This window comes from Streptomyces capitiformicae, assembly GCF_002214185.1.
Taxonomy (GTDB): Bacteria; Actinomycetota; Actinomycetes; order Streptomycetales; family Streptomycetaceae; genus Streptomyces; species Streptomyces capitiformicae.
The window spans coordinates 7,847,124-7,904,794 of the sequence record NZ_CP022161.1 but is presented as its reverse complement, the minus strand read 5'-3'; the positions used below and the strand labels follow the sequence as shown (position 1 = coordinate 7,904,794).

Below are 57,671 nucleotides of genomic sequence, written 5' to 3'. Positions count from 1 at the left end.
CGGCCCCTGGCCTGGCTGGAGTTGAGCGCCTGTCCCGGCGACGAGCAGCTGGCCAAGCTCCTGCCCGACCCCCTCTGGCACGTCCTCACCCCGCGCTTCGGCCTGGTCCGCGAGCCCGCGGTGCCCCACCCGACGCCCGCCGAGTTCCTGCCCTCGATCCCGCTGCTGCGCGGCGCCACCGAGCTCGCGGCCGACCTGGGCGCACGGCAGACCTTCGAGTTCCTGCTGGCCCGGCACCTCGACGCCAACCCGCGCCAGTACACACTCACCCCGGCGGAGCTCGCCGCGCTGATGGCGGAACTCGCCGGTCCCGCGCGCTCGGTACTCGACCCGGCCTGCGGCACCGGCGCCCTCCTGCGTGCCGTCGCCGCCCCGTCCGGCCAGGAGCTGTTCGGCCAGGACAGTGCCCCCGAACTGGCCGCCCTCACCGCGCTCCGTCTCGCCCTGCGCACCAAGAGCACCATCCGCACAGCCCCCGGCGACAGCCTCCGCGCGGACGCCTACGAGCACGTCAGGGCCGAGGCCGTGCTGTGCCACCCGCCGTTCAACGAGCGCAACTGGGGCCATGACGAACTCGCCTACGACCCGCGCTGGGAGTACGGCTTCCCGGCCCGTACGGAATCCGAACTCGCCTGGGTGCAGCACGCGCTGGCCCGCCTGGAGGACGGCGGCACCGCCGTGCTGCTGATGCCGCCGGCCGCCGCGAGCCGCCGCTCGGGGCGCCGTATCCGCGCCGACCTGCTGCGCCGCGGCGCCCTGCGCGCCGTGATCGCCCTGCCGGTCGGCGCGGCACCCCCGTACAACATCCCGCTGCATCTGTGGGTGCTGCGCCGGCCCGGCAAGGCCCCGGTGCGACCCGAGTTGCTGCTGGTGGACACCGGGCGGCTCGGGGCCGAGGGCAGGGGCGCCCTCGACTGGGCGGCCGTGCGCGGCGCGGTGCTCGACGCCTGGCGGCCCTTCGACCGGGCGGGCGAGGTCGAGGAGCGGCCGGGGCTGAGCCGTTCGATGCCGGTCATCGAACTGCTCGACGACGACGTGGACCTCGCTCCCGCCCGGCATCTGCCGCCCCCGGCCGCGGGCGGCGGCGCCGAGGAGCTCACCGCCGTACGCGAACGCCTCGGTGAGACCCTCCGGCTGACCGCCGACCTCGCACCCCCCGTCGCCGACGAGGCGCAGCCCGCGCGATGGCCGCTCACCACGGTCGGTGAACTGGCGCGCGGAGGCGCCCTGTTGCTGCGTACGGGCGGAAGCGGCCCGCACGCGCGTGTGCTCACCGACCACGACGTCATCGCCGGAACAGAGCCTTCGGGGACCTTGCCCGAGACCGGTGAGGCGGCCGTACTCGTGGAGCCGGGTGATGTCGTCGTGCCCGTGCTCGGTGGCGGCGGTATCGCGCGGGTGATCGACGACGAGACCGCGGGCGCCGCCCTTGGCCGCAACCTCGCGCTCCTGCGCCCCGATCCGGCCGCGCTCGACGCGTGGTTCGTCGCCGGTTTCCTGCGCGGCACCGCCAACAGCCGCCAGGCCAGCAGCTACGCCTCCACCGCCACCCGCCTCGACGTACGCCGTCTCCAACTGCCCCGGCTCCCCCTGGACCAGCAGCGCCGCTACGGCGAACGGTTCCGCGCCCTCGCCGAGTTCGAGGCCGCCCTCCGCCAGGCGGGCCGCCTCGGCGAACAACTCGTGCGCGGCATGTACGACGGACTGACGGACGGCACGGTCGCCCCGGGCTGAACCAGCCGGACGGAACCGTTCCGCCGTGGGCGACGTGACCAGCGACGCAACGGTTGTCCACAACCCTGGACCGCACGTCGGCCTCGGCCTATACCCTCTGAACGTCACTCATACGACTGTCTTCACCAGGCACTCAGGAGCAGCCATGCATGGCCACGGCTACACGCCACCAACGCCGAGGCAACCCTCGACCGGGGCGCTGGTCGTGCTGCGCGTGTTCATCGTGGCGGTGGCCTTGCTGAGCATCGGCTTCCTCGCCTGGATCGGGCCTCTCGTGGCCGCCATCGTGACCCGCAAGGCGCGCGACTGGATGGCCCTCATCGGGTCGTTCGTGATGCTGGTCGTCAGCGTGGGCCTGATCAGCACCGACAAGACGGACGACCTGAGCACCCCGGCCGGCAACGCGGGCATGATCATCCTGTTGCTGAACGCCTGTGCCTCCGCCGGCCACTACCTGTACGCGGACATCCGCCACTACCAACAGCCCCGGTTCGCGGGTTACATATCGCCCCAGCACCCGACGATCCCCACAACGGCGTACGGCTACCCGCCGGCCCCCGCCCCGCAGCCCTACGCGCCCGCCTCACCGGTCCCACAGCCTCCCGTCCAGCAGCAGCCTCAACCGCAGCCGGAGCCACAGCGCCCCGGACCCGCCCGCATAGACCAGGTGCGCGCCGAACTCGACGAGCTCAGCGACTATCTCCGCAAGCACGAAGGAGACAGGTGACCCAGGGGACCGGCCGCCTGATCACCGGCCGCTACGAACTGTCCACGCTCATCGGGCAGGGCGGCATGGGCCAGGTGTGGACGGCGTACGACCAGCGTCTCGACCGGCGCGTGGCGGTGAAGCTGCTGCGCCCGGACAAGGTCGCGGGTCAGGAGGCCGACGAACTGCGCCGCCGCTTCGTGCGCGAGTGCCGCGTCACCGCCCAGGTCGACCACCCCGGCCTGGTCACGGTGCACGACGCGGGCAGCGAGGGCGAGGAGCTGTTCCTCGTCATGCAGTACGTCGACGGGGCCGACCTCGCCGACCACCTCGCCGAACACGACCCGTACCCCTGGCAGTGGACCGTCTCGGTCGCCGCCCAGCTGTGCGCCGTGCTGTCCGCCGTGCACGCGGTGCCGATCATCCATCGCGACCTCAAGCCGCGGAACGTCATGGTCAAGCAGGACGGCACGGTCACCGTCCTCGACCTGGGCGTCGCCTCCGTGATGGACACCGACACCACCCGCCTCACCCACACCGGCTCACCCATCGGCAGCCCCGCCTACATGGCCCCCGAACAGGCCATGGGCGGCGCGGTCGGCCCGTACACCGATCTGTACGCCCTCGGCGTGCTGATGCACGAACTGCTCAGCGGGAACGTCCCGTTCACCGGGTCCACGGCCCTCGGCGTCCTGCACCGCCACCTCTACGAGCCGCCGGTCCCCGTCCGCCGTATCCGCCCCGAGGTGCCCGAGGCACTGGAGGCCCTGGTCCTGCGGCTGCTCTCCAAGGACCCGCAGCACCGCCCGTCCTCCGCGCAGGAGACGTACGAACAACTCCTCCCGCTGCTCCCCGCGCGGGGCATGCCCACCGGCTCGCCGCTCGACCCCACTCGCCCCTTCCTGCGCCCGCACGCCCCCTGGCCGGACCGCGCCCGCATCCCCGCGCCCCAGCCCTCCGCCGCCTCCGTGCAGACGCCCGCGGTCGAGAAGCCGGACGTCGCGGGTGCCGTCGACGAGGTCAAGCGACTCCTCGGCGAGGGCCGCATCACGCAGGCCGTCGACATCCTCGGCGCGATCCTCCCGGCCGCTGCCGCCCAGCACGGCGAGCACTCACCCGTCGTCCGCACCCTGCGCAAGCAGTACGCGGCCACCCTCATGGACGACGGCCAGTACCGCCGAGCCCTGCCCGAGCTGCGTCGCCTCGCCGACGAGCGCGCCGCCGAGGCCGGCCAGGCCGATCCGCAGTCCCTGCGCTTCCGCTACGAGTCCGCCCAGTGCCTCGAACAGCTCGGCGAACCGGCGGCAGCCCTCGCCGAGTACCGCTCCCTCCTGCCGTACTTCGAGAACCAGTACGTCGGCGGCGACCCCGAACTGTCGCTGGACGTCCGCCGCCGCATAGGCCACCTCCTCCTCGCCCTCGGCGACCGAGGCGCCGCCCACGAGACCCTGGGCCGCCTCCTCCTCGACGTGGAGCGCCTGCGGGGCCCCGGCCATCCGCTGGCGGGCGAGGTGCGGCGGACGTTGCAGTGGCTGGGGCAGGTGCGGGGCTGAGCCCGGCTAGGGTTCGCACATCACAGCGATCGAGGGGTGGGGCCACTCATGTCCAGCAAGTCCAGCCACCGGCAGTCCAAGAAGCGCAGATACGTCGCCTGGACCGCCGCCGGAGCCGCCGTGCTCGCCGGAGCGGGCCTGGCCGCGCAGAACTCCCTCGCCGCCCCCACCGCCTGGCCGGCCGCCAAGGTCTACACGGGCCGCGCCTTCGACACCTGCACGGCACCGTCCCTGTCCGCGATGAAGGCCTGGAACACCGGCTTCTACGGTGCGGCCGCCGTCTATATCGGCGGCAGGAACCGCGGCTGCTCCCAGCCCAATCTCACCGCGTCCTGGGTGAAGTCCGTCAGCTCCCTCGGCTGGAAGCTCGTCCCGCTCTACGTCGGCGCCCAGCCGCCCTGCCAGACCGGTTCCAGCCCCGAGGTGATCAACGCGTCGACCGCCGCCTCCCAGGGTGCCGCCGACGGGGCCGACGCCGTGGCGAAGGCCGCCGCCCTCGGCATGAAGCCGGGCAGCGCGCTCTACCTGGACGTGGAGGCGTACGACACCACGAACACCGACTGTAACAACGCCGTCCTCACCTACATCAGGGCCTGGCACAAGGCGCTCGGCGCCAAGCAGTACCGGTCCGGCTTCTACGGCTTCAGCAGCTCCAGCGCCAAGGCGGTCGCCACCGCCACCGACCGCACCAACCTGCCGGGCAACCTCTGGTACGCCAAGTGGGACAAGATCAACACGACGACCACCGACTGGCCGTACGACCCGAAGCTGTACACCGGGCACCACCGTGCCCACCAGTACATGGTCAACAGCAAGGAGACGCGCGGCGGGCACACGATCAACGTCGACCGGAACGCGTGGGACGCGCCGGTGGCGATCGTCGGCTGAAACGCTGAGACCCTGAAACGACGACGTGGGCCGGAGGTGGTGAGGGCTCTGGTGCGGCGGTGCCGGAAGTCGTCGTGAATCGTTGGTCGAATGGCTGGCCGAGAGCAGCCCCACTGCCTACCATCGATCACCGCAAGACTTTGTGCACCGCCGCACAATCTCCTCAGGAGGTCTCCTTGCACCGCCGTCGTCGTCGCACCGCGCTCCTCCTCTCCGCCGCGATCACCGCCGCGGCCCCCCTCCTCTCCGCCTGCGGAAGCGACGCGCATCCGGGCGCGGCGGCCGTCGTGGGCGGCGAGCGGATCACGGTCTCGCAACTGGAGAACCGGGTGAACGACGTGCGTGCCGCACAGCGGGCGGCCAGCGCGGACGAGGCCCAGTACCAGCGGCTCGTCGCCCAGACCGGCACCCTCACCCGCCACACCCTGAACGGCATGGTCCTGGAGAAGGTCCTCGACCAGGCCCTCGAAGACGCCGGCGTGCGGGTCACCCGCAAGGAAGTCCAGGAATACCGCTCCGCCCTGGAAGAGCAGGAAGGAGGCTCCCAGGGCCTGGAGCTGAGCTGGCTGCAGCAGTACAACGTCGCCCCCGAGCACCTCGACGAGAGCATCCGCAGCGACGTCGAGGTCCAGAGACTCGCCACCGCCCTCGGCGTCGACGTCAACACCCCGGATGGCAGCGCCGTCTTCTGGCAGGCCATGGCCAAGGCCTCGGAGAAACTCGGCGTCGACCTCAACCCCCGCTACGGCACCTGGGACGTCGAGGTCGAGAAGCAGGGCCGCGTGGGCATGGCGGAAGCCAAGACGCCATGGGTACGAGAGGTCACGAAGGCGGGGACGCAGGAGCCGGCGTAGGGCGGCCCCGTCCGGCACGAGGTGGCCTGTGGACAACTTCGGAGGGTGTCCGTGGCGTGGGTTACGTTCGTGGGGTGAACGCAAACCGCCCCGACGGCGCCCCCGACACCACGGCCCCCGCACCGGCTTCCGGCCCCGGCCGTGTCGTCCTGCTCACCACCAGCCACCGTGTCGCGCCCGGCCTGCTCTCCTGGCCCGCCTGGCAGGCGCTGCGCGAGGCCGACCGCGTCCTCTGCGCGGACGAGGCACACCCCCAGCTCCCCTACCTCCGCGAAGCCGGCATAACGGTCGAGCGGGCGGCCCCGACCGCCGAGGAACTGGTCGACGCCTGCGCCGGTGACCGCACGGTCGTGGTCGTCGCCACAGCGGAGGGCGAACCCCACCTGACCGACGGCCTGGCCCGCCTCGCCGGCTCCGGCCGCGTCCAGATGCCGTCACTGGAACTCCTCCCCGCCTCCTACGACCTCCCCGGCGCCCGCCTCCTCGACCTCGTCCAGGTCATGGACCGCATCCGCCGCGAATGCCCCTGGTCCTCCCAGCAGACCCACAAGGGCCTGACCAAGTACGGCATCGAGGAGGCGTACGAGCTGGTCGAGGCGATCGAGGAGGGCGACAGAGACGAACTGCGGGAGGAGTTGGGCGACGTCCTGCTCCAGGTCGTCTTCCACGCCCGCATAGCCGAGGAGGACCCCGGCACCCCGTTCTCCATCGACGACGTGGCCGCCACCATCGTCACCAAACTCATCCACCGCCACCCCCACGTATTCGGCGACGAGACCGCCACGACCCCCGAGGAGGTCAAGGAGCACTGGCTCCGCACGAAGGCGGTAGAGAAGCGACGCGAGTCGGTCACGGACGGCATACCCCTCGGCCAGCCCGGCCTCGCCCTGGCCTCGAAGCTGGCGTCCCGGGTCCGCACGGCTGGCCTGGACGTCCCGCTCCCGACCGGCGAGGGCCCCGGCTACGAGTTGCTGGCGATGGCGGTACGCGCGGAGGCGGCCGGAGTCGACCCCGAGGCGGCGCTGCGGGCGGCGGCCCGGGCGTACCGGGACGCGGTAAGGGCGGCCGAGGGGCTGGACGCTTAGTACCGTTGTCCTCACGGCTGGTTGCGACGCGTGGGGGCTGGTGTGGGGCGGGAGCCGGAGGACGAGACCGGGGAAGAGCGCTCGGTGAAGGCCAGTGGCAGCAGGTCGGTCGCCGCCGGGGGTGACATCGGCATGGTGATCACCGGCGACAACGCCACCGTCAACTCCATCACGGGCGGAACCTACAACGAGCCCGTCATCCAGGCCCGCAACATCGGCAACACCTCGACGGGGCCTCAGTACACCGGTGACCACTTCGACTTCAGGGGTGCCGACTTCCACGACAAAGTCGTCGCCAAGGAGACCAACTACACGGAGACCAACTACTACGGCAATGTTCCGGCCCCCGCCGACTGGCGGCCGGTGGCCGATGTCGAGCCCCGGCAGCTCGGGGTCAGCGAGACCCTGCCCATACCCGGGCAGCCCGGCATCCCGCCGTACGTCCCTCGCGACTGCGACGAGGAACTGGAGGCCAAGCTCGCGCACGGCGGCCTGGTGCTGATCCTGGGGGAGCGGTACGCGGGCAAGTCGTACACGGCGTGGCAGGGCGTGCGGTCGCTGGACGGCCATGTGTTCTATGCGCCCCACCACGGCGAGGATCTGCGGGACCTTCTCGTCGCGTTGCAGGGCAGGACCGGCAAGTACGTGGTCTGGCTGGACGAGTTGACCGACCACTTCGGCGAAGGCGGCTTGGAGCCACGGCTGTTGGGCAAGCTCACCGGCCTCGGCGCGGTCGTGCTCGGCACCATGAACCCCGACGAGTACTACCGGCGCCGGACCCGGACCGGCCCCGGCGACCGTGTCGTGGCCACGGCCCGCACGGTACGACTGCCCCGCGAGTGGACCGACGCCGAGCTGCGGCGCCTGTCGCAACTCGACGACCCACGCGCCTACCCGGCCTACATGTGGAGCGGCAAGGAGGGCGCGGCCTCGTACTTCGCGGTCGGCCATCTGCTGTTCGACGAGTGGCAGCGCGAGGGGACGCGGGCCGAGCATCCGCGGGGGCAGATGCTGGTGCGGGCGGCGGTGGACCTGGCGCGGTGCGGGGTCACGGGCGCCGTACCGGTCGAACTGCTCCGGCAGGTCCAGGAGCAGTACGGGACGGAGGAGCAGGAGTCGTTCGAGGATGCTCTCGCCTGGGCGACGACCTCGCTGTTCGGCGTCTCGGGACTGCTCGTGCGGGGCGAGGAGGCCGACACCTGGCGGGCGTACGGGGCGCTGGTCGCGGAGGCGCTGCGGTCGGACGACCTGGAGCCGGTGCTGGACGGGGTGTGGTGGCTGCTGCTCGACGCGGCTGCGTCCGGGGCACCGATCGACCGTACCGCCGTCCTGGACGCGGCCCGTGCGGCGCTGCACCCGCGGTTCGAGGAGGGCGACGCGGAGCTGATGTTCGCCTTCGCCGACCGAGTGGGTGGCGGCGAGAGTGAGGGTCTGCTGCGGAGGGCGGCCGACGCGGGACACGTACAGGCGACTGAGGCGTGGGCAGCGCGGCTGGTGGATGCCGGGGACGAGGTGACGGCGCTTCGCTACCTGGAACTCGCGGCGGAGGCCGGGAGCGTCAGTGCGGCACGTGAGGCCGGACGATTGCACCGCGAGCGCGCTGAGCGGTGGTTACGGGTGGCTGCTGAGAGCGGAGACGGCGAGGCGGCGCATCAGTTGGGCGATTTGCTGGGGGGTGGGGCGGACCCCCAGGAAAGCCTCCGGTGGTACGTCAAGGCAGTCGATGCCGGTTATGAGGCGGCGGCCACGAGCCTCGGCCGGGAACTGATCAACCGGAACGGACGGAAGGACGGGGAATTCTGGCTCCGCCGCGGTGTAGCCCTCGGAGATGCACAAGCAGCGCTCAGTCTCGCGGTCGTTCTGGAGGACCAGCGGGGTCGCAACGCGGAAGCGGAGGAGCTTTACCGCAGAGCCATGGCAGCAGGGCATCCCCTCGCGTCTTCTTACCTCGGCGAGCTTCTCCTCCGCACAGGTCCCGTGGATGAGGGGGAGGCTCTTCTGCGCCGGGCCGCCGCGCAAGGCAGCGATGAGGCCGCGTACTGGCTGTGGATGCGCATGGTGAAGAGTGGTGACAAGCCGGAAGCCAACAAGTGGCTGGTCACAGCCGCCCGACTGGGCCACTACTACGCGAAGCGGCATCTGGGCCAGCTCCCCGGCCCCGACTCGGACCCACCAGCTACCGTCAACGAGTGACCAACCAGCCCCACCCCACCCCCACCGGCACCCCAACGGGAACCGACGCACCCGACCTCTTCACCTGGGAGTTCGCCACCAATCCCTACCCGGCGTACGCCTGGCTCCGTGAGCACGCCCCCGTGCACCGCACGCGTCTCCCCAGCGGCGTAGAAGCCTGGCTGGTCACCCGCTATGTGGACGCGAAGCAGGCCCTGGCCGACGCGCGCCTCTCCAAGAACCCGGCGCATCATGACGAACCGGCCCACGCCAAGGGGAAGACCGGGATCCCCGGCGAGCGTAAGGCCGAGTTGATGACTCACCTCCTCAACATCGACCCGCCGGATCACACGAGACTCCGCCGGCTCGTCTCGAAGGCCTTCACGCCCCGCCGAGTCGCCGAGTTCGCCCCCCGCGTCCAGGAGCTGACCGACCACCTCATCGACCAGTTCGCGGACAAGGGCGAGGCCGATCTCATCCACGAGTTCGCCTTCCCACTCCCCATCTACGCGATCTGCGACATGCTCGGCGTCCCCCGCGAGGACCAGGACGACTTCCGCGACTGGGCCGGCATGATGATCCGGCACGGCGGCGGCCCGCGCGGCGGGGTCGCCCGGTCGGTCAAGAAGATGCGCGGCTACCTCGCCGACCTCATCCACCGCAAGCGCGAGGCACTCCCCGACACCCCCACCCCCGGCGAAGACCTCATCTCCGCTCTCATCCGCGCCTCCGACCACGGTGAGCACCTCACCGAGAACGAAGCCGCGGCCATGGCCTTCATCCTCCTCTTCGCCGGCTTCGAGACGACGGTCAACCTCATCGGCAACGGCACCTACGCCCTCCTCACCCACCCCGACCAGCGCGCCCGCCTCCAGACCTCCCTCGCCGCGAAGGAAACCGCACTGCTCGAAACCGGCGTGGAGGAACTCCTCCGCTACGACGGCCCCGTCGAACTCGCCACCTGGCGCTTCGCCACCCAGCCCCTGACCATCGGCGGCCAGGACATCGCTCCCGGCGATCCCGTCCTCGTCGTCCTCGCCGCCGCCGATCGCGACCCGGCCCGCTTCAACGACCCTGACACCCTCGATCTCTCCCGCCGCGACAACCAGCACCTCGGTTACGGCCACGGCATCCACTACTGCCTCGGCGCACCTCTTGCCCGCCTCGAAGGACAGACCGCGCTGGCCACGCTCCTCACCCGCCTCCCCGACCTGCAACTCGCGGTGAATCCGGCCGATTTGCGGTGGCGCGGTGGGCTCATTATGCGTGGATTGCGCACCCTTCCGGTGGAGTTCAAGCCGGTTCGGGTGGCCGATGGTGGTACCTCGTAAGCGGCCAGTAGCAGTACCCCACCCGGCGCCGATACATGACAGACTCTCAAGTCTGTGATCTTCACGTGATCTACGCTGCATTAACTTGTGACAACTGATCGACTGCCGATACGTTCACGCATCAGTGCGAAGGGCCGCCACACCCTTCGCACAGGTCACTGCTGTCGTGTGAAAGGCAACCGCATGCTCTCCGGGACCGGTCGTCACCGTCGCCCCCGTCAGGCTCCGGCCCTCCTCGTCGCCGCCGGAGTGACCGGCTCCGCCATCGCCATCCCATTCCTCGGCGCCACCGGCGCGAGCGCGGCCAGCGGAACCACCTGGGACCAGGTGGCGGAGTGCGAGAGCGGCGGCTCCTGGAGCGCGGACACCGGCAACGGACGCTACGGCGGCCTCCAGATGACCCAGGAGAACTGGGAGAGCTACGGCGGCCTCGACTACGCCACCAGCCCCGACCAGGCCAGCCGTTCACAGCAAATAGCCGTCGCCGAGAAGATCCTCGCCGACCAGGGCGTCGGCGTCTGGTCCACCTGCGGGCTGCTCCACAACCTCGGCGGCGACTCCGGTACCGCCGATGTGGACACCGGTGTCGCGGACGATTCGTCGAACTCGGGTGATTCATCCAGTTCCACGGAATCGACGAAGTCGGCTGAATCCCCTGAAACACCCGATTCCTCCCGCTCCGCCGACTCGTCCAATTCATCCGAAACGTCCGACTCTTCCCCGGATGCCGCAGAAGGCTCCATCAAGGCCGACGTCGATTCGAACGACTCCAAGAACTCCGGCGAATCCGCCGAATCCGGTGACTCCGTCGAATCCGGTGACTCCGGCAGCGATGTCTCGCAGGGATCCGACAGCTCTTCCGCGGATGACGCCGGCAGCGGTCGCCATCGGGGTGCGAGCGCTGACGAGAGCGCCGACGACAACGCCCGTACCGAATCCTCCTCGTCCTCGTCCTCGCCCTCGGGCCGTCACGCCTCCCGGGGCGGCGAGGCCGCGCGCGAAACCGTCGACGCCGTCCATGCCTCGTACACCGTCCGCGAAGGGGACAGTCTGACGTCCATCGCGGACTCCCTTGCCCTTCAGGGCGGGTGGCGTGAGCTGTACGCCGAGAACGAGGGCACGGTTGGAACTGACCCGGACCTTATCCTTCCCGGTCAGACCCTCGAAGTCGGTGTCGAAACGGGCGAAAAGTAGCGAGAGTTCGGGTCATGGTTCGCCCCCGAATGCCCGTTTTGATCTCGGTGGGAGATGAATCACAGACCCCCTGATCGTCTTTGATATTCGGCGAATCACGTGATTACGGTCGTGACCGCTCGCACCACAGCGGGCCCCTGCGGTCGTCACGCCGAATCCTGTCAACGGCCGCGTGGGAACAGTCGTCGCGTCAAGCGCCGTAGGCAGGAGCGGGGGACCCAAGGTAAGTGCCGGGTCCGGCAGTTGAGGCCCTTCGGGGTCGCACGACCGGAACCGGCTCGGGGTGAAGCCGCGCGATGTGAGCCGAAAGGCGAACGAGCGCGGCCGGGCAACTCAACCGGCCCGAACCCGACAGCTCACCTCGCAGGCGTCGGTGAGGGGATCACTCCATGCTGTTTTCCAGCAAGGGCAAGCACCGCCGCCCGAGCAAGGCCGCCCGTGCCATCGCCGTCGTCGGCGTCACCGGTGCCGCCGCCATCGCCGCTCCGCTGATGGTCGCCGGCAGCGCCTCGGCCGCCACCGCCTCCGAGTGGGACGCGGTCGCCCAGTGCGAGTCCGGCGGCGACTGGTCCATCAACACCGGCAACGGCTACTACGGCGGTCTGCAGTTCGCCGCCTCCACCTGGGCCGGCTATGGCGGTACGAAGTACGCCGCCACCGCCGACCAGGCCACCAAGGCCCAGCAGATCGAGATAGCCGAGAAGGTCCTCGCGGGCCAGGGCAAGGGTGCCTGGCCGGTCTGCGGCACGGGCCTGTCCAGCGCCTCCTACGACGGTGCCGCCGCCTCCGACAGCGGCTCCTCGAACTCGAACTCGGGCTCGAACTCCGGCTCCTCGCAGGAGAGCACCCAGGAGAGCACTCAGGAGACCCGCGCCTCCCGCTCCTCCGAGCGCGCCACCGTCGAGACCCCGACCGGCAAGAAGGTCAAGAAGGGCGACGGCGAGTACAAGGTCGTCTCCGGCGACACCCTCAGCGGCATCGCCGAGGAGGAGAACGTCGAAGGTGGCTGGGAGAAGCTCTACGAGCTGAACCAGGACATCATCGACGACGCCGACTTCATCTACCCCGGCCAGCAGCTCCACCTGAGCTGACGACCGGGCGGATGTGAGCGGGCTGTGCGACCGGTTCGGCTGTGCCGAAAAACAGGCCGCTCCTCAGCTGAACCACAGTCCGCTCACATCCGTGTCCTCCTTAGTGAAGACCTCGTGAGGGCAACCCCCCTGTCCCCCACGGGTTCCCCGCTCCGGTGCGCACTCCCCCCGTACGCACCGGAGCGGGCTTTTTCTTGCCCGCCCTCCTTGGCCGCCACCTCCCTGCCGCCCTGCTGTCACCTCCCCCCTGTCACCTCCCCCTGTCACCTCCTTGTTCACTTCCCCGCCCCCTCCCCTTTGTTCCGGCATGGAACAATCGGTACGGTCTCTTCGTCCACGGGACGGTCGGTCGGCTGCCGACAGTCCCGGGGCGGTTAGGCTCTAGTCGCAAACAGCGTCACATCGCGTCACATCCCAAGAAGGAGATGCTCGTGCCGTCCATCGACGTCGTCGTAGCCCGGGAAATCCTGGACTCCCGAGGCAACCCCACGGTCGAGGTCGAGGTCGGCCTCGACGACGGCAGCACGGGTCGTGCCGCCGTTCCGTCCGGCGCCTCCACGGGTGCCTTCGAGGCCATCGAGCTCCGTGACGGCGACCCCAACCGCTACCTCGGCAAGGGTGTCGAGAAGGCCGTCCTCGCGGTGATCGAGCAGATCGGCCCGGAGCTCGTCGGCTACGACGCCACCGAGCAGCGCCTGATCGACCAGGCGATGTTCGACCTGGACGCCACCGACAACAAGGGCTCCCTCGGCGCCAACGCCATCCTCGGCGTCTCCCTCGCCGTCGCCCACGCCGCCTCCGAGGCCAGCGACCTCCCGCTCTTCCGCTACCTGGGCGGCCCGAACGCGCACCTGCTGCCGGTGCCGATGATGAACATCCTGAACGGCGGCTCGCACGCCGACACCAACGTGGACATCCAGGAGTTCATGATCGCCCCGATCGGCGCGGAGTCCTTCTCCGAGGCCCTGCGCTGGGGCGCCGAGGTCTACCACACCCTCAAGAAGGTGCTGAAGCGCAAGGGCCTGAACACCGGCCTCGGCGACGAGGGCGGCTTCGCCCCGAACCTGGACTCGAACCGCGCCGCCCTCGACCTCATCCTCGAGGCCGTCAAGGAGGCCGGTTACACCCCCGGCGAGCAGATCGCCCTGGCGCTCGACGTCGCCGCCTCCGAGTTCTACAAGGACGGCGTGTACGTCTTCGAGGGCAAGGAGCGCTCCGCCGCCGAGATGACGGACTACTACGCCGAGCTCGTCGACGCCTACCCGCTCGTCTCCATCGAGGACCCGCTGTTCGAGGACGACTGGGACGGCTGGAAGACCATCACCGAGCGCCTCGGCGACAAGGTGCAGCTCGTTGGTGACGACCTGTTCGTCACCAACCCCGAGCGTCTGGCCCGCGGTATCGAGGAGGGCGCCGCCAACGCCCTGCTGGTGAAGGTGAACCAGATCGGTTCCCTCACCGAGACCCTGGACGCCGTCGAGCTGGCCCAGCGCAACGGCTTCAAGTGCATGATGTCCCACCGCTCCGGCGAGACCGAGGACGTCACCATCGCCGACCTCGCCGTCGCCGTGAACTGCGGTCAGATCAAGACCGGCGCCCCGGCCCGCTCGGACCGCGTCGCCAAGTACAACCAGCTGCTGCGCATCGAGGAGATCCTCGACGACGCCGCGGTGTACGCCGGCCGCAGCGCCTTCCCCCGTTTCAAGGGCTGAGCCTTACTGGCTGTAGGTAGCGTCGTACGTACGTCCCCGTACCCGGTCCCGTACCGTGTGCGGGGACGTACGCACGTAGGCACATGGGAAGGGGAAGTGGGACATGGCCGTGAAGGACCGGGACCGTTTCTCCACGGCGACCAGGCTGAAGCTGCTCGGTGAGCAGACGGCCGCCCGGGTCTACCGCTCCCAGACCAAGCGCCAAGCCCGCCGCTCCCGGCTGACCGGCCGCGCCGCGCTGCTCGCCCTCGTCCTCTGCTCGATGATCGTGGCCCTCGCCTATCCCATAAGGCAGTACGTCTCCCAGCGCGCCGAGATCGCCGAGTTGCAGCAGCAGCGCGAGGAGGCGCGGGAGCGTGTCGAGGAGTTGCGTGACCTCAAGGCGCGCTGGCAGGACGACGCGTACGCCGAGCAGCGCATCCGGGAGCGGCTGCACTATGTGATGCCGGGCGAGACCGGCTACACGATGATCGACCCGGACGCGGCGAAGCAGTCCCGTGCGACGCAGGGGACGGCCGACCGTCCCTGGTACACCAATGTCTGGGACGGGGTCGACAAGGCCGACGCCGCCGACCAGTGACCGACCAGAGCTCTAGAGAGACTTACGTACAGGTATGCAGACGCCCCCGCCGCCCACCCCGCGCACCGAGCCCACCGACGCGGACGTCGAGGCCTTCCAGCAGCAGCTCGGGCGCCCGCCGCGCGGGCTGCGCGCGATCGCGCACCGCTGTCCGTGCGGGCAGCCGGACGTCGTCGAGACGGCGCCCCGCCTGCCGGACGGCACGCCCTTCCCGACGACGTACTACCTGACGTGCCCGCGCGCCGCCTCCGCGATCGGCACGCTGGAGGCGAACGGCGTGATGAAGGAGATGACCGAGCGGCTGGGCAAGGACGAGGAGCTGGCCGCGGCCTATCGCGCCGCTCACGAGGACTACATCCGGCGCCGCGACGAGATCGAGGAGCTGAAGGGCTTCCCGAGCGCCGGCGGCATGCCGGACCGGGTGAAGTGCCTGCATGTGCTGGTGGCGCACTCCTTGGCCGCCGGTCCCGGCGTGAATCCGCTGGGCGACGAGGCGATCGAGATGCTGCCGGAGTGGTGGGCCAAGGGTCCCTGCGTGGTTTCCGCCGCGGAGGCCGGCGAATGACCCGGGTCGCCGCCGTCGACTGCGGTACCAACTCCATCCGCCTCCTCGTCGCCGACGCGACAGTGTCTGAAAGCGCCTCCGGCGCGGGGTCGACCGGCGAACTCGTCGAACTGGACCGGCGGATGACCATCGTCCGCCTCGGCCAGGGCGTCGACCGTACGGGCCGGCTCGCCCCCGAGGCGCTGGAGCGGACGTTCGCCGCCTGCCGTGAGTACGCGGCGGTCATCAAGGAGCACGGCGCCGAGCGGCTCCGTTTCGTCGCGACCTCCGCGTCCCGCGACGCGGAGAACCGCGACGAGTTCGTACGAGGGGTGCTGGACATCCTCGGTGTCGAGCCCGAGGTGATCTCCGGCGATCAGGAGGCCGAGTTCTCCTTCACCGGCGCCACCAAGGAACTGCTCGACCGGGAGGACCTTGCCAAGCCGTTCCTCGTCGTGGACATCGGTGGCGGCTCGACCGAGTTCGTGGTCGGCGACGGCCATGTGCGCGGGGCCCGCTCGGTGGACATCGGCTGTGTACGGCTGACCGAGCGGCACCTCGTCCGGGACGGCGCCGTCGTCGACCCGCCGGGCGACGAGCAGATCGCCGCCATGCGCGCCGACATCGAGGCCGCGCTGGACCTCGCGGAGCGGCATGTGCCGCTGCGGGAGGCGCACACGCTCGTCGGGCTCGCCGGCTCGGTCACGACCCTGTCCGCGATCGCCCAGGACCTCCCCGAGTATGACTCGGCGGCCATCCACCACTCCCGTGTCCCGCACGACCGCGTCCGCGAGATCACCGAGTGGCTGCTGCGCTCGACGCACGCCGAGCGCGCGGCCGTCAGGTCGATGCATCCCGGACGCGTGGACGTGATCGCGGCCGGTGCCCTCGTACTCCTGTCGATCATGGAGCGGATCGGGGCGGAGGAGGTCGTGGTCAGCGAGCACGACATCCTTGACGGAATCGCCTGGTCTGTCGCGTAAGTGGCGATATGGAGTCGGCGGCCGAGGCGGCCGGGGGGAGTCTTTGCTACTCGCCGGTAGCCTCGGTTGAGCCGTTCGGATAACGCATGAGCGCGCTCCAGGCGTGCTCCAGGGTCCCTCGACAGCGTGCCGCCGGAAAACTTCGTGAAGTTCTTCACAAGAGAATCGGCCCTGATGGGCGACGTTTTGAGGCTGTGCAGAGCCTTCGAGGGCTCCGGCGGGTCAACAGGGTGCCGCCGAGAGGGTTGCGCGGCGGTCTCGTCCGGGTGAAAACGCGGCCGGTTCGGAGTGTTCTCCAGGGGCGTCACGCGGCCGGAAGGGCAGTTCACGCGGCCTTGACAACCTCCCGCCGTACAGGGGGTTCCCTGTTGCGGCCATGACCTGCGTCACGGGGGGTCGCGCAGTGTAGCAGAGGGTGTGTGGAAGCTTGTGAAGGGGCGCACGAGCACCCCCCTGATGGCGGGTACATACTCGATGGCATGAGCACCACGGAGCGTCCCAGGATCCTCGTAGTAGGCGGTGGGTACGTAGGCCTGTACGCAGCTCGGCGCATCCTCAAGAAGATGCGCTACGGCGAGGCGACCGTCACGGTCGTCGACCCCCGGTCGTACATGACCTACCAGCCCTTCCTCCCCGAAGCCGCCGCCGGCAGCATCTCCCCGCGGCATGTCGTCGTCCCGTTGCGACGCGTGCTCCCCAAGGCGGAGGTCCTCACCGGCCGGGTCACCACCATCGACCAGGACCGCAAGGTCGCCACCGTCGCGCCGCTGGTCGGCGAGGCGTACGAGCTGCCCTTCGACTACCTGGTGATCGCGCTCGGCGCGGTTTCCCGCACCTTCCCGATCCCCGGCCTCGCCGAGCAGGGCATCGGCATGAAGGGCATCGAGGAGGCCATCGGCCTGCGCAACCACGTCCTCGAACAGCTCGACAAGGCCGACTCCACGACCGACGAGGACGTCCGCCGGAAGGCGCTCACGTTCGTCTTCGTGGGCGGTGGCTTCGCCGGTGCGGAGACCATCGGTGAGGTCGAGGACATGGCCCGCGACGCCGCGAAGTACTACAACAACGTGTCCCGCGAGGACATGCGCTTCGTCCTCGTCGACGCCGCCGACAAGATCCTCCCCGAGGTCGGCCCGAAGCTCGGCCTCTACGGCAAGGAGCACCTCGAGGGCCGCGGGGTCGAGGTCTACCTCAACACCTCCATGGACTCCTGCGTCGACGGCCACGTCGTGCTGAAGAACGGCCTGGAGGTCGACTCCAACACGATCGTCTGGACCGCCGGCGTCAAGCCGAACCCGGTCCTCTCGCGCTACGGTCTGCCGCTCGGCCCCCGTGGCCACGTCGACACCCAGCCGACCCTCCAGGTCCAGGGCACCGACTACATCTGGGCCGCCGGTGACAACGCCCAGGTGCCCGACGTCGCCGCCCGCAAGGCCGGCGTCGAGAACGCCTGGTGCCCGCCGAACGCGCAGCACGCGCTGCGTCAGGCCAGGGTCCTCGGCGACAACGTGGTCTCCGGTATGCGGGGCTTCCCGCAGAAGGAGTACGCGCACTCCAACAAGGGCGCGGTGGCGGGCCTCGGCCTCCACAAGGGCGTCGCGATGATCGTCATGGGCAAGATGAAGATCAAGCTGCGCGGCCGCCTGGCGTGGTACATGCACCGTGGCTACCACGGTCTGGCCATGCCGACCTGGAACCGCAAGATCCGCGTCTTCGCCGACTGGACGCTCGCGATGTTCCTCAAGCGTGAGGTCGTGTCGCTGGGTGCCATCGAGTCTCCTCGCGAGGAGTTCTACGAGGCGGCCAAGCCGGCGCCCGTCGCTGCCGCTCCGGTGAAGACCGAGGAGAAGGCCAAGGCCTCCTGACCTTTCCGGTCGCCCTTTGATCGACCTGAGGGACCTCCCGCCATCCGTGGTGCGGGAGGTCCTTCGGCGTTCCGGGCGCCTTCCAGCTCGGGGGATTCGGTGCGATGGCGGCTGCGGGTGGTCTCTGGCTGGTCGGCCAGTTCCCCGCGCCTCTGAAACGCCGGGGCACGCCCAGTCCTTCAGGAGCGCGGGGAACTGCGCGAGCAACCCCCACTCACCCGCAGTCGCCAACGCACGAACCCCCGAGCTCGACCGCGAAAGCACTCGGCGGCAGAGGGAAACGCACTCGTAACGCCCCCGGGGGACTGCGGCCGAGCCCCGCAGGTGTTTACGTATGGACTGGACATTCCGGGATCTGTCGTCACGGAGGTGTGCACCATGCAGGACGCCGCGTCGCGGCTGAAGACCCTGTCCGAGCAGGCGCTGGGGGCCTCGCTCCCGGTCCGGCTCCGGGCGTGGGACGGTTCGGAGGCCGGCCCCCCGCAGGCCCCCGCGCTGGTGGTACGGAACCGCAGGGCCCTGCGCCGGCTGCTGTGGAAGCCGGGCGAGCTGGGCCTGGCCCGGGCCTGGGTCGCGGGAGACCTGGGTGTCGAGGGGGACCTGTACGCCGTACTGGATCTGATGGCGGACCATGTGTGGGAGCGCGGGGAGGACGCCCGCGGGCTGACCGAGGCCCTGCGTGATCCGAAGGTGCGGGCGGCTGTCAGGGGGTTGCTGAAGCTGGCCGGGCCCGCCGTCCTCGTGCCGCCCGGACCGCCCTGCGAGGAGATCCGCGGAAGCCGCCACCGGCACACCAGACGCAGCGACAAACGCGCCGTCAGCCACCACTACGACGTGGGGAACGACTTCTACGAGATCGTCCTCGGCCCGTCGATGGTGTACTCCTGCGCGTACTGGCCGGCCCTCGAGAGCCACCCCGACAGCACCCTCGAAGCCGCCCAGCACGACAAGCTCGACCTCGTCTGCCGCAAGCTCGACCTCCGTCCGGGACAGCGGCTGCTCGACGTCGGCTGCGGATGGGGCTCCATGGCCGTCCACGCCGCCCGCGAGTACGGCGTCGGCGTTGTCGGCATCACGCTGTCGCAGGAGCAGGCCGCGTACGCCCGTAAGCGGGTCGCCGAGGAAGGGCTGACCGACCGGATCGAGATCCGCGTACAGGACTACCGCGACGTCACCGACGGGCCCTACGACGCCGTCTCGTCCATCGGCATGGCCGAACACGTGGGCGCGGACCGCTACTTGGAGTACGCCGAGAACCTGTACGCGCTCCTCGCTCCGGGCGGACGGCTCCTCAACCACCAGATCTCACGGCGGCCGCAGCACGACGAGGGCTCGTACTCCCTCGACGGGTTCATGGACGCGTACGTCTTCCCGGACGGCGAACTCGCCCCCGTCGGCACCACCGTCACCCAGCTCGAACGTGCCGGGTTCGAGGTCCGGGACGTCGAGTCGATCCGCGAGCACTACGCCCTCACCCTGCGCCGCTGGGTGGCCAACCTGGAGGCCGACTGGGCGCGTGCGGTGCGACTGACCAGCCCCGGGCGGGCTCGTGTGTGGCGGCTGTACATGGCCGCCTCCGCGCTCGCGTTCGAGCGCAATCGCATCGGCGTCAATCAGGTGCTGGCCGTCAGGACCTCCGAGTCCGGCGACTCGGGGATGCCGTTGCGCTCCCGCACCTGGAACTGAGCGAAGGGGCCCCGTTCCAGTACGGGTACTGGAACGGGGCCCCGACCTAAGTGCTCCCGCGCTACTCCGACCGCTCCGAGCTACTCGGACTTGATCGCCGTCAGCATGTTCAGCTTCGCCGCACGCCGGGCCGGCCAGAGCGCGGCCAGGATGCCGACCGTGGCGGCCAGCAGCAGGAAGAGGGCCATGCGGGCCCAGGGCAGGACCAGCTCGTACGTCGGCATGTGCGCGGCGAGCAGTTCGCCGGCCGCCCAGCCGAAGAAGACACCGAGACCGATGCCGAGGACACCGCCGAAGAGGGAGATGACCAGGGACTCCAGCCGGACCATCCGCTTGATGCCCCGGCGGTCGAGGCCGATCGCACGGAGCATGCCGATCTCCTGGGAGCGCTCGAAGACGGACATGGCGAGGGTGTTGATGACACCGAGGACGGCGACGATCACGGCCATGGCCAGCAGGCCGTAGAGCATGTTCAGCATCAGGGTGAACATGCTGGCGATCTCGTTGGAGATGTCCTGCCGGTCCTGGACCCGGATGGCCGGGTTGTCGCCGAGTGCCTTCTCCAGCCGGTCCTTGGTGGCGTCGGAGGCGCCCGCCGAGGTCTTGACCATGACCTGCATGTCGGCCGGGTCGGCGGTGGCCGGCAGCCGTTCCGTCAGCGTCGCGTTGTCCAGGAGGATGCCGCGGAGCAGCTCATTGCCCTCGTAGACCCCGGCGACCGTCAGCTTCTGCCGCTCGCCGCCCTCGAACGCGGCGGTGAAGGACGAACCGGCCTTCCAGCCGCGGCGCTCGGCGGTGTCCGCGTCCACGACGACGTCCGTGCCGCCGACCTTGAACGACCCGTTGTCGATCGTGAGGTCGGTGAGCTCGCGGATGGCGGAGCCGTTGACGCCGGTGAGGTACTCGGTCTCGTCGCCGATGACGGACTCGGCGTTGCGCAGCGACGAGGTGGCGGCGACGCCCTCGGTCGAGGCGAGCTTCTTCTCCACGTCGGGGGAGAGGAAGTTGCCGTTCGCCATCGAGACGACGTAGTCCGCCTTGATGGCGTCGGCGGCCATCTTGTTGATCGACGTCTGCAGGCTGCCCGCCATCACCGTCATCCCGGTGATCAGGGTCAGGCCGATCATCAGGGCCGAGGCGGTCGCGGCGGTACGGCGCGGGTTGCGTACGGAGTTCTGCCGGGCGAGCTTGCCGGAGACGCCGAACACGCGCAGCACCGGGGCGCCGGCCGCGACGAGCGGACGGGAGAGCAGGGGCGTGAGGACGAAGACGCCGATGATCAGGAGTACGGCGCCGAAGCCCATCGGGGCCTGGCCGTCCGAGCCGTCCATGGTCGTGGCGTAGAGGACGGTGGCGATGCCCGCCCCCGCGAACAGCGCGCCGATCGTGTTCCGTACGACGAGCGACTTGGTCGTCGCCGGCGCGTGCACGCTGCCCATCGCGGCGACCGGCGGGATCTTCGCCGCGCGGCGCCCCGGCAGCCAGGCGGCCAGCATGGTGATCAATACACCGACCAGCAGGGCGGTGGCGACCGTGCCGGGCGAGACGACCAGCGGGCCGGCCGGTACGGTCGCGTCGAGGACGCCCATCAGGGACCGCATCCCGGCGCCGATGCCGACACCGGCGGCGAGACCGACGACCGCCGCGACCGCGCCCACCACGAACGCCTCGACCAGCACCGAACGTGTCACCTGACGGCGGGAGGCGCCGACCGCGCGCAGCAGGGCCAGCTCCTTGGTGCGCTGGGCGACCAGCATCGTGAAGGTGTTGGCGATGATGAACATGCCCACGAACAGGGCGATCCCGGCGAACACCAGCAGACCGTTCTTCAGCCCGCTCATGGACGAGGCGATCATCTCGGCCTGCTGATCGGCGAGCCGCTGTCCGGTGGTGGTGGAGGCGGTGTCGTCCGGGACGATCTTGTCTATGGCCGTCTGGAGCCGGTCCTGGCTGGTGCCGTCCGCCGCCCGCACGGCGATCTCGTCGTACTGGCCCTCCATGTGGAAGAGCTTCTGGGCGGTCGCCGTGTCGAACAGGGCGAGGCTGCCACCGGCGGCGACGTTGCCGTCGTCCGTCGTGAAGATCGCGGTGATGGTCGGGGTGAGGACCGGCCCGTCGACGGACAGCCGAATCGTGTCGCCGACCTGGTAGCCGGCGCGGTCGGCGGTCTTCGAGTCGATGGCGATCTCGTTCTCGCCCCTGGGGGCACGGCCGCCGTCCTCGATCGGATACCGGGGATCGTCATCACCCCAGTAGTTCCCGCCCTGGGACTGGAAGCCGCCGCCGATCAGCTTGCCGTCCTTGTCGGCGAGGGCGGTGAAGCCGCTGACCACACCGATCGCGGACGCGGCGCCGGGGGCCTTCTCGACCTTCGCCAGCAGCTCCGGCGTCAGCTTCGGCTGCTCGACGGCCTCGCCGCCCTCGTTCAGGCGGCCCTCCGGCTGGATCGCCACGTCCACGTGGTCGAAGCCCTTGGCCGAGCTCTTCTGGAGCGCGTCCGAGATGGTGTTCGTGAAGACCAGCGTGCCCGACACGCAGGCGACGCCGAGCATCACGGCGAGCACGGTCATGAGAAGCCTGGCCTTGTGCGCGAGCACGTTGCGCAGGGCGGTACGGAACATGAAGGGTCCCTGTCAGGGGTCGATGGTGGTGTGGCGGTGGTGGCGTGCCGGTGGTGGTGTGGTGGTGTGGCGGTGGTGGCGTGCCGGTGGTGGTGTGGCGCTTGGGTGCGAACTCCCCTAGCTGGTCCGCCCCTTGGCGTCGAACCGCTTCATCCGGTCCAGCACGGAGTCCGCGGTCGGCTCGTACATCTCGTCCACGATTCGCCCGTCCGCGAGGAACACCACCCGGTCCGCGTACGCCGCCGCCACCGGGTCGTGCGTCACCATCACCACGGTCTGCCCCAACTCCCGTACGGAGTTGCGCAGAAAGCCCAGCACCTCCGCACCGGAGCGCGAGTCGAGGTTTCCTGTCGGTTCGTCACCGAAGATGATGTCCGGCCGGGAAGCGAGCGCGCGGGCCACGGCGACCCGCTGCTGCTGGCCGCCGGAGAGCTGGGAGGGGCGGTGGCTCAACCGGTCGGCGAGGCCCACCATCCGGATCACGGTGTCCAGCCACTGCTTGTCCGGCTTACGGCCCGCGATGTCCATCGGGAGGGTGATGTTCTCCAGCGCCGTCAGCGTCGGCAGCAGGTTGAACGCCTGGAAGATGAAGCCGATCTTGTCCCGGCGGAGCTTGGTGAGCTGCTTGTCCTTCAACGAGCCCAACTCGGTGTCGCCGATGCGCACGGACCCGGTGGAGAAGGTGTCCAGGCCCGCCACGCAGTGCATGAGCGTGGACTTGCCGGACCCCGACGGGCCCATGATCGCGGTGAACTCGGCCTGCCGGAAGTCGATGGTGACCCGGTCCAGGGCGACCACCCGGGTCTCACCCTGTCCGTAGATCTTCGACAGTTCCGTGGCACGGGCGGCCACGGCGGTGGACCGGTCGGCGAGGGAAGTGCCGGCAAGGGGAGTGGTCGTCACGGGTGGGTACTCCTGTCGGGGCGAGGACGTGTGTCGAGGAATGCCTCCATCGTCGCGACCGAGGGCCGCCGTGTAGTCAGTCGCAGTTCTGGTTCCGGGAGCAGACTTCTGACGGACGGACGGGCGCCTTGTCATACCTGGGTATGACGGCCGCCCTCGAGAGGCGCCCGGACTAACACGAGTCACCGCGGTCATCCGCCGCGCCCTTGACGGGTCGTTCGTTCGGGCGGTGACGGGCGGTGAAATTCCGTCATTCCCCATACGGCGGGCCGTGCCGTCCGAAAGGCTACTGGCAAGTGCGGATGGCGTGTTCCCTGTGCTGATGCACCCTCAGACGTCAATAAAATAAGACAACATCGGTCCGCTCGTCCGCTGTTCGGGGGAAGCCTCCCGATAGGCTCGTAACCTCAGCGCGGAGCCCATGGCCTGCCCGGATGGTGGAATGCAGACACGGCGAGCTTAAACCTCGCTGCCCCTCGCGGGCGTACCGGTTCAAGTCCGGTTCCGGGCACCTCCGACCAACATCGAACAAATTCTCCCACCCTGCCTCGCCCCCGCCGAGGCAGCCCCACCCGATGCGTCAGGGTCGATCTCCGCCGGGTCGCGGGTGTGTACCGGGTTGGTCATGAGGTTGAGGGGGCCGACGCGGGGAATCACGGAGACGCGTAGCGTGTTCGATGTCATGGCAAGGGAAGTCATGCCAGGGGAAAGATCCTCCCCGAGCAGTAGAGGCAATCCTTTGCCTACCTATTACTCTTGAGCCAAGGCCACGCAGGGTGGCCATGGAGGAGTGAAATGAGGAGCAGCAACCCGGTCTTCTCGCGACGGGGGTTCAGCCGCGACAACGGCTACGCGGGCTTCAACACCGCGCCGCAGGCCGGGGGAGCAGCTGTCGGCACCCAGGGCAACCCCTACGCCCAGCAGGGCGCCAACCCGTACGCGACGAACCCGTACGCCCAGCAGGAAGTCCAGCACGGCGCCCCGCCGCAGGCCCCGGTCCGCACCGGCGCCATGACCATGGACGACGTCGTCGTCCGCACGGCCATGACGCTCGGCACGGTCGTCGTCGGCGCGATCCTCGCCTGGGCCCTCCTGCCGGTGACGCGCACGAGCTACGGCCTCGCCGTCGGCGCCGCGCTCATCGCCTTCGTCCTGGCGATGGTGCAGTCCTTCAAGCGCAAGGCCTCGCCCGCGCTGATCCTGACGTACGCCGCCTTCGAGGGTGTCTTCCTCGGCGTCATCAGCGAGATGTTCAACACCCAGTGGTCCGGCGCGCCCTTCCAGGCGGTGCTCGGCACCATGGCCGTCTCCGGCGCCACCCTCCTGGTCTACAAGGCGGGCTGGGTCCGGGTCACCGCGCGGTACGCCCGTATCGGCATCACCATCGCCATCGCCTTCATCCTGGTCATGGCGGTCAACCTGCTGCTGGTCGTCTTCGGTGTCGCCGAGGACGGCGGACTGCGCAGCATGGGCCCGCTCGGCGCGATCGTCGGCATCCTCGCGATCGTCCTCGGCGCGTTCTTCCTGACCCTCGACTTCAAGCAGATCGAGGACGGCATCACCTACGGCGCCCCTCGCGAGGAGTCCTGGCTGGCCGCGTTCGGCCTGACGATGACCCTCGTGTGGATCTACATCGAGATGCTGCGACTGGTCGCGATCTTCAGCGGCGACGACTAGAAGCCGGTGCCCTGTGAAGGGTCGCACTCAGTGAAGGGCCCGCGAACCTCGGTTCGCGGGCCCTTCGCCGTTTCCGGCTGCCCAAGCGGAGCGCGTCCGCTCAGAGGAGTTTGCGCGCAGCCCTCCTCAGGTCGTACTCGTGAACGATCGCTTTGGCGTGGCCGTACGCGAGGTCGTACTCGTGCCGGAGCCAGCTGACCTTCTCCTCGAAGTTGAAGAGAGCGGGGCCTTCATCGACTTTGCGCAGCCAGTCGGAGACTTCACGACCGGTGCAGTGGGGGATGCGGGCGAGCAGATTGCGATGGGTCTCCTCGGAGAAGACTTGGGACATCGGCGCCTCCGGACGAAAGGGAATGTAAGCCGGTCCTTCAAGTCACGTTGCCTGAGCCGCGGCCTGTTGGCAACAGTCCCGTTGTGACGCGTACGCTCGCGGCGTGCTTGATACGACGCCGTTGACACGTGCCGTGGATCATTTCGCCGACCTGTTGCGGGCTGCCCCGCAGAGCCGGCTGCAGCGGGGCGCTGCCGCGGAGGCGCTGGGGCTGGCCAGGGAGTTGGCACTGCGTGCCCAGCGGTTGGAGTGTCCCGGAGGGCCGCTTCGGGAGATGCCGGATGCGGGGATGTTCGCGGCGGCTGATCAGGTCATGGTCGCCGGGAATGATCTCGCATTGGTTTTGGGGGATGAGACGGAGTTGGCTGAGGCCGTGGCGCTGGTGGAGGAGGCGCAGCGGCGGGCTGGGGTGTGAGGGCGCCCAGTGGCTCCGGGAGTGTTCGGCCGCTGCCGCCTCCGAGCGTTTGCGACTGCGGGCTGTTCGTGGCTTGTCGCGCAGCTCCGCGCGCCCCTGATGGGGCGCTGCCCGCACCCGGCAGTGGCAAACGAACCCCTACAGCGACGCTATGACCCTGTCCGCCAGGATGTAGACCTTTTCCTCGCCGCATTCGAACGTGAGTGTGTAGGCGCCGGAGATGCCGGAGCCGCCCAGGAGGACGGGGGTGTCGCCGGTGCGGAGGGCGCCGGCGAGGCGTTCGGCGGTTTCGCGGTGGCCGGGGGTCATGCAGAGGGTGGTGCCGTCGGCGAAGACGTAGACGTCGAGGGTGCCGAGGGGGCCCGGACGGACGTCGGCCAGCTCGGTGCGGGAGGCGGCGAGGTCCTCCAGGCAGGCGACCGTGCGCTCGTGGTCGTTGGTGACCGGGGACTGCACCGGGACGAAGTCGGGGTGCGAGGGGTGGCGGCGGCGGGCCGCGGCCAGTTCCGCGGACTCCCCGGCGAACTCGTCGCCCTCGAGGCTCGGCTCGGTCACCGGTTCGAGGTGCTCCAGGCCCGCGAAATCGGACTGTCGGGGCAGGAACAGCTCACTGTCGGGCAGACCCAGCAGGGAGGGCGCGTCCGTGGCGTCACGCGCCTCCTGGGCGGCCCAGAACGCCCGCGCCTCGGCCAGCTCACGCTCCCGCTCCTCGGCCAGCGCCTCGGCCACGGCGGCGCGTATCTCCTCCGCGTCGGCGGCCGGACGGGCGGCCGGTACGACGGGCCGCACACCCGCGGCCCGGCCCTCGGCCAGCTCGGCGTGGAGCGCGGCGACCTGTCGGCGCAGACCCGTGAGGGTGCGCAGGACGACGACGCCCACGACGGCGGTGGCGGCCGTGGTGAGCAGCAAGGCGATCGGCATGGCGCTCACTGACGTACTCCCGGTTCAAAGTCGACCCCCGACTTCCTACATCAGCTTGAAGGGCGGACTAACCAGCTGTCAGTGCGTAACGTCACGAAACGGGCATGATTTTTGGCCCGATGTTTGGTGGTGAAACGCCCCTGAGCTGCGTAAATCGCTCTCCGGGGGGAGATAGGTCACATCCTGGGGGAGATTGGATCACAAATCGGCCCAGAGCCCCGGAGTTTCCGGGGCTCTGGGCCAGAGAATCACGCTGAGTTCCGCGGTGGTGACGCCAGGGTGTTCAGCTGAGGCGCTCGATGACCATCGCCATGCCCTGGCCGCCGCCGACGCACATCGTCTCCAGGCCGAACTGCTTGTCGTGGAACTGGAGCGAGTTGATCAGTGTGGCGGTGATGCGGGCACCGGTCATGCCGAACGGGTGGCCGACGGCGATGGCGCCGCCGTTGACGTTCAGCTTGTCCAGCGGGATGTTCAGGTCGCGGTACGAGGGGATCACCTGGGCGGCGAAGGCCTCGTTGATCTCGACGAGGTCGATGTCGTCGATGGTCAGGCCCGCGCGGGCGAGGGCCTGCTTCGATGCCTCGACGGGGCCGTAGCCCATGATCTCGGGGGAGAGGCCGGACACGCCGGTGGAGACGATACGGGCGAGGGGCGTGAGCCCCAGCTCGCGCGCCTTGGTGTCGGACATGATCACCAGGGCGGCGGCGCCGTCGTTCAGCGGGCAGCAGTTGCCGGCCGTGACCAGGCCGTCCTCGCGGAAGACCGGCTTCAGGCCCTGGACGGCCTCCAGGGTGACGCCCGGGCGCGGGCCGTCGTCCTTGCTGACGACCGTGCCGTCGGGGAGTGTCACCGGGGTGATCTCGCGCTCCCAGAAGCCCTTCTTGATGGCCTCCTCGGCGAGGTTCTGCGAGCGGACGCCGAACTCGTCCATCTCCTGACGGGTCACACCCCAGTGCCGGGCCAGGTTCTCGGCGGTCTGGCCCATCGCGATGTAGGGGTCGGGCAGCAGGCCGTCCTCGCGCGGGTCGTGCCAGCCGGCGCCGGTCGACTTGGAGACCGCCTCCGTACGGGCCTCGGCGTCGGCGAAGAGGGGGTTGTGGGTGTCGGGCATGCCGTCGGAGCTGCCCTTGATCATGCGGGACACCGTCTCGACACCGGCCGAGATGAAGACGTCGCCCTCGCCGGCCTTGATGGCGTGCAGGGCCATACGGGAGGTCTGCAGCGAGGAGGAACAGTAACGGGTGATGGTGCAGCCCGGCAGATGGTCCATGCCCATCTGTACGGCCACGATCCGGCCCAGGTTGTGGCCCGACTCGCCGCCGGGGAGGCCGCAGCCGAGCATCAGGTCGTCGATGTCCTTGGGGTCCAGCGCCGGGACCTTGTCGAGGGCCGCCTGGATGATCGTGGCGGTCAGGTCGTCGGGGCGGAGGTCCTTGAGCGAGCCCTTGCCCGCGCGGCCGATCGGGGAGCGGGCGGCTGAGACGATCACGGCTTCGGGCATCACGGCTCCATTGGCGTACGGGATTGCAGGGCTGTGGTGAAGTTACCCGTACGTATGGTTCGGGTCACGCGCATGAGGGTGTGACACCGACCGCACTTTTCTAAGCGCTTGCTTTTTGGGTCAGGTGCCTCATGGGGTGGGGGTACGGATGGGGTTCCCCGCGCCCCTGAAAGACACGGCCCTGCGGGCCGAAAAGCACGGGGCGCAGCCCCTGCTTTTCAGGGGTGCGGGGCTGTATCGATATGCGGCTCCGCCGCGGGGCGCGACAAGCCCCCACCCGCCCGCAGTCGTCAGCGCACCGTCCTGACCGAGCCCTTAGGCGGACGGCTCCGCGGCCGTCGTGGGGGCCGGATCCGTCGCCGGCACCCTCCGCCGACGCCGCCGCTTCAGCAGAGCCCAAGGCCCACGAGGCCCCGTAGGCATGGCGGCCGTCACCTCGGTGCCGGCTTCGGACGCGGCCTCGGCGGCGGCGCGAGCCACCGGCAGGAAGCCCTCGCGGCGGCTGACGTCGGGGCGCTCCTCCTCCGCCGGCCACAGCCCGAGGGCCGCGCAGACGGTCGGCAGCACGGCCATCGCGGCCGTCGCGTACCCCTCCGCGGAGGGGTGGTAGTTATCGGGGCCGAACAGTTCGCGGGGGTTCTGTGCGAACTCGGGGCCGAGGAGGTCGCCCAGCGACACGGTGCGGCCACCCTGCTCGACGGCTCCGATCGTCTGCGCGGCCGCCAGCTGACGAGAGGCCCGCCGAGCGAGCCAGCGCAAGGGCTGCTGGACCGGCTCGATCGTGCCGAGGTCGGGGCAGGTGCCGACCACGACCTCGGCGCCGGCCGTGCGCAGGCGGCGTACCGCGGCCGAGAGATGGCGTACCGAGCGGGTCGGGGGCATCCGGTGGGTCACGTCGTTCGCGCCGATCATGATCACGCAGATGTCGGGGACCTGGGCCGGGTCCTCCAGGACCAGCGTCACCTGACGGTCCAGGTCGTCCGACTGGGCTCCCGGCAGCGCGACGTTGCGGAGCTCCACCGGACGCTCGGCCACCGCCGCGAGCCCCGAGGCGAGGAGGGCGCCCGGGGTCTGCCGGGCCCGGTGGACGCCCTGGCCGGCGGCGGTGGAGTCGCCGAGCATGACCAGCCGGAGCGGGGGGTCGTCGGGGGCGTCGTGCGAACCGGTGTGCGAGCCGTCGTGCGGACCGGTGTGCGAGCCGGTGTGAGAGCCGGTGTGCGAGCCGAACGGGCGGCCGTACCGGCTGCCGTACGAACGGCCGTACAGGCCCTCCGCGCTCGGCGGATGCGGGCTGTTCCCGTTGCCCACATGGCGCTTGGCCATCCGCACCTCGGCCAGCAGCACCCCGACGGCCGCCGCACCGACCAGGCCGATGCCACCGCCCCCGTACGCCGCGCCCGCCGCGATGCGCCGGGCCACCCTCGCCCTAGACATGCTCGACATGCGTCGCCGCCACCTCCTTTTGCGGGCCTGTCTTCCGGCTCAGGCCTAGGGCGCGGGGCCTGGCACGCACATCTGCGGCGTTGTCGTCGGTTGCCGACGCTCCGCGTCGACGCCCTCCTCCGCCCTGCAGCTGCACGAGCCAGGCCCCGCTCACCGGTGGCCATCGGGCGCCGTGGCCCGAAGCCGGCCCGATCGGGAAGACAGGCCCTAGCCGTACAACCACTCCTTGCCCCGAAGCGGCCCTCGGCCAATCCAGACGAGATGTGAACATGAGGGGATCAGCAGGAGCGGGGCTTAGGCTGGCGGAACATCACGACCATCCCTTTTTGCAGCTCCGGAGACAACGGTGCAATTCCACGACTCGATGATCAGCCTCGTCGGCAACACCCCGCTGCTGAGGCTCAACAGCGTGACCGAGGGCATTCAGGCGACCGTCCTGGCCAAGGTCGAGTACTTCAATCCCGGCGGCTCCGTGAAGGACCGCATCGCGCTGCGCATGATCGAGGCGGCGGAGCAGAGCGGGGAGCTGAAGCCGGGCGGCACGATCGTCGAGCCCACCAGCGGAAACACCGGCGTGGGGCTGGCCATCGTGGCGCAGCAGAAGGGGTACAAGTGCATCTTCGTGTGCCCCGACAAGGTGAGCACCGACAAGATCAATGTGCTCCGGGCGTACGGGGCCGAGGTCGTGGTCTGCCCGACCGCCGTCGATCCCGAGCACCCCGACTCGTACTACAACGTCTCCGACCGGCTGGTGCGCGAGACGCCGGGCGCCTGGAAGCCGGACCAGTACTCCAACCCGAACAACCCGCTCTCCCACTACCACTCGACCGGCCCTGAGCTGTGGGAGCAGACGGAGGGGAAGATCACCCACTTCGTGGCGGGGGTGGGCACCGGCGGCACCATCTCCGGGACCGGGCGGTACCTCAAGGACGCCAGTGAGGGGCGCGTCCAGGTCATCGGGGCCGACCCCGAGGGGTCCGTGTACTCGGGCGGGTCCGGGCGGCCGTATCTCGTCGAGGGCGTCGGTGAGGACTTCTGGCCGACCGCCTACGACCGGACCGTCGCCGACGAGATCGTCGCCGTGTCCGACAAGGACTCCTTCCAGATGACCCGGCGGTTGGCGAAGGAGGAGGGGCTGCTCGTCGGCGGGTCGTGCGGCATGGCCGTCGTCGCGGCGCTGCGGGTCGCCGAGCGGCTCGGGCCGGACGACGTCGTGGTCGTGCTGCTGCCGGACAGCGGGCGCGGGTACCTGAGCAAGATCTTCAATGACGAATGGATGGCCGACTACGGCTTCCTGGAGGACGAGGGGCCGAGCGCGCGCGTCGCCGACGTACTCGACCACAAGGAGCACGGCGCCATGCCGTCCCTCGTCCACATGCACCCGGACGAGACGGTCGGTCAGGCGATCGAGGTGCTGCGGGAGTACGGCGTCTCGCAGATGCCCATCGTGAAGCCGGGCGCCGGGCACCCGGACGTCATGGCCGCCGAGGTCGTGGGGTCGGTGGTCGAACGGGAGCTGCTCGACGCGCTGTTCACCCAGCGGGCCTCGCTCGACGACCCCCTGGAGAAGCACATGTCGGCGCCGCTGCCGCAGGTCGGCTCCGGTGAGCCGGTGGGCGACCTGATGTCCGTGCTCGGTTCGGCCGACGCGGCGATCGTGCTCGTCGAGGGCAAGCCGACGGGTGTGGTGAGCCGGCAGGACCTGCTCTCGTTCCTCGCCAGGGGCGGCGCGAAGCAGTAGAGAAGCAAGAGAGAAGCAAGAGAGAAGCAAGAGAGAAGCCATAGGAAGCGGGAGAAACCGCGCTCAACGGGGCCCTGGAGTCGAAGATTTGCGCGAGTTCCGGGTTTAACTTCGCGGAAGTGGTACCAGCGTGTCACGTCCGCGCAGCACCCGCTTAACACGCGTCCGGCACATTAGTGGGTGTCGGCAGGGCGGGAGCGGCTCCCCGCCCCGGCCGGCAGCGAACGGCGCCAAGGACCTCCGGAGCGGCTCCCGGACCTCCATGGACGCCACGGACGCGCAAGCCAAGCCCTGACCCGGCCCGCGTCCCTCGCGGGGACCGCCGTCGTCCCGCCCCCCGTCAAACGGGGGTGCGGCGGTCCCCGCGCATATCTCCTCCGGGGACCCCTTCGTGACTGTTCCGGGACTGCTCCGGGACTGCTCCGGGGCTACTCCTCCCACTCCGAGTCAGCGCTCTTGCGGCCCCGCTTGCCCACGCGCGGCGACGTTCGCAGTGCCCACGCCACGTTCACGCCCACGATGCCCATCCAGGTGACGATCAGGCCGGGGAGGCCGGCGCCGCCGCCGCCGATGCCGGTGAGGGGGAGCGCGACGACCAGGGAGACGATCCCGAAGCCGTACCGTTCGCCGAAGGAGTCGGTGGACTTGGGGGAACGGGCGCCGCGGGCCACCACCATCTGCTGCTCCGCGACCTGACGCCGTACCCGGCGGTCCACCGCGCCGTCGATGCGCTGGTCGACCTTCTCCAGGAACGACTCGACGAGCGCCGACTCGTAGTCCTCACCCAGCTCTCTGCGGGCGTGCAGGGTGGCGGCGAGTTCCTTCTTCAGCTCGGCGTCCTTGAGGTCGGCGTCCTTGAGCTGCGCGTCACGGGCATCCATTCCGGTCATGCTCTTCACGGTAGGGAGCCGGGGGTGGCTTGGCACGGGGGCTAGCCCCCCTGTTTCCGCCCGGCTCTCCCTCCATTCCCCCTGTTTCCGCCCGGCTCTCCTTGCCCGGCCTGTATGACCTCATGCAGAGTTCTCGGTGTCTGAATATGTTGTGTCTGCGTGAGGGGCAAGGAGGCCGCGGGTGAGGTCCTCTCGGATGGTGGGCGCGCCGGCCGCCGTCGCCGCCGCGCCCGGTCTCGTCGTCCTCGACGGGCACGCGCTCGGCGTCGCCGACGTCGTACGGCTCGCCGACGGGCACGCCCGGCCCGTCCCCGGCAGCGAGGCGATGCGGCGGGTCGAGGAGGCCTGGGACGCCGCCCGCCGCATCGCGGCCACCGGACGCGTCTACGGCCGCTCCACCGGTGTCGGCGCCAACCGCACCGAGGACGTGCCCACCGAGGCCGCCGCCGAGCACGGCCTGCGCCTGCTGCGCAGCCACGCGGGCGCCATCGGGGAGGAACTGCCCGCCCGACAGGTACGGGCGATGCTCGCCGTACGCGCCAACCAGGTGCTCGCCGGTGGCGCCGGGCTCCGCCCGACCGTCGTCACCGCGCTGTGCGAGGCGCTGGAGAGCGGGGCGCACCCCGTGGTGAACGAGTTCGGCTCGGTCGGCACGGGTGACATCGCGGCGCTCGCCCAGATGGGGCTCGCGCTGGCCGGCGAACATCCGTGGGTCGGCTCCGGCGCCCCCGCGCCCCAGCCGCTGGACAACAACGACGCCCTCGCGCTGATCAGCAGCAACGCCCTCACCCTCGGCCAGGCCGCGCTCGCCCTGCACGAGTTGCGAGGGCTGATCGCCGCCACCCAGGTCGTCGCCGCGCTCTCCCTGATCGCCGTGGACGGCTCGCACGAGGCGTACGCGGCGCCCGTACACGTCGCTCGCGCCCATCGGGGGTCGCGCGAAGTGGCCCGGCGCATGCGGGCGTTGATCGGCGCGGACGAGCGCCCCACTCCGCCGCTCGGGCGGATCCAGGACCCGTACGGCTTCCGCTGCCTGCCCCAGATCCACGGGCCGGCGCTGGACGCGGCGGACGCGTTGGAGCGGGTGCTGGAGGTGGAGCTCAACGCGGCCGCGGAGAACCCGCTGATCTGCCCCGAGGACATGGCCGCGTACCATCACGGCGGCTTCTACCAGGCCCAGCTCGCCCTCGCCCTCGACCACTTCAGACTGGCGGTTACCCAGGTGGCACGCCTGTCGACGTCCCGGCTGTCGTCGCTCAACGAGCCCGCGTACACACGGCTGCGGCCCTTCCTCGCCGACCACGAGCCCGCCTCGTCGGGGGTGATGATCCTGGAGTACGCCGCCGGAGCCGCCCTCGGTGACCTGCGCGCCTTCTCCGCGCCCGCGTCGCTCGGCCACGCTGTACTCTCCCGGGGCGTCGAGGAACAGGCCAGCTTCGCCTCGCTCGCCGCACGTCAGACACTGCGGGCGTGCGGCGCGTACCGTCTCGTCGTCGGCTGCGAACTCGTCGCCGCCGTACGGGCGCTGCGCCAGCGTGACCTCAAGGCGGACCCGGAGCTGCCCGTCGGGCGGGCGCTGGAGCTGGCGGAGGCCGTGCTCGACGCGGACCCGGCCGACCGGCCGCTGACGGGGGACGTGAGCGCGGCGGCGGCGTTGCTCGATCGGTTCACCGAGATCTGGGCGGACATTCATGGCGTTCCGTCGGACAGGCAGAGGGAGGGCGCGTCGTGAGCGCGGACAGGAGCGCGGACAGGGGCGCGGACAGGAGCGCGGACAGGAGTGTGGGGGTGACGGACAGTCCCGCCGCGCGGCTTCAGGCTCTCTTCGAGGGGCACCGGCTGACGCCCACTCAGCGGCGTATCGCGCACAGCATGGTGCGGCGGGCCGCGGACGTGCCGTTCCTGTCGAGCGTGGAGCTGGCGGAGCTGGCCGGGGTCAGCCAGCCGTCCGTGACACGGTTCGCGGTGGCGCTCGGCTTCGACGGCTACCCGGCGCTGCGCCGGCATCTGCGGGAGGTCGCGCCGACCGAACCGGTGACGTCCACCGCCTCGTACAACGAGTACCAGCAGGCCGTCGAGGCCGAGATCGACAACCTGCGCCATCTGGCCGAGGTGCTCGCCGACCCGGCCCCGGTGGCGAGGGCGGGGCGACTGCTCGCCGCGTCCCGGCCGCTGCCGGTGCTCGGGCTGCGCGCTGCCGCCTCCCAGGCGTACGGCTTCTCGTACTTCGCCGCGAAGGTCCATCCGGACGTACGGCCGCTGCACGAGGGCGGGAGCATGCTCCACGACCGTATCGACGCGGCCGTACGGGCCGGGGCGACCGCGCTGCTGTGCTTCGCGCTGCCCCGGCATCCACGCGAGGTCGTGGACGCCCTCGCATACGCCAAGGAGGCCGGGCTGACCGTCGTCACGGTCGCAGACTCCGCCTTCGCACCCGTCGCCAAGGTCTCCGACCTGCTCCTTCCCGCAGCCGTCGGCACCGGGCTCGCCTTCGACACCGCGTGTGCGCCGATGCTGCTCGGGCGGGTGCTGCTGGAGGCGATGTGCGACGACCTGCCTCAGGCGCAGGCGCGCTTGGAGGAGTTCGACGCGAAGGCGGCGGCGAGAGGGTTGTTCGTGGAGTGAGCCGTCGGAGCTCTTGCGCGGTTTCTCGGGCGAGTTTCACGTTGGCCGGCGCTGGGCTCCTCCTTCGCGATCCCCGCGGCGGGCGGCATGCTCCTGGCCGGCACCGGCACGGGCCTATGGCTCCGCGCGGGGCGCCTCGGGCGCCTGGAGCGTGCCGAGGGGCAGTTGTTCTGGGTGCGTGTGGATTGGCTGTCGAGGCAGGGTGGCCGGCCTGCGGGCAAGACGGTGGCCGGCTATCGGGTGACGGGGGTGGAGGCGGGGGATGCGGCGCCGGGGGGTGGGAAGAGGAGCGGGCGCGGGTGAGCTCGGGTTGTGCGCGTATGAGCTCGGACGGGGTGGGTTGTGTGGCGGGTGCGGCTGGGGCTTCCCACCTGGTGCTACTTCCTCTGGAACCTCTAGATCCCAGTCTCCAGGTGTCCACGATCAAGGGGAAGCTTCACTCCCGAGCGCCGCCCTGCGTGTAGTTGGCGCCCCAGTATCGCCTGCACTGCTTGACCGCCGCCTTTCGGTTGTCGTCCCGGCGAGTCTTGTTGACCGTCCGGTGCAGCGGTGCCTTAGCCGTCTGGCCGGGCACCTTCTTCGCCGACATGTACGGCTTCGTGTCCTCGGGGTTCGTGAAGGCCGTCTTGATGTGCTGCGCCACTGCGCGCTCCTCGGCGCCGGCCTTCGTGCTGTAGATCAGCGTTCCGATGTAGGCGAATGAGGCCGCGCCTCGCTTGTCGGGGTTGCCGCCGCCGTTGGAGTTCGCCAGGTACTTCGCGGCGTCCCAGCGCGGCGGCAGGAAGAACAGGTCGCCCTTGAGAGCACCGGTGAGCGTGACGTTGGGTGGCGGTGTGATGGTGACGGAGGGCTGGTAGATCGAGGCGATCAGATCTGTGGCGCCCTGGCTCCCCTGGCCAGGCTTGGCATGGACGGTTTCGTTGTACGTGCGCAGCACCTTGAGCTCGGCAAAAGTCTTCGTTCCAGGCATGTTGCCGCCCCGGGTGTAACGGACTCCGGACGGCCAACTCTTGGGAATCTTCCCCTTGACACCGATCTTCATAGCGGGCGCCTCGGTGGTGCCCTGCGATTGCATATCGGTTGAGCGAGCCACCGTCCGGCTGGCGCCCCTTTCAGCCATTACGAGGCGGGCAGGCGGCTTCCGAAGCCGGATGACGCGCGGCGGATCGACCAGGCGCTGAGCACGGACGGGTTCTTTGAACGGTGGTTGGAGTACCTGGAGTCGAAGTACACCGATCACTTCGCCGCCGTGGCCGAGCTGGAACAACAGGCCACGCTGATCCAGCAGTTCGCACTGACGCTGATTCCTGGCGTGTTCCAGACCGAGGCTTACGCACGCGCCCTGTTCCGTGCGTACCGGCCGAACCACACGGCAGAGGAGCTTGACGAAGCCGTTGTCATCCGAACAAAGCGTTCCCGCATTCTCGACGGGCCCATGAAGCCGGTCGTCTGGACCCTGCTCGACGAGTCCGTACTACGGCGCCGTGTCGGTGGTTCCCAGGTCATGGCAGAACAGCTGGGCAGGGTTGCGGACTTGGCTGAGGCGGGGCGCCTGCGACTGCATGTACTGCCGTACGAGGTGGGGGCGCACGCGCTTCAGCAGAGTTTGCTCACGCTCATGAGCTTTGAGGACTCTGCCCCAGTGGCGTACGCCGAAGGGTTTCTCACCGGCAACTTGATGGATGATCCGGCGCTGGTGACTGCCAGCCAGACGGCCTACGCTCTCGCGTTGAGCGACGCGTTGTCGCGAGAGGATTCACTGGCCCTCGTTCGGGCAGCAGCAGAGGAACACGCGCATGGTCAGCAGTGAACAGAGCGTCTCCGACTCGTCCATCCTCACCGGGTGGTACAAGTCCAGCTACAGCGGCGGCGACCAAGGCGAATGCCTCGAAGTAGCCCACGGCCACGCCCGCGTCCCCGTCCGCGACAGCAAGACCGCCACCGGCCCGGCGCTGCTCTTCTCCGCCCCCGGCTGGGCGGCGTTCGTCAGCGCCGTCAAGGACGGCACTTTCGGTTCGGGTTGAGTGACGGCCGGGCCCACCGGTCCGGTCACTCTTGATCCAAGAACCTCGCGCGTAGCTCCGGATCGCGGAGGAGGCCGAGTACGTCGTCCTCGCCGTCGAACAAGGCCGCGGCGACGGGAAGTACGGACTGGTGGAACATCGAGGCGAGGACATCGGCCAGGGGACGGTTCCAGGCTGTGCGCACAGTGACCCGTGCGTTCTCGTACTGTCCCTTGTCGGTGTGGATGCGCCACAAGGTGAGGGAGTCCCTGGCCGTCGAGTACGCGAGGAGACGCCCCTGGACCAGTGAGCGCCGGTTGAGTCCGAAGACCTTGATGCTGGCCTCTCCTTGCGGGGTGCGATGCGTGTATTCGCCGGCTCCCAGGACCAGATGGAGGTGCTCCAGCGGTTCCTGCACGGTCGGGTCGATGAGCAGCGGGCGCCCGTTCTCGTCGTACGGGAACGAGTTCCTCTTGTGGTGGCTGTTGCACATCGAGCACGCGTACAGGTGGTTCTGCCAGTCGAAAGTGCGCTGCGGGGCGAGGGAGAGCGGCTCGAAGTGGTCGATGTCCATTGCCTCGTTGTTGCCGCAGTACATACAGAGTTCGTAGCCGGGAGCCATCCCCCTCAGCGCGGCTATGAGGTCGGGGCGGATGTTTCTGCGTACGGTCGTGTGTCCCCACAGTTCGCGGGCCTTGACCACGCGTTCGGTGGCTCGGGCGATGGCGACCGTGTACGCGTCCATGCGCGACACCGTGTCCGCCGGTAACGCCGCCCGGTGCAGGCGGATCACTCGCCGTCCCCGTCCCTCACCTCGTCGGCGAGTCTCTTCAGCTGGGCGGCCGTCTCGTCCAGCCGGGCGCTCGATGAGCTGGTGAGCAGCCGCTTCAGGCTCCGGTGCCGTTCGACCGTCTCTTCGTCCGCCTGGCCGCGCAGGATGTCCATCTCCAGGGCCACCAGTTCGCCCCTCTTGCGTTCGGCCTGCTCCGAGTACGGGGAGTCCAAGCCGAACAGGTCGGAGAGCGCGGCGTCGTCGCCGCTGCCGTAGACCACGCGCTGGTAGAGGGCTTCGGAGACCACCTCCGGTGGCCGCTCCTCGTCGACTCCGGGGAGCCTGATCAGACCGCCGGGGTCGGCCGATTGGCAGATGTACGGGCTGTGCGTGGTGACGATGAACTGGATGTTGGGGAAGTGGGAGGTCAGCCAGGAGCCGATGCGGCGCTGCCAGGAGACGTGGAGGTGGGCGTCGATCTCGTCGATGATCACGACGCCTGGTGTCACGAGAGCAATCGATCTCCCTCTGGCCTCCCAACGGTCGGACGCCCAGAGGCCGGCGCCGAACACGTCGTGCAGCTGCTTGAGAATGTCGACGACGAGGGCCGCCACGGTCCGGAATCCATCGCTCATCGCCCGCAGCGGGAAGTAGCTCCCATCACGCTCGACCCACAAGCCGTCGGAGTCGACGTCCATGATCCGGTACCCGTCCGGCAGTAGTCCGTCTGTCAACAGTGCCAGTGCGTATGCCTTCAGACTGGGGGCGCCTGTCTTGCGTTCGAGGGCGCGCAGGTGCTGCTCGATCAGCCAGGCGACTCCTTCGGCCAGTGAGGCGTCCTCATGGAAAAGGGTCGCCTGTCTGGCCACCGGCCCGGATGCCAGCATCAGCCGCTGCACCTCGCCGGAACCTCCTGCCATTCGCCGGAACGCCCCGTACCCCGCGCAGAACCAGCCCTCCGGATTGTCCGCCCAGGGACCCAGGACAGGGCTGGCGATATAGGGCTCGTCGTACTGGATGGAGTGCAGTGAAGGCAGCCCCCGATTGAGGGGCACCTCCCAGACAAGCCCAGCTTTGAGGTGGCGTCCGAGGTCGTAATTCCCTGCGGGGAGGTCGTATGTCGCGTCCCGGGTGATCTCGACCTCGACCCGTCCCAGTGCGAGCCCCTGCGTTACCCAGTCCGCGAATGCCGGCACCAGACTGCGCGCCACCGCCGGCCCACTCAGCGCCAGCGCCATCGCCCGCAGCAGCGTCGTCTTACCCGACCCGTTGCGCCCCGCGAGCACCGTCCACCCCGCATGACTCCCGTCAGGCCGTGTCAGCGTCAGGTCGACCTCGCGGGGGCCGTGGAAGGACTTGATGTCCTGTACTCGGATCCGGCTGACATACATGGAAGTCGAGGTCCATTCGTTCAGGTCGAGGAACCCTTCAGACCAGTCGATCCTACGACGGTGATCCCATGCGCCCGGCCCACCGCCGCCCGGCGATCATTCCCAGCCACTCCCCCCCCTCGAGGAGGGTGACTCGCGTCACTAACAAAACGACCAATACGAGCAGTAAGAGCTCTGACGGCTGAAGGATTTACCGGCCTGACCTGGGTCCATAACCTCCCGGCAACAGCTGCCAGAAGGCACGCGCCAGGAGGAGAACCATGGCCAGATCCAGCCACATCGGCATTACCGCGCTCGCCGCGACGCTCGCGCTCGGCACCCTGGCCGCGTGCGGCGGTGGGGACGACGCGCCGAAGGTCGCGGAGAACAAGATCTCCGCGGGCCAGGTGCCGGACTACTACCCGGCGGACTACTCCGACCTGATCGAGGCGGCGAAGAAGGAGGGCGGCGAGCTCACCGTCTACTCCAACCTCGGCGACGAGAACATGGCCCCGGTCGTCCGGGACTTCAAGAAGAAGTACGACTTCATCAAGACCGTCTCCGTCAGCGAACTCGACAGCGACGAACTGTTCCAGAAGACCCTCTCGGAGAACGCGGCCGGGTCCTCCCCGGCGGACGTGCTCATCTCCAGCGCGGCCACCGCGTGGGCGGACTTCTCCGGTCGCAAGGGCACGGTCCTGGAGTACAAGTCCCCGGAGCTGACCGAGCTGGGCGACAGCGCGGAACTCCTCCCCAGCGTGTACTCCATGTCGCAGGACCCGATGACCATCGCGTACAACACCACGCTGATGGAGACCCCGCCGACCACCCTGACGGACTTCGCGAAGATCGTGACGTCGGACGAGGGCAAGTACAAGAACAAGGTGACGGTCCGCGACCCGGAGGGCTCCTTCGGCTTCACGGTCACGCACGCGCTCACCGAGGGCAACCCGGAGGCGTGGAAGGACCTGGAGAAGATCCTCCCGCTGACCCGTCCGGAGACCTCCTCCGGCACCCAGCTGGAGAAGATCGTCGCCGGTGAGTACTCGGCCGGCTTCCTGATCAGCGCCTCGCCCGCGTACCCGGTGGTCGAGGACAGCGCCGGCCTGGTGAAGATCGTCTTCCCGAAGGACGGCACCGTCGTCCTGCCGCGCGGCATCGGCATCGCCGCCGAGGCCCCGCACCCGGCGACCTCGAAGCTGTTCCTGGACTTCGCCCTGTCGGAGGAGGGCCAGCGGGCCGTCGCCGAAGGCGGTCTGGCGTCGTACCGCGAGGGCGTCGAGGGCGAGGGGCTCCACACCTACCAGGAAGTCGTCGACGCGGTCGGTGAGGAGAACATCATCCACGTCAAGTACGAGCCGATCGCGAAGAACGACGCCGCGGCCTGGCTGGAGCGCTTCGACGGACTCCGTAAGTAGGCAGCCTCCCCCACGGACTTGGGACGATCGGAGTCAGAGCAGATGTCAACCCTCACCCAGCCGCCCCGCACACCGGCCGGCGAGTCACACGCGCAGACGTTCAAGCCGCCGCGTTACCGCCGCCCCCTCGGCATCGGACGGGACACGGTCGTCCAGTACGCGGTACTGGCGTTCCTCGCCGTGCTGGTGCTGGCCCCGATCGTCCCGACCCTCTACCAGAGCATCCGCAACCGCCCGCTCTACGAGGCGGGCGGCGCCTTCACCCTCCGCGGCTACACCAACCTCTTCACCGAGGCCGGCTTCGGTGAAGTCGCCCTGAACACCCTGCTGTTCGCGTCCCTGACGACCATCCTGAGCCTGGCCATCGCCATCCCCATGGCCATCGTGGTCGTACGGACGAAGCTGCCGGGCGGGCGGCTGATCGCGCTGGCGATGCAGTGGCCGTTCTTCATCTCGTCGCTGATCCTGGGCTTCGGCTGGATCATCATGTACGGCCCGGCCGGGTTCGTCAGCGTGAAGGTGCAGCAGGTCTTCGGCGGCGTCCCGTGGAACCTGTACTCGATCCCCGGCATGGCCCTCACCGAGGCCGTGGCGCTCGCCCCGATCGCGTACGTCTTCTGCGCCAACGCGCTCAGGCAGTCGGACGCCTCACTGGAGTCGGCGGCCCAGGTCTGCGGCGCCGGGCCGTTCAGGATCCTGGCGCAGGTGATCGTCCCGCTCCTCCGCCCGCCGATCGTCTACAGCGCGATCCTCGTCTTCTCCGTCTCCATCGAGACGCTGAGCGTGCCGCTGCTGTACGGCCAGCCGGTCAACATCGACGTCTTCTCCACCTTTCTCTACCACAACGGACTTCAGTCGGTGGACCCCGACTACACGATGCTGGGCGCGGCGTCGACGGTCATCCTCGTCGTCACGCTCAGCCTGGTGGCCGTACAGGCGAAGCTCCTGAAGGACGCGGCCCGTTTCGTCTCCGTACGCGGCAAGGTGACCCGCCCGCGCAAGCTGGATCTGGGCTGGCTGAAGTGGGTGAGCATCGCCTGCATCTGGTTCTACGTGATCGTCGGCGCCCTCGTCCCGATCGCGGGCCTGGTGATGCGCTCCTTCACGCTCGTCTTCACCCCCCTCCAGTCGCCGTTCAAGACGGTCACGACGAAGAACTACGAGCTCGTCTTCGACTCCGACAACTACGTGCAGTCGCTGTGGAACAGCCTGATCGTGGCGGGCGTCGGCTCGGTGGTCGTCAGCGCGCTCGCCGTGTTCGCGGTGATGGTGGCCCGCCGCTCCACCTTCCGCTGGGGCCGGGCGGTGGAGTATCTCGCCCTGATCCCCCAGTCGCTGCCCGGCATCATCATCGGCATCGGCTTCTTCTGGGCCTTCGCACTGGCGCCCTTCGGGATGGGCTCGGTCCTCCAGGGCACGATCTACGCCGTCATCATCGCCTTCGGCATGCGGGCCCTGCCCAGCGCGTTCGGCTCGGTCGCCCCGGCGATCATGCAGATCGGCGGGGAGCTGGACAACGCGGCCCGGGTGTCCGGCGCCGACTGGCTCATGACCTTCTTCCGGGTCCTACGGGCCCTGATCACGCCGGCGTTCGCCGGGGCCCTCGTCCTCACCTTCGTGATCATGCTCAAGGAGTACTCCCCGGCCGTCTTCCTCAGCTCGGCCGACAACAACATCCTCGGCACCACCATGCTCAGCCTGTGGACGCAGGGCAGGGCCGGTTCCGTCGCCGCACTGGCAACCCTCCAGATCGCCATCACCGCGGTCTTCGTCGCACTCGCAGGACTGCTCATGAAGGGAAAGCACCATGCCTGAGGTGACCGTCAAGAACCTGGCCAAGACGTTCGGGGACAACTCCGTCCTGCGCGATGTCACCTTCACCATCAAGGACGGCGAGTTCTTCACCCTGCTGGGCGCGAGCGGCTGCGGCAAGTCGACGACGCTGAACTGCATAGCGGGCCTTGAGCACCCGACGGAGGGCTCGATCGCGGTGGGCGGCAGGCCGTTCGTGGACGCGTCCGCCGGTGTCTTCCTTCCTCCCGAGGAACGCAACCTCGGCATGGTCTTCCAGTCGTACGCGCTCTGGCCGCACATGACGATCGCGAAGAACCTGGCGCTGCCGCTCAACATCCGCAAGGTGCCGAAGGAGAAGCAGAAGACCCTGATCCACGACGCCCTCGACAAGGTGGGCCTCGCGGAGTTGTCCGCCCGCTACCCGCACCAGCTCTCGGGCGGCCAGCAGCAACGAGTGGCGCTGGCCCGGGCGTTGGTCTACTCCCCGACCGTACTGCTCCTGGACGAACCCCTCTCCAACCTGGACGCGAAGCTGCGCGAGCAGGCGCGGGCGTGGCTGAAGCGGCTCCAGGAGGAGTTGGGCATCACGACGGTGTACGTGACGCACGACCAGGAGGAGGCGTTGGCGCTCAGCGACCGCATCGCGGTGATGGAAGGCGGCAACATGATCCAGATCGGTACGCCGCACGAGATCTACGAGCGCCCCGCCGCGCCCGCGGTGGCCGCCTTCGTGGGCCGCTGCAACTTCCTGACCGGCAAGGTGGTGGGGCAGGACGGCAACCGGCACAGCGTCCGCCTCGACGCGAGCGGGGACGTCGTGCGGGTCGACAGCGAACGGCCGGTCGTGGTCGACGACTCGGTCACGGTGGCGGTCCGCCCGGAGCGCTTGGAGGTCACGGCGGCGGAGGGGGCAGCCGGCGCGAACAGACTCAGCACCCAGGTCATCACCAGCTCCTACGTCGGCTCCCGCTACGAGTACGACGTCCGCCTCGGCGACCAGGTCGTCCAGGTCCTGAGCGGCAACGGTGGCCTGTCGGGCGAGGTGGCCCTGGTCTTCGACCCGTCCCACGCGCTGCTCTACGCCGACAGGGTCGAACTGCCGGAGGACCAGCGGGACTTGCTGACGGTCGCGAAGTAACAGCCCCCCTCCCCCGGCCCCGGGAGGGCCGCCTCCCCCGGCCCTCCCGGGGACACTCATGTAGTCAGCGACTTCGACGGGGTCAGGCCGCGGCCCGAGTCGTCGAGGGGACGGGCCGGGCGTACGGCGCCGGGGCCGGGGCCGGGCGGCAGTCGTTCGGCACGGGTGTCGGTGATCTCGATACGGAGTGGGCCGGTGGGGAGGGAAAGGCGTAACTCGCAGTCCCGGCCCGGGACGCGGCCGTGCGTCACCGCGTTCGCCGACAGCTCCGCCACGACGACACCCGCCTTCTCCGACAGCTCCGCCACGACGACACCCGCCTTCTCCGACGCCTCCGAGCCGTGCGGGATGCCCCAGGCATGCAGCTGATTCAGGGCCAGGTGTCTGGCGAGGCGGGCGCCGAGCGGGGTCGAGCTGAAGCGTTGCGTGATCTGCCCGGCGCAGTACGGTGAGCAGGGCGGAGTGCGGGCGCGGCCGAACTCCCGCTTCGGTCCGGTCCCGCAGCCGGCGCCAGGCTGTCACGCCGGAGCAGCCCACGGTCTCTGCGGCACCTCGCGCCGGGCAACACCGGTCCGCGGCAAGTACATGACACAGGCGAGGTCAGTTCGGCAGGGGGTTCGTGAGCAGCTCGAGAAGGGCTGAGCCGCGGGGAGTTCGGTGCAGGCGGACCTGGCGGCCGTAGCGTTGCCGGTCGAGGAGCCCTGCGGCGGCGAGTTGGTCGCAGTGGTAGGTGACGGTGCTGACGCCGAGTTGCAGGGCGTGGGCCAGTTCACTGACGGACGGCGGCTGGGACAGGTGGCGCAGGATCGCCGCCCGGACCGGGCCCAGCACGAGGTTCAGGGCATCCCCCGGTGGGGGCTGGGCGGCCTGGACGCGGGTGACGATGCCGGCGAGGCCAGGCAGGGGGTAGCCGATCCAGATGTGGTCGTCGCCTTCGATGCCGTACATCCCGGCGGCGAAACCGGAGGCGAGGGGGACCAGGACGAGCGTGCGGTCGCCGAGCCGGGTATGGGGCTCGGAAGCAGGGTGCGGTAACCGCAGGGCGCCGTCCTGGTAGTGGACGACGGAGTCCAGGCCCGCCAGCACCGGAGCCAGGCCGCCGGTCACCGCGGCGATGCCGATCCGTTCCATCTCCCGGCCGAAGAGCCGGTCCGCCTGTGCCCACACCGGGGCGAAGACTTCCCAGGCCGCGGTCACCAGCTTCTGGTAGGCGGCCACGAAGCCCTGGGAGTCGTTCAGAACGCTCCGCCACAGGGGCGGCATGCCGGTGTCGGGGAACCGGGATGTCACTTCGGCCGTGAGCCGGTCAGGGTCGAGGTCGTGCAGTTCGTCGAGGAGCGCATCCATGTCGACGGCGTGTACGTCGCGGGTCAGGGCGAGACAGTCGGGCACCCAGCAGTCCCGCGACCGGAAAAGCGGCAGCGCCGGGACAGCGGTGGCTGGTGTCGCCTTCTGCTGAATGAGCTGCCGCCACGGCCGTGGCACACCCTGCGGGCAGCCTCCCCACACGTCCTTCAGTACGGAAAAGAGCGTCGCGCCCGGATGACGGCTCACGCCGACGCGCACCTGTTCCAGGGACCCCAGTTGCAGCGTGTCGCCGGTCAACTCCCGCTCCTCACCTGGGCAGTGCGAGCTTTCGAGGATAGTCGAAAGGCTCGCTGTCCCCGCTGGAACGGCAGAGGATCGCTGTGCGGGTGGTGGTCGAGACCTCACCCATACCGGATCACGCATCAGTCAGGAGTTCCCGTGCGCATCAAGATCCCGGCAGCGATCGGCGAAGCGGCGGTCGCCCTCGTGCTGGCCGCCGGCACGGCCCAGGCCGGCCAGTACCAGACACATCAAGCCCTCTCGGCCGACGGCCCGTTCAAGGCCGTAGCGATCGTCATCGATGGCCCATTCACAGCCGACGCCGCCACCGGCAACCCGAGCCCGATCGGCTGACGCACCCGACGCAAAGCTGAAGTACCCGACGCAACAGAGAGGAGCACCGACTGTGTCGACGGAAGCAAGCGGAATGGCCGACCTGGCCGGCAGGACGGCATTGGTGACGGGAGCTTCCCGGGGAATCGGGCGATCCATCGCACAACGGCTCGCCGCCGAAGGGGCCCTCGTCGCCGTGCACTACGGCACCAACGACGACGCGGCAAGGAAGACCGTGGCGGCGATCCACAGATCCGGCGGGCGGGCCTTTCCCCTACGCGCCGAGCTGGGCGTGGACGGGGACGTGGACACCCTGTTCGCGGCGCTGGAGACCGAGCTCCAGGACCGGCCCCTGGACATCCTGGTGAACAACGCCGCCGTCATCGACTACGGCGCCTCCATCCATGCGGCGACCCCGAAGAGCTACGAGCGTGTGTTTGCGATCAATGTGCGGGCACCGTTGTTCATCACCCAGCGGGCGCTGCGCCTGATGCCCGACGGCGGCCGCATCATCAACATCTCCTCGGGCGTGACCTGGTTCGCCACGCCCGAAATCGTGTACGCGATGACCAAGGGCGCGCTCAACGTCTTCGGCCGATCACTCGCCCATACCGTGGGAACGCGCGGCATCACGGTCAACACCGTCTCCCCAGGCATCACCGAGACCGACATGAACGACTGGCTCCGCAGCGCCGAGGCCACACGGCACGTCGCCACCATGACCGCACTCGCCCGTCCCGGCAGGCCGGCCGACATAGGCGATGTCGTGGCTTTCCTCGCCTCGGACGACGCCCGCTGGATCACCGGCCAGACCATCGAGGTCAACGGCGGCCTGCTCCTGGGGCCAGTCCCCGCTCAAAGCGCCACCACCGAAGTCCCGGCCCACTGAATCCGAACCACGGGGCGGTGGGAGGAGGTGGCCGCCTTCGTCGCGTTCATGGGCTACTTGCGCCACATCATCGCGGAATGTAGTACCGGCGCGCAGGCGGGTAATGTCCTGGACCGGGCCGCCACAATGACGTGACAGCAAGAGGTGGGCGGACGGACGCACGTCGTCCGGGCCCGCCCGGGTGTCAGAGGGCCGCTGGCAGTGCTTCAGGCCAGGAGAGTTGCCACCGTGTCGGTCCAGGCGATGCGGACGATGTCCCGTGCCTTCCGGCTCCGGCCGTGGTGGGTGGCGGCGCGCCACATGTCGAGGGTGTCCCTCGCGGTCACGTGGGCGTCGCGGCGCCCCAGTGAGGGCGCGGACCGACCCCTGAGGGGCGGGGGCTCTTCACCCCGTCCCTCCCCAGCCCTCAAGTCCCACGAACACATGTGTCATACTCGGGCGCCGATCATGGCAGGAAACGACCGGGGGATCGTGTGTACGCCGTTTCTCTGGACGCCCCCTATCTGGACACGGATGCGGATCAACTCTGCTTCTCGCTGAGCCTGACGGAGCGTCCGGCGCTGGCAGAGCGTGTGGTGTCGCTCGGCGGGCTGGACGTGCGGCTGCGGCTGCTCGGGGCCTCGCACCAGGTGTTCGCCGGTCCCGTGCGGGAGACGGTGGCCTGTCTGCAGGGCGCGGTGAGGGGGCTGCCCGAGACCTGCACCCGTCATCTGCCGGGCTGGGTCTACGAATTCGGCGCCACCACCCGCCGACTGGGCCCTGAGGAGTTCAGCGCCGAGGTGGCACAGGTCCTCGACCAGGCAACCGACACCGAGCACAGCCTGTGCGGAGTCTTCCCCGGCTCGCCGGAAGCGATCACCGCGGTGGTCATCGAGATGGTCGAGGGACCGTACGGCGCCGGGCTCGTCTGGCGCACCTGGCACACGTATCCGCAGAACGGTCGGATCGTATCGACGCACAGCCGGCTGGAGGCCCGATGAACAGCGCCCGACTCGTCCGCGCAGCGGTGGCAGCCGTGCTGGCCGCGACCCTGCTCACCGCCTGCTCCAGCGACGGGGACGACGGCGCGGTCCCGCGCGAGTGGATCAGGAAGACGTACACCGCGACCGGGTCGGACTGGCTCGACTCGGACAGCACCCCGAGCGAGGTCGCCCAGGCGATCCACACCGAGCGGACGGCCCTGGACCGTGCCTCCGGCGACAGCATGGAGTTCCTGCGCTACGGCGACGACATGGTCACCGTCTCGCCGTACCGGAGCGGCAGCCTGATCGAGATCGAGGACTACCGCAACGGCTACCACCGCCACCAGCGGCACCTCACCTACTGGCAGGACCCGGACAGCGCGAGCTTCCGCGGCGGCGGCCCCGGCGAGGGCAAGTAACGCCCGGTGACCGGCCGGATCACCCCCCGACGCGTCCCACGTTCCTCCCGCACAGCACCTGATCACGCCCCGACCCCGCCCCCAAGAAAGGCAACGCAGTGACCGAGATCTTCGAGTCGACCGGCCAGGCCCTGCTCTACGGAGTCGTGGGCCTCGTCGTGATGGCCGTCGGCTTCATCGCGCTCGACCTCGTCACGCCGGGCAAGCTGTACCACGTGGTATGGACCGACCGGAACCGCGGCGCGGCCGTCCTGCTGGGCAGCCAGTCAGTCGCTGTGGGCCTGGTCATCATGAAGGCCATCGAGGCGAGCGAGTCCGAGCAGGGCCTCGGCCACGGCCTGATCAGCACGCTGCTGTACGGCCTGGCCGGGGTGCTGGTGATGACCGTCGTCGGCATCGTGATCGGCGTGTTCACGCCGGGCCAGATGGGCGCGGTCGTCCTCGACGACCAGGACGGCCGTCCGCACCCCGCCGCCTGGGTCCAGGCCGGCATGTACCTGGGTACCGGGTTCATGGTCGGCGCGGCGATCTCGTAACGGCGCCCCCACGATGAGCGGCACCGGTCTGCAAGGCCGCGACACCACCGCGGCACCCTCCCGCCCCCCGGTCGTCCGGCACACCCGGGGGGCTCGTTTCCTGCTGCTCTTCGCCGTCTTCCTCTGCGCGGCCTGCGGCCTCGTGTACGAGCTGGCCCTCACCGCGCTGGGCAGCTACCTCATCGGCAACTCGGTGCTCCAGACCTCCGTGGTGATCTCCGTGATGGTGTTCGCCATGGGGCTCGGCTCCCTCGCCGCCAAACCCCTGCGCCGCCGCGCGGTGGGCGCGTTCGCGCTCGTCGAGGGCGTGCTGGCGCTGGTCGGCGGACTGTCGGTGCTGGTGCTGTACTCGGCGTTCGCCTGGCTCCAGCTGTACACCCCGGCGATGATCGTGGTCGCGGTGGCCGTCGGCCTGCTGATCGGCGCCGAGATCCCGCTGCTCATGACCCTGCTCCAGCGGATCCGGCGGCAGGAGGCGGGCAGCGCGGTCGCCGACATGTTCGCCGTCGACTACATCGGAGCGCTGATCGGCGGCCTGGGCTTCCCGCTGTGGCTCCTGCCGACGTTCGGCCAGCTGAAGGGCACGCTGGTGGTCGGCGCGGTCAACGCGGTAGCCGGTGTCCTCGTGGTGGTGTTCATCTTCCGCCGGCAGATCCGGAGCTGGGTCCGCAACGCCCTGCTGGCCGGCGTCACGGCGGTCCTCGCCGTGCTCGGTACGACGTACGCGCTCGCGGACGACCTGGAGGTGACCGCGCGCCAGCAGATGTACCGGGACCCGATCGTCCACGCCGAGACGACGTCGTACCAGGAGATCGTCGTCACCCGCTCCACCGCCTTCACCGGCGAACCGGACATCAGACTCTTCCTCAACGGCGACCTCCAGTTCAGCTCGGTCGACGAGTACCGCTACCACGAGTCCCTCGTCCACCCCACGCTCGCGGGCTCCCGCACCAACGTGCTGATCATGGGCGGCGGCGACGGGCTGGCCCTGCGCGAGGTGCTGCGCTACGACGACGTACAGCACGTCACTCTCGTCGAACTGGACCCGGCGATGACCGGGCTCGCGCGCGACTTCCAGCCCCTGCGCGACCTCAACGACAAGGCGCTGGACGACCCCAGGGTCAAGGTCGTCAACGCCGACGCCTTCAACTGGCTGCGCGGCACCCGGCAGCGGTACGACGCGGTCGTCATCGACTTCCCCGACCCGGACACGGCGGCGCTGGCCAAGCTGTACTCGGTGGAGTTCTACCACCTCCTCGGCCAGGTCCTGACCCCGCGGAGCAGGGTGATGGTGCAGAGCGGTTCACCGTTCTTCGCGCCGAAGACGTACTGGTCGATCGCGGAGACGATCGAGACGGCGGGCTACACGACCACCCAGTTCCAGGTCGACGTACCGAGCTTCGGCAACTGGGGCTACGTCCTGGCCGCCCCGGGCGGCGGTACGTCCCCACCACTGCGGCTGGCATCGGACGCCCCGCGACTGCGCTACCTGGACGAGGCGGTCCTGAAGGCCGCCGCGGTGTTCCCCGTGGACCGCCGCCGCCAGGACGTACGGCCGAGCACGCTGATGGACCCGGCCGTGCTGGAGTACGTGCTGGACGAGTGGGAGAACTACTGACCGCCCGCGCGGCGCGGTCACCGGCGGCCGTCCTCACCTGCGGCCAAGTCCGAGAGCGCGGCTGTGTCGCTCTGCGATGAGTTTCGGTCGGGGCGGGAGTCTGTAGTGGAGGCTGTCGTAGGGCGCGCGTGACGTCGTACGACGGTGACCGGTACGAGACACCACGGAGGACACCATGACGACCTCGCCGGATGAACCGACCACCGCCGCGCTGCCCGGCCGCCCGCCCGTTGTCGACCTGGCCACCTGGCAGGCCGCCCGTGATGAGCTGCTGGTGCGGGAGAAGGCGCACACCCGCGAGGGCGATGCCATCGCCGCGGCCCGTCGGCGGCTGCCGATGGTGGAGTTCGACGGGACGGTGGAGGTTGTGGGACCCGACGGACCGGTTCCGTTCCTGGAGCTGTTTCAGGGGCGCGACGAGCTCGTGGTCTACAAGCACATGTGGTACGACGGGGCGCCGCACCAGGGGCAGTGCGAGGGCTGCACCACCACGGCCTGGCATCTGAAGGACGCGGTCTACCTCAACGCCCGCGGCGTCTCGTTCGCCTTCGTGACCACGGGGCGGTGGGAGGAGGTGGCCGCCTTCGTCGAGTTCATGGGCTACACCCAGCCCTGGTACTCGGTGCGCGACCTGGACGGGCCGGTCGGCGGCCCCATGGGTTACATGACCTCCTACCTGCGCGACGGCGACCGCACGTTCCTCACCTATTCCACGACGGGCCGTGGCACCGAGCGGGTCAACGGGTCCCTCGGCCTGCTCGACATGACGCCCTACGGCCGTGGCGAGGCGTGGGAGGACAAGCCCGAGGGCTGGCCGGAGGGGGACGTCCCGTGCTGGTCCTGGCGCATGGACGCGGACGGGAACGCCACCTGGGGGCCGACCAGCCGCCCCGTGCCGCAGTGGACCCGCCCCGGCGCGACCCCCGTGGAGACCCTCGGCCGGCACGGCCCTCACTCCTGACGCGCTCCCGCTCGCCAGGAGTGAGGGCCACCGATCTACCGGGCCACTCGGCCGCTGCCCTGCGGCGTCGCATCCACCACCAGCGCGCCGCCCGCGGCGGCCAGGGCCGCGAGCTACGCCGCGTGCTGCGCGAACCGTTCCGCCGTCTCGCGGAGCAGTTCTTGGCCGTCGCGGGCCCACAGGACGTCGTTGAAGAGTTCGACCTCGATGGGGCCGGTGTAGCCGGCGGCCTCGACGTAGGCCTTCCACTCGCGCATGTCGATCGCACCGTCGCCGATCTGGCCTCGGCCGGTCAGGACGCCCTCGGGCAGCGGGGTGATCCAGTCGGCGAGTTGGAAGGTGTGGATGCGGCCCGAAGCGCCCGCCCGCGCGATCTGGGCGGGGGCGTTGTCGTCCCACCAGATGTGGTACGTGTCGACCGTGACGCCCACCTGCTCCGCCGGGAAGCGTTCCGCGAGGTCCAGGGCCTGGGCCAGGGTGGACACCACGCAGCGGTCCGAGGCGAACATGGGGTGGAGGGGCTCGATGGCCAGCCGTACGCCCCGTTCGAAGGCGTACGGGCCCAGCTCCGCGAGGGCGTCGGCGATGCGCTCCCTCGCGCCGTGCAGGTCCTTCGAACCCGCCGGGAGGCCGCCGGAGACCAGGACCAGCGTGTCCGTGCCCAGCGTCGCCGCCTCGTCGATGGCCCGGCGGTTGTCCTCCAGGGCCGCCGCCCGTTCCGCCGGGTCGATGGCCGTGAAGAAGCCGCCCCGGCAGAGGGTCGTGACCGTCAGGCCCGCGTCGCGGATCAGTCTGGCCGTCGCCTCCAGGCCGTACGCCGCCACCGGCTCACGCCACAGGCCCACGCCCGGGATGCCCAACTCGACGCAACCGGCGACCAGTTCGGGCATCGACAGCTGCTTCACCGTCATCTGGTTGATGGAGAAGCGGGAGAGGTCGCGGGCGCCTCCCGTCGTCTCTTCCGTGCTCACTGGGTCACTCCGTACAGGGACAGCAGGGTCTTCATACGGGTCTCCGCCAACGCCGGGTCCGGGAACAGGCCCAGGCCGTCGGCCAGTTCGTAGGCGCGGGCGAAGTGCGGCAGCGAGCGCGCCGACTGCAGGCCGCCGACCATCGCGAAGTGCTCCTGGTGGCCGGAGAGCCACGCCAGGAACACCACGCCCGTCTTGTAGAAGCGGGTGGGGGTCTGGAAGAGGTGGCGGGAGAGTTCGACGGTGGGGTCGAGGAGTTCGCGGAAGCCGTCCGTGTTCCCGGTGTCCAGCACCCGCACGGCCTCGGCCGCCAGGGGTCCCAGCGGGTCGAAGATGCCGAGGAGGGCGTGGCTGAAGCCCTGGTCGTCGCCCGCGATCAGCTCGGGGTAGTTGAAGTCGTCGCCGGTGTAACAGCGCACGCCCCGCGGGAGGCGGCGGCGGATGTCGATCTCGCGCTGTGCGTCCAGCAGGGAGACCTTGATGCCGTCCACCTTGTCGGGGTGCGCGGCGATGACCTCCAGGAAGGTGTGGGTGGCGGCATCGAGGTCGGTGCTGCCCCAGTAGCCCTCCAGCGCCGGGTCGAACATCGGGCCCAGCCAGTGCAGGATCACCGGCTCGGCGGACTGGCGCAACAGGTGGCCGTAGACCTCCAGATAGTCCTCGGGACTCTTGGCCACGGCGGCCAGGGCCCGGGAGGCCATGAGGATGGCCTGGGAACCCGCCTGCTCGACCAGCGCGAGCTGCTCCTCGTAAGCGGTTCGGATCTCGTCGAGGCTGTACGGATAGCCGATCTCGGTGGCGGACAGCTGGTCGGTGCCCACGCCGCACGCGATGAGGCCCCCGACCGCCTTGGCCTCCGCCGCGCTGCGGCGGATCAGTTCCGCCGCGCCCGCCCAGTCGAGGCCCATGCCCCGCTGGGCGGTGTCCATCGCCTCGGCGACACCCAGGCCGTGCGACCAGAGGTGGCGGCGGAAGGCGAGGGTGGCGTCCCAGTCGACGGCGGCGGGCGAGTCGGGGGACACGTCCGCGAAGGGGTCGGCGACGACGTGCGCCGCCGAGAAGACGGTACGGGAGGTGAAGGGGGCGCCGGTCGTCAGCGCCAGGGGTTCGGTACGCGGGCTGTATGCCTTCAACACCCCGTCCGCACCCGGCAGTTGGATCGTCACAGCTGGATCTCCGGTACGTCGAGGCGGCGGCCCTCGGCCGAGGACTTCAGGCCCAGTTCGGCGAGCTGGACGCCGCGGGCGCCGGCCAGCAGGTCCCAGTGGTAGGGCGCGTCGGCGTAGACGTGCTTGAGGAACAGCTCCCACTGGGCCTTGAAGCCGTTGTCGAACTCGGCGTTGTCCGGCACCTCCTGCCACTGGTCGCGGAAGGAGTAGGTGGCGGGGATGTCGGGGTTCCACACCGGCTTGGGGGTGGCGCTGCGGTGCTGGACTCGGCAGTTCCGCAGGCCCGCCACCGCCGAGCCCTCCGTGCCGTCGACCTGGAACTCGACCAGCTCGTCACGGTTGACGCGGACGGCCCAGGAGGAGTTGATCTGGGCGATGGCGCCGCCGTCGAGCTCGAAGATGCCGTACGCGGCGTCGTCGGCCGTGGCGTCGTAGGGCTTGTCCTGCTCGTCCCAGCGCTGCGGGATGTGGGTGGCGGTGAGGGCCTGGACGGACTTCACGCGGCCGAAGAGCTCGTGGAGCACATACTCCCAGTGCGGGAACATGTCGACGACGATGCCGCCGCCGTCCTCGGCGCGGTAGTTCCAGGAGGGGCGCTGAGCCTCCTGCCAGTCGCCCTCGAAGACCCAGTAGCCGAACTCGCCGCGGATGGAGAGGATACGGCCGAAGAAGCCGCCGTCAATGAGGCGCTTCAGCTTGAGCAGGCCGGGGAGGAAGAGCTTGTCCTGGACGACGCCGTGCTTGATGCCGGCGGCGGCAGCCAGCCGGGCCAGCTCCAGTGCACCCTCCAGTCCCGTGGCCGTCGGCTTCTCCGTGTAGATGTGCTTGCCCGCGGCGATGGCCTTCTTGATGGCCTCCTCGCGGGCCGAGGTGACCTGGGCGTCGAAGTAGATCTCGACGGAGTCGTCGGCGAGGACCGTGTCCACGTCCGTCGCCCAGTGCTCCAGGCCGTGCTGCTCGGCGATCGCCTTCAGGGCGTGCTCGCGGCGGCCGACGAGGATCGGCTCGGGCCACAGCACGGTGCCGTCGCCGAGGTCGAGGCCGCCCTGTTCGCGGATGGCGAGGATGGAGCGGACGAGGTGCTGGCGGTAGCCCATGCGCCCGGTCACGCCGTTCATGGCGATCCGTACGGTCCTGCGTGTCACAGCCGATCCCTTCATTCGTAAATTCGTTCGAGCGTGCGTTGGGGGCGTACGCGTCCGCGCCGCGTACGCCCGGAGAACCCGTCGAAGAGGTGAGCGTGACAGCAAGCGCTTTCTATCTGATGAGAAGCTAGCCTCTGAGCAGCGGTCCGGACAAGACCGCAGGCGGGTCGAGTTGTTCGAGGAGGCGAACGGTGATCGCGGCCGTATGGTTCCCCGACAACCCGAACGAGACGCGCGACCGGAGGAAGAGGAAACGATGACAGTGACCCTGGCGGACGTGGCGGCCCGTGCGCAGGTGTCGCCCGCGACCGTCTCCCGGGTACTCAACGGCAACTATCCGGTGGCCGCGTCCACGCGTGAGCGGGTGCTGAAGGCCGTGGACGAGCTGGACTACGTCCTGAACGGCCCCGCGAGCGCCCTCGCGGCCGCCACCTCCGACCTGGTCGGCATCCTGGTGAACGACATCGCCGACCCCTTCTTCGGGATCATGGCGAGCGCGATCCAGTCCGAGATCGGCGGGCCGGGCGGGCGTGCGGGCGGGGAGCGGCTCGCCGTGGTGTGCAACACCGGGGGCTCTCCGGAGCGCGAGCTGACCTATCTCACGCTGCTCCAGCGGCAGCGGGCGGCCGCGGTCGTCCTGACCGGTGGGGCCGTGGAGGACCCGGCGCACGGGGCGGCTGTCGGCAACAAGCTGCGCAGGCTCGCCGAGGCGGGGACCCGGGTGGTGCTCTGCGGGCGGCCGCCCGTGCCCGAGGCCATCGCGATCACCTTCGACAACCGCGGTGGCGGCCGGGAACTCACCGAGCACCTCATCGGCCTTGGCCACCGGCGGCTCGGGTACATCGCGGGACCGGAGGAACGGACGACCACCCGCCACCGCCTGGAGGGCCACCGGGCCGCCCTGGCCGCGCACGGCATCGAGGAGGACCCGCGCTGGACGGTGTACGGCCGTTACGACCGGCTCTCGGGGTACGAGGCCACGCTGGAGCTGCTGCGGCGGGACCCGACGCTCACGGCCGTCGTGGCCGCGAACGACACGGTCGCGCTGGGGGCGTGCGCGGCACTGCGGGACTCGGGGCTGCGCATCCCGGACGACGTGTCCGTCGCCGGGTTCGACGACCTGCCGTTCAGTATCGACGCGGTGCCTTCGCTCACGACGGTGCGGTTGCCGTTGTCGGAGGCGGGGGCGCGGGCCGGGCGGATCGCCATGGGGCGGGAGGAGGCGCCGCCCGGGGGGATCGCCACGGTTCGGGGGGAGCTGATGGTGCGGGGGTCTTCGGGGGGGCCTCGGGTGGGGTGAGGGGGCCGAGGGGTGTGAGGGGCGAGGGGGGCGAGGGGGGCGAGATGGATCAACGGGCCGTGGACACCCGGACACGGGTTTTTGTGTCGTACTCGCGCAAGGACGCGGAATTTCTCAGTTGGCTTGCGCAGGGCCTGCGCGATCGCGGCCTCCTCGTGGACTACGACCGGTCGACCGAAGATCCGAACTCGGTCACGACTGGCATATCGGCCGAGGATGCCTGGTGGACCCGTCTGGAAGAAATGATCACCGCGGCTGAGGTCATCGTCTTCGTCGTCTCCCCCGACTCCGCAAGGTCACGTGTATGCGATGAGGAGATCGCATTCGCGCAAGGCCTGGGAAAGCGCATCATCCCCGTCTTGTGGCGACCGATCGATTTCGACACGGCCCCACCGCGCCTGTCCACACTCAACATCAAGATCTCCTTCGCAACCCCGGACAGCGACCGGCTCACCGCATCGCTCCAAGAACTGGTGACGTCCATTCACACTGACGTGCGGTGGTTCCGCACGGCAGCACTACTGAGCGCGGCTGCACGACGCTGGGACGCGTCAGGGAGGCCCGCCGACCGCTTGCTGCGGGGAGTCGAGCTCCGCGAAGCAGAAGCATGGGCCGCGCGACGCCCGTCATCCGCTCCACGCCACCCCGACATACTCCTCGAATTTCTCGCCGAGAGCAGAGGTGCCGAGGACGAGAGAGCGACGCTTGCGGCGATCGAGCAGGCTCGATATCACGAACTCATCGAAATTCTGAGGCCGTTCCTCGAAGCCGAGATCAAGCTCCGAGAGCGGCTGCCTGAAAGCAACCACTGGGGCGTGGCAAAGGAGATGCAGCAGGAGCTCATGCTCCTGCAATCGATTCTGTATACACACCACCGCTGGCATCCCGAGGAGGCAGTTTTCGTCTCGCACACCGGGGCGGCCGAAGGCTACGCGGAGATCTTCCGCTTCCCATGCTGCGGAAAGATCTCCTGGGAGTACCGTTCAGCAGGTCCCAGTGAACCTCCATCCCAACTCCGCGCCGACGGCTGCAAGGACTTGCCAGAGGCAGCGAGGCGCGAGGGGCGGGAACGAATGAACCCTTTTACCTCACAGCTCGTCGCCCGGTACTGGCGCACCGTCAACCCCGAGCGAAATGCCTCGGAAGACACCGACGACTGAACCACGCGGGCCGGCTCGCCGCGGGCTACAGGCCTCCGAGTTCCTCAACGACAACGGTGTTCCCGCCGACCACTGCCCGTGGCAGCGCCACCCAGCAGTAACTCCGTCGATCAGGTGTATGCCTGCCAGGTCCAGTGCGTGGAGGTCCGCGTCGCCGTAGCGGATCTCCGCGACGCGACCGCGGTGCGGGATGCCCACCGCCCCGGCTCCGGGTTCTGGGGCACCGGTGACAGGGCGGCGGATCAGGGTGCGCTGCGTGGGGCGTGTATCAGGAGGCGGTGTGCGGTTGTCTGTGACGGGTATTGGCACTGGCGAGCGTGTCGCAGTTGTCGGTGTGCAGAGAGCCCTTCAAGGCACTGGCCGGTCTGCCTGGCAGATATGCCCGCTTTTGGGGTTCGCCCTTCTTGATGGGCCGGGAGCAGGCGCCGCACCCCTTCCGCCGTACGGTCTGCTCGATCTCCTCCCGACCGACAGGCATCCCGCGCGGGCCGGGCATCTCGTAGAGAGCGAGGAGCGCCCGGGCGTTGACGGCCAGGTCGTGGACGAGGAACCGTTCCTCGGCCGGACTCCTTTCCTTGGCGTCGTCCAGGATCTGGTGTGCCTGGGCGAGGCAGTGGATGCCGACTGACCGGGTGAAGCCGCGCATACGCGCCACCACGTCGGTGACCTCCGGCACGAGCAGTTGCAGATGCCCGGTCAGGAGCAGTCGGAGCTCGGCCAGTCCCGACGCCCCCTTCACCAAGTTGACGCCCCACACGTCGAAGCCTGTCTCGTATGACTCCCGGATGGTCTGGGCATCCAGTGGGGTGCGTTGGTTGTCGCTCAACAGCTTGCCTCTTCCGTACAAGCCAACCGGTACCGACCGACGGACAGCAGCTGCGACACCGCCTCGGCGGAGGCGAGTTCGCCCGCGCCGGCCATGGGGACGCACCAGTACGCCCGAGGGCCGTCGGGGCTCGTCGCGTGCACGCTCGGTACGCCGAGGTAGTGGCTTCGGCCCAGGTACTCGGCGTCCTTGTCCGACCTCCTGGTCCACTCGGAGCGGCTGCCCGTGCTGGGAGACACCATGACGTAGTA

49 protein-coding genes, 1 tRNA gene, 3 pseudogenes and 1 riboswitch (2 of these 54 cut by a window edge) are annotated in these 57,671 nt (G+C 69.6%); of the genes and pseudogenes, 37 read left to right on the top strand and 16 right to left on the bottom strand.

What is annotated here, in order from left to right; genetic code table 11:
* The 16 genes from CES90_RS35415 to CES90_RS35340 all read left to right on the top strand — a co-directional run.
* Positions 1–1,734 carry the 3' portion of an N-6 DNA methylase gene (locus CES90_RS35415; protein WP_189782764.1) on the top strand. 294 nt of this gene lie to the left of the window's left edge, so the window shows 1,734 of its 2,028 coding nt (coding positions 295–2,028); its start codon lies beyond the left edge, outside the window; it ends in the stop codon at positions 1,732–1,734.
* Positions 1,735–1,879: 145 nt separating this feature from the next.
* Complete coding sequence (locus CES90_RS35410; protein ID WP_189782763.1) at positions 1,880–2,461, top strand: hypothetical protein; 582 nt, start codon at positions 1,880–1,882, stop codon at positions 2,459–2,461.
* 38 nt (positions 2,462–2,499) lie between these two features.
* Positions 2,500–3,993, top strand: coding sequence for a serine/threonine-protein kinase (locus tag CES90_RS35405; RefSeq protein WP_268257021.1), 1,494 nt, complete (start codon positions 2,500–2,502; stop codon positions 3,991–3,993).
* 48 nt (positions 3,994–4,041) lie between these two features.
* Complete coding sequence (locus CES90_RS35400) at positions 4,042–4,881, top strand: glycoside hydrolase domain-containing protein (RefSeq protein ID WP_189782761.1); 840 nt, start codon at positions 4,042–4,044, stop codon at positions 4,879–4,881.
* Between the two features lie 176 nt (positions 4,882–5,057).
* The gene (locus CES90_RS35395) at positions 5,058–5,735 is read left to right on the top strand and encodes a SurA N-terminal domain-containing protein (protein WP_189782760.1); all 678 of its coding nucleotides are present in this window, start codon (positions 5,058–5,060) and stop codon (positions 5,733–5,735) included.
* 74 nt (positions 5,736–5,809) lie between these two features.
* On the top strand, positions 5,810–6,820 hold the full coding sequence (locus CES90_RS35390) for a nucleoside triphosphate pyrophosphohydrolase (RefSeq protein ID WP_189782759.1): 1,011 nt from the start codon (positions 5,810–5,812) through the stop codon (positions 6,818–6,820).
* A 30-nt stretch (positions 6,821–6,850) separates the two neighbouring features.
* Positions 6,851–9,013 (top strand): tetratricopeptide repeat protein, encoded by a 2,163-nt coding sequence (locus CES90_RS35385; RefSeq protein WP_189782758.1) that lies wholly within the window; start codon positions 6,851–6,853, stop codon positions 9,011–9,013.
* Entirely contained in the window at positions 9,010–10,323 is a 1,314-nt protein-coding gene (locus tag CES90_RS35380; protein ID WP_189782757.1) for a cytochrome P450 family protein, read from the top strand. Before CES90_RS35385 ends, CES90_RS35380 begins: the two co-directional genes overlap by 4 nt.
* Positions 10,324–10,506: 183 nt before the next feature.
* Complete coding sequence (locus CES90_RS35375) at positions 10,507–11,517, top strand: LysM peptidoglycan-binding domain-containing protein (RefSeq protein WP_189782756.1); 1,011 nt, start codon at positions 10,507–10,509, stop codon at positions 11,515–11,517.
* 185 nt (positions 11,518–11,702) lie between these two features.
* A riboswitch (cyclic di-AMP (ydaO/yuaA leader) is annotated at positions 11,703–11,902 on the top strand.
* A 4-nt stretch (positions 11,903–11,906) separates the two neighbouring features.
* Positions 11,907–12,608 (top strand): LysM peptidoglycan-binding domain-containing protein, encoded by a 702-nt coding sequence (locus CES90_RS35370; protein WP_189782755.1) that lies wholly within the window; start codon positions 11,907–11,909, stop codon positions 12,606–12,608.
* 431 nt (positions 12,609–13,039) lie between these two features.
* A complete protein-coding gene (eno, locus tag CES90_RS35365; protein ID WP_189782754.1) occupies positions 13,040–14,320 on the top strand; it encodes a phosphopyruvate hydratase in 1,281 nt (426 codons plus the stop codon).
* A gap of 103 nt (positions 14,321–14,423) precedes the next feature.
* Entirely contained in the window at positions 14,424–14,900 is a 477-nt protein-coding gene (locus CES90_RS35360; RefSeq protein ID WP_189782753.1) for an FtsB family cell division protein, read from the top strand.
* A 34-nt stretch (positions 14,901–14,934) separates the two neighbouring features.
* Positions 14,935–15,465 carry a DUF501 domain-containing protein gene (locus CES90_RS35355; protein WP_189782752.1) on the top strand — a complete coding sequence of 177 codons (531 nt, stop codon included), beginning with the start codon at positions 14,935–14,937 and terminating at the stop codon, positions 15,463–15,465.
* Entirely contained in the window at positions 15,462–16,427 is a 966-nt protein-coding gene (locus tag CES90_RS35350; protein WP_189782751.1) for a Ppx/GppA phosphatase family protein, read from the top strand. The genes CES90_RS35355 and CES90_RS35350 overlap by 4 nt, the downstream gene beginning before the upstream one ends.
* 479 nt (positions 16,428–16,906) lie before the next feature.
* Complete coding sequence (locus CES90_RS35345; RefSeq protein ID WP_189782750.1) at positions 16,907–18,292, top strand: NAD(P)/FAD-dependent oxidoreductase; 1,386 nt, start codon at positions 16,907–16,909, stop codon at positions 18,290–18,292.
* Positions 18,293–18,670: 378 nt separating this feature from the next.
* A complete protein-coding gene (locus tag CES90_RS35340; protein WP_189782749.1) occupies positions 18,671–19,978 on the top strand; it encodes an SAM-dependent methyltransferase in 1,308 nt (435 codons plus the stop codon).
* Between the two features lie 80 nt (positions 19,979–20,058).
* On the opposite strand, the gene CES90_RS35335 is transcribed toward CES90_RS35340, so the two are convergent.
* Positions 20,059–22,599: an ABC transporter permease gene (locus tag CES90_RS35335; RefSeq protein WP_189782748.1), complete on the bottom strand. Its 2,541-nt coding sequence runs from the start codon at positions 22,597–22,599 to the stop codon at positions 20,059–20,061.
* Positions 22,600–22,716: 117 nt separating this feature from the next.
* A complete protein-coding gene (locus tag CES90_RS35330; protein ID WP_189782747.1) occupies positions 22,717–23,502 on the bottom strand; it encodes an ABC transporter ATP-binding protein in 786 nt (261 codons plus the stop codon).
* Between the two features lie 428 nt (positions 23,503–23,930).
* Here CES90_RS35330 and CES90_RS35325 point away from each other — a divergent pair.
* Positions 23,931–24,013 (top strand) — tRNA-Leu (locus CES90_RS35325).
* Positions 24,014–24,297: 284 nt separating this feature from the next.
* On the top strand, positions 24,298–25,179 hold the full coding sequence (locus CES90_RS35320; protein WP_189782746.1) for a Bax inhibitor-1/YccA family protein: 882 nt from the start codon (positions 24,298–24,300) through the stop codon (positions 25,177–25,179).
* Positions 25,180–25,279: 100 nt separating this feature from the next.
* Here the strand turns inward: CES90_RS35320 and CES90_RS35315 are convergent, their stop codons facing one another.
* Positions 25,280–25,510 carry a DUF4287 domain-containing protein gene (locus tag CES90_RS35315; RefSeq protein WP_149828724.1) on the bottom strand — a complete coding sequence of 77 codons (231 nt, stop codon included), beginning with the start codon at positions 25,508–25,510 and terminating at the stop codon, positions 25,280–25,282.
* A gap of 103 nt (positions 25,511–25,613) precedes the next feature.
* Here CES90_RS35315 and CES90_RS35310 point away from each other — a divergent pair, with 103 nt between their 5' ends.
* Complete coding sequence (locus CES90_RS35310; protein WP_189782745.1) at positions 25,614–25,925, top strand: hypothetical protein; 312 nt, start codon at positions 25,614–25,616, stop codon at positions 25,923–25,925.
* A gap of 138 nt (positions 25,926–26,063) precedes the next feature.
* On the opposite strand, the gene CES90_RS35305 is transcribed toward CES90_RS35310, so the two are convergent.
* The 3 genes from CES90_RS35305 to CES90_RS35295 all read right to left on the bottom strand — a co-directional run bounded on the left by CES90_RS35305 (position 26,064) and on the right by CES90_RS35295 (position 29,793).
* Positions 26,064–26,846: a hypothetical protein gene (locus tag CES90_RS35305; protein WP_189782911.1), complete on the bottom strand. Its 783-nt coding sequence runs from the start codon at positions 26,844–26,846 to the stop codon at positions 26,064–26,066.
* 283 nt (positions 26,847–27,129) lie between these two features.
* Positions 27,130–28,350: an acetyl-CoA C-acetyltransferase gene (locus tag CES90_RS35300; RefSeq protein WP_189782744.1), complete on the bottom strand. Its 1,221-nt coding sequence runs from the start codon at positions 28,348–28,350 to the stop codon at positions 27,130–27,132.
* A gap of 315 nt (positions 28,351–28,665) precedes the next feature.
* Entirely contained in the window at positions 28,666–29,793 is a 1,128-nt protein-coding gene (locus tag CES90_RS35295; RefSeq protein WP_189782743.1) for an SGNH/GDSL hydrolase family protein, read from the bottom strand.
* Positions 29,794–30,139: 346 nt separating this feature from the next.
* Here CES90_RS35295 and CES90_RS35290 point away from each other — a divergent pair, with 346 nt between their 5' ends.
* Positions 30,140–31,534, top strand: coding sequence for a cystathionine beta-synthase (locus CES90_RS35290; RefSeq protein ID WP_189782742.1), 1,395 nt, complete (start codon positions 30,140–30,142; stop codon positions 31,532–31,534).
* A gap of 428 nt (positions 31,535–31,962) precedes the next feature.
* Here CES90_RS35290 and CES90_RS35285 read toward each other — a convergent pair whose 3' ends face one another.
* Positions 31,963–32,424 (bottom strand): hypothetical protein, encoded by a 462-nt coding sequence (locus tag CES90_RS35285; RefSeq protein ID WP_189782741.1) that lies wholly within the window; start codon positions 32,422–32,424, stop codon positions 31,963–31,965.
* Positions 32,425–32,620: 196 nt separating this feature from the next.
* On the opposite strand from CES90_RS35285, the gene CES90_RS35280 reads away from it, so the two are divergent.
* The 5 genes and pseudogenes from CES90_RS35280 to CES90_RS35265 all read left to right on the top strand — a co-directional run bounded on the left by CES90_RS35280 (position 32,621) and on the right by CES90_RS35265 (position 37,073).
* On the top strand, positions 32,621–34,156 hold the full coding sequence (locus tag CES90_RS35280) for an aromatic amino acid ammonia-lyase (RefSeq protein WP_189782910.1): 1,536 nt from the start codon (positions 32,621–32,623) through the stop codon (positions 34,154–34,156).
* Between the two features lie 50 nt (positions 34,157–34,206).
* The gene (locus CES90_RS35275) at positions 34,207–35,049 is read left to right on the top strand and encodes a MurR/RpiR family transcriptional regulator (RefSeq protein ID WP_189782909.1); all 843 of its coding nucleotides are present in this window, start codon (positions 34,207–34,209) and stop codon (positions 35,047–35,049) included.
* Positions 35,050–35,097: 48 nt separating this feature from the next.
* Positions 35,098–35,352 (top strand): annotated as a pseudogene (locus CES90_RS50285) (hypothetical protein); the annotation flags it as partial.
* An 811-nt stretch (positions 35,353–36,163) separates the two neighbouring features.
* Positions 36,164–36,859: pseudogene (locus CES90_RS35270) on the top strand (DUF5753 domain-containing protein); the annotation flags it as partial.
* Positions 36,846–37,073, top strand: coding sequence for a DUF397 domain-containing protein (locus CES90_RS35265; RefSeq protein ID WP_189787497.1), 228 nt, complete (start codon positions 36,846–36,848; stop codon positions 37,071–37,073). The pseudogene CES90_RS35270 and the gene CES90_RS35265, both read left to right, overlap by 14 nt.
* Before the next feature lie 25 nt (positions 37,074–37,098).
* Here CES90_RS35265 and CES90_RS35260 read toward each other — a convergent pair whose 3' ends face one another.
* Positions 37,099–37,797 carry an HNH endonuclease gene (locus tag CES90_RS35260; protein WP_229914365.1) on the bottom strand — a complete coding sequence of 233 codons (699 nt, stop codon included), beginning with the start codon at positions 37,795–37,797 and terminating at the stop codon, positions 37,099–37,101.
* Between the two features lie 44 nt (positions 37,798–37,841).
* Positions 37,842–39,215 (bottom strand): AAA family ATPase, encoded by a 1,374-nt coding sequence (locus tag CES90_RS35255; protein WP_189787496.1) that lies wholly within the window; start codon positions 39,213–39,215, stop codon positions 37,842–37,844.
* Positions 39,216–39,475: 260 nt separating this feature from the next.
* On the opposite strand from CES90_RS35255, the gene CES90_RS35250 reads away from it, so the two are divergent.
* From CES90_RS35250 to CES90_RS35240, 3 genes are read left to right on the top strand one after another with little or no spacing between them, the layout of a single operon-like run.
* Positions 39,476–40,612 carry an ABC transporter substrate-binding protein gene (locus CES90_RS35250; RefSeq protein WP_189787495.1) on the top strand — a complete coding sequence of 379 codons (1,137 nt, stop codon included), beginning with the start codon at positions 39,476–39,478 and terminating at the stop codon, positions 40,610–40,612.
* Between the two features lie 42 nt (positions 40,613–40,654).
* Positions 40,655–42,427, top strand: coding sequence for an ABC transporter permease (locus tag CES90_RS35245; RefSeq protein ID WP_189787494.1), 1,773 nt, complete (start codon positions 40,655–40,657; stop codon positions 42,425–42,427).
* The gene (locus CES90_RS35240; protein ID WP_189787493.1) at positions 42,420–43,544 is read left to right on the top strand and encodes an ABC transporter ATP-binding protein; all 1,125 of its coding nucleotides are present in this window, start codon (positions 42,420–42,422) and stop codon (positions 43,542–43,544) included. Before CES90_RS35245 ends, CES90_RS35240 begins: the two co-directional genes overlap by 8 nt.
* An 80-nt stretch (positions 43,545–43,624) precedes the next feature.
* On the opposite strand, the pseudogene CES90_RS35235 reads toward CES90_RS35240, so the two are convergent.
* Positions 43,625–43,975 (bottom strand): annotated as a pseudogene (locus CES90_RS35235) (ATP-binding protein); the annotation flags it as partial.
* A 169-nt stretch (positions 43,976–44,144) separates the two neighbouring features.
* The gene (locus tag CES90_RS52475; RefSeq protein ID WP_189787492.1) at positions 44,145–45,149 is read right to left on the bottom strand and encodes a winged helix-turn-helix domain-containing protein; all 1,005 of its coding nucleotides are present in this window, start codon (positions 45,147–45,149) and stop codon (positions 44,145–44,147) included.
* Positions 45,150–45,290: 141 nt separating this feature from the next.
* On the opposite strand from CES90_RS52475, the gene CES90_RS35225 reads away from it, so the two are divergent.
* From CES90_RS35225 to CES90_RS35195, 7 genes are all read left to right on the top strand, one after another.
* Complete coding sequence (locus CES90_RS35225; protein WP_189787491.1) at positions 45,291–45,485, top strand: hypothetical protein; 195 nt, start codon at positions 45,291–45,293, stop codon at positions 45,483–45,485.
* Between the two features lie 52 nt (positions 45,486–45,537).
* The gene (locus tag CES90_RS35220) at positions 45,538–46,353 is read left to right on the top strand and encodes an SDR family oxidoreductase (protein ID WP_229914364.1); all 816 of its coding nucleotides are present in this window, start codon (positions 45,538–45,540) and stop codon (positions 46,351–46,353) included.
* A 473-nt stretch (positions 46,354–46,826) separates the two neighbouring features.
* Positions 46,827–47,333, top strand: a complete 507-nt coding sequence (locus CES90_RS35215) for a DUF2617 family protein (protein ID WP_189787490.1) — start codon at positions 46,827–46,829, stop codon at positions 47,331–47,333.
* Positions 47,330–47,734: a DUF4247 domain-containing protein gene (locus CES90_RS35210; protein ID WP_189787489.1), complete on the top strand. Its 405-nt coding sequence runs from the start codon at positions 47,330–47,332 to the stop codon at positions 47,732–47,734. The genes CES90_RS35215 and CES90_RS35210 overlap by 4 nt, the downstream gene beginning before the upstream one ends.
* Before the next feature lie 98 nt (positions 47,735–47,832).
* Complete coding sequence (locus CES90_RS35205) at positions 47,833–48,270, top strand: DUF350 domain-containing protein (RefSeq protein WP_189787488.1); 438 nt, start codon at positions 47,833–47,835, stop codon at positions 48,268–48,270.
* 13 nt (positions 48,271–48,283) lie between these two features.
* Entirely contained in the window at positions 48,284–49,888 is a 1,605-nt protein-coding gene (locus CES90_RS35200; protein ID WP_189787487.1) for a polyamine aminopropyltransferase, read from the top strand.
* 175 nt (positions 49,889–50,063) lie between these two features.
* Positions 50,064–50,849: a DUF899 family protein gene (locus CES90_RS35195; RefSeq protein WP_189787486.1), complete on the top strand. Its 786-nt coding sequence runs from the start codon at positions 50,064–50,066 to the stop codon at positions 50,847–50,849.
* Between the two features lie 113 nt (positions 50,850–50,962).
* Here CES90_RS35195 and CES90_RS35190 read toward each other — a convergent pair whose 3' ends face one another.
* The 3 genes from CES90_RS35190 to CES90_RS35180 are packed head-to-tail and all read right to left on the bottom strand — an operon-like array spanning position 50,963 to position 54,134.
* Positions 50,963–51,760, bottom strand: coding sequence for a sugar phosphate isomerase/epimerase family protein (locus CES90_RS35190; protein ID WP_189787504.1), 798 nt, complete (start codon positions 51,758–51,760; stop codon positions 50,963–50,965).
* A 56-nt stretch (positions 51,761–51,816) separates the two neighbouring features.
* Entirely contained in the window at positions 51,817–52,986 is a 1,170-nt protein-coding gene (locus CES90_RS35185; RefSeq protein ID WP_189787485.1) for a dihydrodipicolinate synthase family protein, read from the bottom strand.
* Complete coding sequence (locus CES90_RS35180; protein WP_189787484.1) at positions 52,983–54,134, bottom strand: Gfo/Idh/MocA family protein; 1,152 nt, start codon at positions 54,132–54,134, stop codon at positions 52,983–52,985. The genes CES90_RS35185 and CES90_RS35180 overlap by 4 nt, the downstream gene beginning before the upstream one ends.
* A gap of 256 nt (positions 54,135–54,390) precedes the next feature.
* Between CES90_RS35180 and CES90_RS35175 the strand changes: the two genes are divergently transcribed.
* Entirely contained in the window at positions 54,391–55,434 is a 1,044-nt protein-coding gene (locus CES90_RS35175) for a LacI family DNA-binding transcriptional regulator (protein ID WP_189787483.1), read from the top strand.
* Between the two features lie 59 nt (positions 55,435–55,493).
* A complete protein-coding gene (locus CES90_RS35170; protein ID WP_232791342.1) occupies positions 55,494–56,594 on the top strand; it encodes a toll/interleukin-1 receptor domain-containing protein in 1,101 nt (366 codons plus the stop codon).
* A 268-nt stretch (positions 56,595–56,862) separates the two neighbouring features.
* On the opposite strand, the gene CES90_RS35165 is transcribed toward CES90_RS35170, so the two are convergent.
* Both CES90_RS35165 and CES90_RS35160 read right to left on the bottom strand, forming a co-directional pair.
* The gene (locus tag CES90_RS35165; protein ID WP_189787481.1) at positions 56,863–57,420 is read right to left on the bottom strand and encodes a DUF6415 family natural product biosynthesis protein; all 558 of its coding nucleotides are present in this window, start codon (positions 57,418–57,420) and stop codon (positions 56,863–56,865) included.
* A protein-coding gene (locus CES90_RS35160) for a hypothetical protein (RefSeq protein ID WP_189787480.1) crosses the window boundary here: on the bottom strand, positions 57,417–57,671 show its 3' portion. Its footprint extends 303 nt past the window's final position; 255 of the gene's 558 nt are visible here — the last part of the coding sequence; the start codon falls outside the window, past its right edge; it ends in the stop codon at positions 57,417–57,419. Before CES90_RS35160 ends, CES90_RS35165 begins: the two co-directional genes overlap by 4 nt.

Bases quoted from the DNA above. Each gene is read 5' to 3' on its own strand.
- CES90_RS35400 (WP_189782761.1), top strand. From the start codon at position 4,042: ATGTCCAGCAAGTCCAGCCACCGGCAGTCCAAGAAGCGCAGATACGTC.
- CES90_RS35245 (WP_189787494.1), top strand. From the start codon at position 40,655: ATGTCAACCCTCACCCAGCCGCCCCGCACACCGGCCGGCGAGTCACAC.
- CES90_RS35320 (WP_189782746.1), top strand. From the start codon at position 24,298: ATGAGGAGCAGCAACCCGGTCTTCTCGCGACGGGGGTTCAGCCGCGAC.
- CES90_RS35370 (WP_189782755.1), top strand. From the start codon at position 11,907: ATGCTGTTTTCCAGCAAGGGCAAGCACCGCCGCCCGAGCAAGGCCGCC.
- CES90_RS35255 (WP_189787496.1), bottom strand. From the start codon at position 39,215: ATGTATGTCAGCCGGATCCGAGTACAGGACATCAAGTCCTTCCACGGC.
- CES90_RS35280 (WP_189782910.1), top strand. From the start codon at position 32,621: ATGGTGGGCGCGCCGGCCGCCGTCGCCGCCGCGCCCGGTCTCGTCGTC.
- CES90_RS35200 (WP_189787487.1), top strand. From the start codon at position 48,284: ATGAGCGGCACCGGTCTGCAAGGCCGCGACACCACCGCGGCACCCTCC.
- CES90_RS35360 (WP_189782753.1), top strand. From the start codon at position 14,424: ATGGCCGTGAAGGACCGGGACCGTTTCTCCACGGCGACCAGGCTGAAG.
- CES90_RS35315 (WP_149828724.1), bottom strand. From the start codon at position 25,510: ATGTCCCAAGTCTTCTCCGAGGAGACCCATCGCAATCTGCTCGCCCGC.
- CES90_RS35375 (WP_189782756.1), top strand. From the start codon at position 10,507: ATGCTCTCCGGGACCGGTCGTCACCGTCGCCCCCGTCAGGCTCCGGCC.
- CES90_RS35260 (WP_229914365.1), bottom strand. From the start codon at position 37,797: ATGGACGCGTACACGGTCGCCATCGCCCGAGCCACCGAACGCGTGGTC.
- CES90_RS35175 (WP_189787483.1), top strand. From the start codon at position 54,391: ATGACAGTGACCCTGGCGGACGTGGCGGCCCGTGCGCAGGTGTCGCCC.
- CES90_RS35210 (WP_189787489.1), top strand. From the start codon at position 47,330: ATGAACAGCGCCCGACTCGTCCGCGCAGCGGTGGCAGCCGTGCTGGCC.
- CES90_RS35240 (WP_189787493.1), top strand. From the start codon at position 42,420: ATGCCTGAGGTGACCGTCAAGAACCTGGCCAAGACGTTCGGGGACAAC.
- CES90_RS35335 (WP_189782748.1), bottom strand. From the start codon at position 22,599: ATGTTCCGTACCGCCCTGCGCAACGTGCTCGCGCACAAGGCCAGGCTT.
- CES90_RS35355 (WP_189782752.1), top strand. From the start codon at position 14,935: ATGCAGACGCCCCCGCCGCCCACCCCGCGCACCGAGCCCACCGACGCG.
- CES90_RS35295 (WP_189782743.1), bottom strand. From the start codon at position 29,793: ATGTCGAGCATGTCTAGGGCGAGGGTGGCCCGGCGCATCGCGGCGGGC.
- CES90_RS35265 (WP_189787497.1), top strand. From the start codon at position 36,846: ATGGTCAGCAGTGAACAGAGCGTCTCCGACTCGTCCATCCTCACCGGG.
- CES90_RS35190 (WP_189787504.1), bottom strand. From the start codon at position 51,760: ATGACGGTGAAGCAGCTGTCGATGCCCGAACTGGTCGCCGGTTGCGTC.
- CES90_RS35410 (WP_189782763.1), top strand. From the start codon at position 1,880: ATGCATGGCCACGGCTACACGCCACCAACGCCGAGGCAACCCTCGACC.
- CES90_RS35305 (WP_189782911.1), bottom strand. From the start codon at position 26,846: ATGCCGATCGCCTTGCTGCTCACCACGGCCGCCACCGCCGTCGTGGGC.
- CES90_RS35340 (WP_189782749.1), top strand. From the start codon at position 18,671: ATGCAGGACGCCGCGTCGCGGCTGAAGACCCTGTCCGAGCAGGCGCTG.
- CES90_RS35195 (WP_189787486.1), top strand. From the start codon at position 50,064: ATGACGACCTCGCCGGATGAACCGACCACCGCCGCGCTGCCCGGCCGC.
- CES90_RS35250 (WP_189787495.1), top strand. From the start codon at position 39,476: ATGGCCAGATCCAGCCACATCGGCATTACCGCGCTCGCCGCGACGCTC.
- CES90_RS35300 (WP_189782744.1), bottom strand. From the start codon at position 28,350: ATGCCCGAAGCCGTGATCGTCTCAGCCGCCCGCTCCCCGATCGGCCGC.
- CES90_RS35350 (WP_189782751.1), top strand. From the start codon at position 15,462: ATGACCCGGGTCGCCGCCGTCGACTGCGGTACCAACTCCATCCGCCTC.
- CES90_RS35285 (WP_189782741.1), bottom strand. From the start codon at position 32,424: ATGACCGGAATGGATGCCCGTGACGCGCAGCTCAAGGACGCCGACCTC.
- CES90_RS35345 (WP_189782750.1), top strand. From the start codon at position 16,907: ATGAGCACCACGGAGCGTCCCAGGATCCTCGTAGTAGGCGGTGGGTAC.